Annotated in this window: 49 protein-coding genes and 1 riboswitch (1 of these 50 running past the window's edge); of the genes, 37 read left to right on the top strand and 12 right to left on the bottom strand. The window is 51.1% G+C overall.

The features are described from left to right. From J7E85_RS18940 to folE, 6 genes are all read left to right on the top strand, one after another. On the top strand, positions 1-803 hold the 3' portion of the coding sequence (locus J7E85_RS18940) for an efflux RND transporter periplasmic adaptor subunit (protein ID WP_215160410.1). 286 nt of this gene lie to the left of the window's left edge; 803 of the gene's 1,089 nt are visible here — the last part of the coding sequence; its start codon lies off the left edge, out of view; its stop codon occupies positions 801-803. Between the two features lie 445 nt (positions 804-1,248). Continuing rightward, on the top strand, positions 1,249-1,671 hold the full coding sequence (locus J7E85_RS18935; protein ID WP_076325907.1) for a GNAT family N-acetyltransferase: 423 nt from the start codon (positions 1,249-1,251) through the stop codon (positions 1,669-1,671). Between the two features lie 204 nt (positions 1,672-1,875). Further along, positions 1,876-2,478: a signal peptidase I gene (gene lepB / locus J7E85_RS18930; RefSeq protein ID WP_215160407.1), complete on the top strand. Its 603-nt coding sequence runs from the start codon at positions 1,876-1,878 to the stop codon at positions 2,476-2,478. Between the two features lie 45 nt (positions 2,479-2,523). Further along, complete coding sequence (queG, locus tag J7E85_RS18925) at positions 2,524-4,371, top strand: tRNA epoxyqueuosine(34) reductase QueG (protein ID WP_215160405.1); 1,848 nt, start codon at positions 2,524-2,526, stop codon at positions 4,369-4,371. Positions 4,372-4,507: 136 nt separating this feature from the next. Then, positions 4,508-4,744 (top strand): YneF family protein, encoded by a 237-nt coding sequence (locus tag J7E85_RS18920; protein WP_215160403.1) that lies wholly within the window; start codon positions 4,508-4,510, stop codon positions 4,742-4,744. A gap of 122 nt (positions 4,745-4,866) precedes the next feature. Continuing rightward, positions 4,867-5,460 carry a GTP cyclohydrolase I FolE gene (folE, locus tag J7E85_RS18915; protein WP_071220880.1) on the top strand — a complete coding sequence of 198 codons (594 nt, stop codon included), beginning with the start codon at positions 4,867-4,869 and terminating at the stop codon, positions 5,458-5,460. 110 nt (positions 5,461-5,570) lie between these two features. Here folE and J7E85_RS18910 read toward each other — a convergent pair whose 3' ends face one another. The 5 genes from J7E85_RS18910 to J7E85_RS18890 form a co-directional block, all read right to left on the bottom strand. After that, on the bottom strand, positions 5,571-5,843 hold the full coding sequence (locus tag J7E85_RS18910) for a hypothetical protein (RefSeq protein WP_076325903.1): 273 nt from the start codon (positions 5,841-5,843) through the stop codon (positions 5,571-5,573). A gap of 33 nt (positions 5,844-5,876) precedes the next feature. Continuing rightward, positions 5,877-7,151 (bottom strand): Tle-like phospholipase domain-containing protein, encoded by a 1,275-nt coding sequence (locus tag J7E85_RS18905; protein ID WP_215160401.1) that lies wholly within the window; start codon positions 7,149-7,151, stop codon positions 5,877-5,879. A gap of 72 nt (positions 7,152-7,223) precedes the next feature. Next, entirely contained in the window at positions 7,224-7,502 is a 279-nt protein-coding gene (locus J7E85_RS18900; RefSeq protein WP_215160398.1) for a hypothetical protein, read from the bottom strand. A 469-nt stretch (positions 7,503-7,971) separates the two neighbouring features. Further along, the gene (locus tag J7E85_RS18895; protein WP_215160396.1) at positions 7,972-9,147 is read right to left on the bottom strand and encodes a Fe-Mn family superoxide dismutase; all 1,176 of its coding nucleotides are present in this window, start codon (positions 9,145-9,147) and stop codon (positions 7,972-7,974) included. A gap of 135 nt (positions 9,148-9,282) precedes the next feature. After that, positions 9,283-10,275, bottom strand: a complete 993-nt coding sequence (locus J7E85_RS18890; protein WP_194540909.1) for an alpha/beta fold hydrolase — start codon at positions 10,273-10,275, stop codon at positions 9,283-9,285. Positions 10,276-10,496: 221 nt separating this feature from the next. Here J7E85_RS18890 and J7E85_RS18885 point away from each other — a divergent pair, with 221 nt between their 5' ends. Next, positions 10,497-11,237 carry an IclR family transcriptional regulator gene (locus J7E85_RS18885; protein ID WP_215160393.1) on the top strand — a complete coding sequence of 247 codons (741 nt, stop codon included), beginning with the start codon at positions 10,497-10,499 and terminating at the stop codon, positions 11,235-11,237. A 181-nt stretch (positions 11,238-11,418) separates the two neighbouring features. Here J7E85_RS18885 and J7E85_RS18880 read toward each other — a convergent pair whose 3' ends face one another. Together J7E85_RS18880 and acnA are read right to left on the bottom strand one after the other, a co-directional pair. Further along, complete coding sequence (locus J7E85_RS18880) at positions 11,419-11,574, bottom strand: hypothetical protein (RefSeq protein WP_215160390.1); 156 nt, start codon at positions 11,572-11,574, stop codon at positions 11,419-11,421. A gap of 182 nt (positions 11,575-11,756) precedes the next feature. Next, positions 11,757-14,474 (bottom strand): aconitate hydratase AcnA, encoded by a 2,718-nt coding sequence (gene acnA / locus J7E85_RS18875; protein WP_215160388.1) that lies wholly within the window; start codon positions 14,472-14,474, stop codon positions 11,757-11,759. 313 nt (positions 14,475-14,787) lie between these two features. Between acnA and J7E85_RS18870 the strand changes: the two genes are divergently transcribed. From J7E85_RS18870 to J7E85_RS18805, 14 genes are all read left to right on the top strand, one after another. Beyond that, entirely contained in the window at positions 14,788-15,810 is a 1,023-nt protein-coding gene (locus J7E85_RS18870; RefSeq protein WP_215160386.1) for an amidase domain-containing protein, read from the top strand. A gap of 45 nt (positions 15,811-15,855) precedes the next feature. Next, the gene (locus J7E85_RS18865) at positions 15,856-16,950 is read left to right on the top strand and encodes a D-alanine--D-alanine ligase (RefSeq protein WP_215160384.1); all 1,095 of its coding nucleotides are present in this window, start codon (positions 15,856-15,858) and stop codon (positions 16,948-16,950) included. Between the two features lie 98 nt (positions 16,951-17,048). Continuing rightward, entirely contained in the window at positions 17,049-17,366 is a 318-nt protein-coding gene (locus tag J7E85_RS18860) for a hypothetical protein (protein WP_215160382.1), read from the top strand. Then, positions 17,363-18,364 (top strand): UV DNA damage repair endonuclease UvsE, encoded by a 1,002-nt coding sequence (uvsE, locus tag J7E85_RS18855; RefSeq protein ID WP_215160380.1) that lies wholly within the window; start codon positions 17,363-17,365, stop codon positions 18,362-18,364. The genes J7E85_RS18860 and uvsE overlap by 4 nt, the downstream gene beginning before the upstream one ends. A gap of 264 nt (positions 18,365-18,628) precedes the next feature. Next, positions 18,629-19,492: an inositol monophosphatase family protein gene (locus J7E85_RS18850; protein WP_251035837.1), complete on the top strand. Its 864-nt coding sequence runs from the start codon at positions 18,629-18,631 to the stop codon at positions 19,490-19,492. A 63-nt stretch (positions 19,493-19,555) separates the two neighbouring features. Beyond that, positions 19,556-19,822 (top strand): hypothetical protein, encoded by a 267-nt coding sequence (locus J7E85_RS18845; RefSeq protein WP_215160376.1) that lies wholly within the window; start codon positions 19,556-19,558, stop codon positions 19,820-19,822. Between the two features lie 180 nt (positions 19,823-20,002). Then, on the top strand, positions 20,003-20,338 hold the full coding sequence (locus J7E85_RS18840; protein ID WP_215160374.1) for a hypothetical protein: 336 nt from the start codon (positions 20,003-20,005) through the stop codon (positions 20,336-20,338). A gap of 74 nt (positions 20,339-20,412) precedes the next feature. Continuing rightward, positions 20,413-21,675, top strand: coding sequence for an SGNH/GDSL hydrolase family protein (locus J7E85_RS18835; RefSeq protein WP_215160372.1), 1,263 nt, complete (start codon positions 20,413-20,415; stop codon positions 21,673-21,675). Between the two features lie 371 nt (positions 21,676-22,046). After that, positions 22,047-23,912, top strand: a complete 1,866-nt coding sequence (locus tag J7E85_RS18830; protein ID WP_215160371.1) for an SLC13 family permease — start codon at positions 22,047-22,049, stop codon at positions 23,910-23,912. Positions 23,913-24,217: 305 nt separating this feature from the next. Next, entirely contained in the window at positions 24,218-26,050 is a 1,833-nt protein-coding gene (locus J7E85_RS18825; RefSeq protein ID WP_215160516.1) for a cache domain-containing sensor histidine kinase, read from the top strand. Further along, positions 26,050-27,369 carry a response regulator transcription factor gene (locus J7E85_RS18820; protein WP_215160369.1) on the top strand — a complete coding sequence of 440 codons (1,320 nt, stop codon included), beginning with the start codon at positions 26,050-26,052 and terminating at the stop codon, positions 27,367-27,369. Before J7E85_RS18825 ends, J7E85_RS18820 begins: the two co-directional genes overlap by 1 nt. A gap of 96 nt (positions 27,370-27,465) precedes the next feature. After that, positions 27,466-28,401 (top strand): carbohydrate ABC transporter permease, encoded by a 936-nt coding sequence (locus J7E85_RS18815; protein ID WP_215160367.1) that lies wholly within the window; start codon positions 27,466-27,468, stop codon positions 28,399-28,401. Between the two features lies 1 nt (position 28,402). After that, a complete protein-coding gene (locus J7E85_RS18810) occupies positions 28,403-29,269 on the top strand; it encodes a carbohydrate ABC transporter permease (RefSeq protein ID WP_215160365.1) in 867 nt (288 codons plus the stop codon). Between the two features lie 135 nt (positions 29,270-29,404). After that, positions 29,405-30,853: an ABC transporter substrate-binding protein gene (locus tag J7E85_RS18805; protein WP_215160363.1), complete on the top strand. Its 1,449-nt coding sequence runs from the start codon at positions 29,405-29,407 to the stop codon at positions 30,851-30,853. Between the two features lie 293 nt (positions 30,854-31,146). Here J7E85_RS18805 and J7E85_RS18800 read toward each other — a convergent pair whose 3' ends face one another. From J7E85_RS18800 to J7E85_RS18780, 5 genes are all read right to left on the bottom strand, one after another. After that, on the bottom strand, positions 31,147-32,130 hold the full coding sequence (locus J7E85_RS18800) for a DUF4367 domain-containing protein (RefSeq protein WP_215160361.1): 984 nt from the start codon (positions 32,128-32,130) through the stop codon (positions 31,147-31,149). After that, the gene (locus tag J7E85_RS18795) at positions 32,081-32,680 is read right to left on the bottom strand and encodes an RNA polymerase sigma factor (RefSeq protein WP_215160359.1); all 600 of its coding nucleotides are present in this window, start codon (positions 32,678-32,680) and stop codon (positions 32,081-32,083) included. Before J7E85_RS18795 ends, J7E85_RS18800 begins: the two co-directional genes overlap by 50 nt. A 299-nt stretch (positions 32,681-32,979) precedes the next feature. Next, positions 32,980-33,852, bottom strand: a complete 873-nt coding sequence (locus tag J7E85_RS18790) for an aminoglycoside 6-adenylyltransferase (protein WP_215160357.1) — start codon at positions 33,850-33,852, stop codon at positions 32,980-32,982. 171 nt (positions 33,853-34,023) lie between these two features. Continuing rightward, positions 34,024-35,340, bottom strand: coding sequence for a glutamate-1-semialdehyde 2,1-aminomutase (locus J7E85_RS18785; RefSeq protein WP_215160355.1), 1,317 nt, complete (start codon positions 35,338-35,340; stop codon positions 34,024-34,026). Between the two features lie 81 nt (positions 35,341-35,421). Next, entirely contained in the window at positions 35,422-36,510 is a 1,089-nt protein-coding gene (locus tag J7E85_RS18780; protein ID WP_215160352.1) for an LCP family protein, read from the bottom strand. A gap of 130 nt (positions 36,511-36,640) precedes the next feature. Between J7E85_RS18780 and bcp the strand changes: the two genes are divergently transcribed. The 16 genes from bcp (at position 36,641) to J7E85_RS18700 (ending at position 57,251) form a co-directional block, all read left to right on the top strand. Then, a complete protein-coding gene (gene bcp, locus J7E85_RS18775) occupies positions 36,641-37,123 on the top strand; it encodes a thioredoxin-dependent thiol peroxidase (protein ID WP_215160350.1) in 483 nt (160 codons plus the stop codon). A 180-nt stretch (positions 37,124-37,303) separates the two neighbouring features. Beyond that, the gene (locus J7E85_RS18770) at positions 37,304-38,611 is read left to right on the top strand and encodes a polysaccharide deacetylase family protein (RefSeq protein WP_215160348.1); all 1,308 of its coding nucleotides are present in this window, start codon (positions 37,304-37,306) and stop codon (positions 38,609-38,611) included. A gap of 270 nt (positions 38,612-38,881) precedes the next feature. Then, positions 38,882-39,352, top strand: a complete 471-nt coding sequence (locus J7E85_RS18765) for a DUF1641 domain-containing protein (protein ID WP_076325876.1) — start codon at positions 38,882-38,884, stop codon at positions 39,350-39,352. A gap of 32 nt (positions 39,353-39,384) precedes the next feature. Then, the gene (locus tag J7E85_RS18760) at positions 39,385-40,560 is read left to right on the top strand and encodes an NAD(P)/FAD-dependent oxidoreductase (RefSeq protein ID WP_215160346.1); all 1,176 of its coding nucleotides are present in this window, start codon (positions 39,385-39,387) and stop codon (positions 40,558-40,560) included. Positions 40,561-40,881: 321 nt separating this feature from the next. Beyond that, positions 40,882-42,660, top strand: coding sequence for a histidine kinase (locus tag J7E85_RS18755; RefSeq protein ID WP_215160344.1), 1,779 nt, complete (start codon positions 40,882-40,884; stop codon positions 42,658-42,660). Continuing rightward, a complete protein-coding gene (locus J7E85_RS18750) occupies positions 42,635-44,188 on the top strand; it encodes a response regulator (RefSeq protein ID WP_215160342.1) in 1,554 nt (517 codons plus the stop codon). The genes J7E85_RS18755 and J7E85_RS18750 overlap by 26 nt, the downstream gene beginning before the upstream one ends. Positions 44,189-44,327: 139 nt before the next feature. Continuing rightward, on the top strand, positions 44,328-45,650 hold the full coding sequence (locus tag J7E85_RS18745) for an ABC transporter substrate-binding protein (protein ID WP_215160339.1): 1,323 nt from the start codon (positions 44,328-44,330) through the stop codon (positions 45,648-45,650). A gap of 30 nt (positions 45,651-45,680) precedes the next feature. Continuing rightward, positions 45,681-46,631: a carbohydrate ABC transporter permease gene (locus J7E85_RS18740; protein ID WP_215160337.1), complete on the top strand. Its 951-nt coding sequence runs from the start codon at positions 45,681-45,683 to the stop codon at positions 46,629-46,631. A 31-nt stretch (positions 46,632-46,662) separates the two neighbouring features. Next, positions 46,663-47,496 carry a carbohydrate ABC transporter permease gene (locus J7E85_RS18735; RefSeq protein WP_215160335.1) on the top strand — a complete coding sequence of 278 codons (834 nt, stop codon included), beginning with the start codon at positions 46,663-46,665 and terminating at the stop codon, positions 47,494-47,496. A 394-nt stretch (positions 47,497-47,890) separates the two neighbouring features. Then, complete coding sequence (locus J7E85_RS18730; RefSeq protein ID WP_215160515.1) at positions 47,891-48,898, top strand: AAA family ATPase; 1,008 nt, start codon at positions 47,891-47,893, stop codon at positions 48,896-48,898. After that, the gene (locus J7E85_RS18725; RefSeq protein ID WP_215160333.1) at positions 48,895-50,202 is read left to right on the top strand and encodes a DUF58 domain-containing protein; all 1,308 of its coding nucleotides are present in this window, start codon (positions 48,895-48,897) and stop codon (positions 50,200-50,202) included. The genes J7E85_RS18730 and J7E85_RS18725 overlap by 4 nt, the downstream gene beginning before the upstream one ends. After that, positions 50,174-52,498 carry a transglutaminase TgpA family protein gene (locus tag J7E85_RS18720; RefSeq protein WP_215160331.1) on the top strand — a complete coding sequence of 775 codons (2,325 nt, stop codon included), beginning with the start codon at positions 50,174-50,176 and terminating at the stop codon, positions 52,496-52,498. Before J7E85_RS18725 ends, J7E85_RS18720 begins: the two co-directional genes overlap by 29 nt. 78 nt (positions 52,499-52,576) lie before the next feature. After that, positions 52,577-54,115, top strand: coding sequence for a glutamine-hydrolyzing GMP synthase (guaA, locus tag J7E85_RS18715; protein WP_215160329.1), 1,539 nt, complete (start codon positions 52,577-52,579; stop codon positions 54,113-54,115). A gap of 236 nt (positions 54,116-54,351) precedes the next feature. Then, on the top strand, positions 54,352-55,290 hold the full coding sequence (locus tag J7E85_RS18710) for an NADP-dependent oxidoreductase (RefSeq protein WP_215160327.1): 939 nt from the start codon (positions 54,352-54,354) through the stop codon (positions 55,288-55,290). A 278-nt stretch (positions 55,291-55,568) separates the two neighbouring features. Continuing rightward, positions 55,569-55,667: riboswitch (purine riboswitch) on the top strand. Then, complete coding sequence (locus tag J7E85_RS18705; RefSeq protein WP_215160325.1) at positions 55,636-55,830, top strand: hypothetical protein; 195 nt, start codon at positions 55,636-55,638, stop codon at positions 55,828-55,830. It overlaps the preceding riboswitch by 32 nt. A 50-nt stretch (positions 55,831-55,880) precedes the next feature. Continuing rightward, positions 55,881-57,251, top strand: a complete 1,371-nt coding sequence (locus J7E85_RS18700; RefSeq protein ID WP_215160323.1) for an NCS2 family permease — start codon at positions 55,881-55,883, stop codon at positions 57,249-57,251. The last annotated feature ends 420 nt before the right edge of the window (positions 57,252-57,671 follow it).

Raw genomic sequence — 57,671 nt, 5'->3', positions numbered from 1 at the left:
AATTGGAGCAAACGGCCATTCGCCAGCAGCTTCAGCAGAAGGAAGCCGAGCTGCAGAAGCGGAAGCTGGAGAAGGAGCTGAAGGAGTTCACGTTAAATCAGGACCTCGATAGCGCCCCGGCCTTAGCAACGGAGGCCGAGCGCCTTAAAATGCTGGCAGACCAGGAAAATGCTCGGCTGAGCAGTCAGCTGGACGAGGTTACTAACGATATTGAACGCCAGACGCTGGCCGACTTGAATGACAGGCTGAAGAAAGCTACATATCTATCACCTGCAACAGGCCTGTTTCTGTTCGACCCGACGCAGCAGGTGCCGCAGTCGGTGACGGCGAACCAGTATATCGGCAAAATCGTCGATCTGGATTCCCTTCGCTTAGTGGCATTTGTCGGGGAAAACGATATATTTAGCATTAAGCCGGACATGGCGGTTGAGGTTAAGATGCCGTCCATCAAGGATCTCAAGCTGAAGGGAAAGGTGTTGGAAGTAGCTAAATTCGCCGAGACGACGGCCCAGGAGAAGCAAACTTCCCAGGCACCGCAGTTTAAGGTGATCATCTCGCTGCCGAAGGAAGAGCGTTTGATCGGCGGGCTGACGCTAAACGGAGACATTGTAACCAAACGGAAGGATAAGGCGGTTGTAGTTCCTAAACTTGCCGTTATGACGGACGGAGGCACCTCCTATGTCATGGTGGACAAGGGAGGCGGCCAGATTGAACGGCAGGATATCGAGACCGGCTTGCAGACGCTGGATAAAATCGAGGTGTTGTCAGGGCTGAAAGTGGGCGACACCGTCGTTCTCCAGTAAGTAAATATCATGATCAAATAACACAGCGTTCCTCAGAGGCACATAGCCGAGAGGACGCTGTTGTTTTTTACTACTTGTCTTTATCCTCGGTGGAACTGGAGAAGTTTGGTTATTTTATCGAAGTGTAAATCTCAAATAAGAAAGAAAAGTCCTGGAAATTAATGGACCTATTTTAACTGTGAGCTAATGGTTTAGCAGCAGGAAACAAACCTATCATTCAACAAAAATATGGAATATTATCCAGCCAAAATGATGAAAACGCTTCCTATAAAGCGCTTTCAGAAGAAAACTCGTGAATTTACGAGAAAGATGTGGTTTAATGGACAAGGAAAGAGGATTTTCGGGTTTTTTGTAGTAATATAAATGTCAGGTTTGCGTAAACGGAATACTAGATTTTTGTAAACCGGGTAAACCGCATCATGCTAACGAAAAGGGAGATTTTGAAATGCATGTTCGTTCCTTTCAGTTGAGTGACTGTAACCCCGTAACCGAGCTACTTCAGATTGCTTTATCGGAAGAATGCTACGAAAACACGATGGAGCCCTTCTCCAGGCAGCTTGCTTGGGATTCCGATCTTATTATGGTAGCTGAAGAAAACGGTGAAATCGTTGGTGCCTTAATCGGTACGATCGAACGCAATCATGGTTGTTATTACCGCATTGCCATTCATCCCGACTATCGTAGAAAAGGGATTGGCAAATCTTTGATTTCGGCAATGGAACAGCGTTTTCAATCACGGAAAGTCAGTCGGATTATGGTAGCCGGAGACGAGCACAACGCCGCAGCCATGCCATTTTATGAAGCCATGGGATACGGTGCCAGCCAAATCCTGCGGTCGTTCCAGAAGCTCAGTATCCTTGGTCAATAGTCGTAATGACAAAAGCGGTACATATGAGCGACGCAAACGGCGGCTTTAAGCTTCGACAGAGATAAGAAACGACATTTTTTCGATATGAAGCATATCTTTCAGCCGTTGCAAATGGGTGGGAGATATGCTTTTCTATTAATGTACCTTTTTTGAAGGTGCCGCCTTCGTTTTCCGGAGGTGAAATCGAAGTAAAGTAGGTGTAGCATGGGACAAGTGATTTCTCCGGATTCAACTGAGCATGGCGAGAACAACGAACCTCAGAATCAACCTGGCAAGAAGAACGGCTGGGCTGCCGAGCTTTGGGATTGGGTAAAGACGATTGCGATTGCATTTGTTATTATGGTGCTTCTAAATATGTTTGTGTTCAACCTGTCTATGGTTAAGGGTGAATCTATGCAGCCGACACTGGTAGCATCGGAGCGGCTATTTATTAATAAAGTGGTATATCGCTTTTCAGAACCGAGCCATGGCGATGTTATTGTACTTAAGGACCCGAGTGATGGCCCGGATAAGAAGGAGTTTCTGGTAAAACGTGTCGTGGGCGTACCTGGAGATACCATTGAGGTAAAGGACCAGAAGCTGTACGTAAACGGGGTTGCAAAGCAGGAAGGATATACCGATGTCCCGATCGAGGATCCTGGCTTTGAGCCTATAGTACTGGAAGAGGGCCGCTACTTCGTTATGGGAGATAACCGCCATCTTGGAAAGAGCAAGGACAGCCGCATGTTCGGCAGCGTGAAGGAAAGCGACATCGTAGGCAGAGCCGAATTTATTTTCTGGCCGTTGTCTGAGATCAAAAAGCTGTAACTGAAAAAAGACAGAACATCATCCCAGGAAAGGAGGCGCTGGAGAATGACCTACACACTCGGCTCGTACGCTCCTCCGCCTTCGGTATGGGAGGAGCTCAAGCAGGAGCTCAAGGCCGTTGCGCCGGAGCTCGGCATTGATGATATCGGCTTCGCTTCGGCGGAGCCGTTCCAATCCCTGAAGGGAATTTTGCAAAACCATCGGGATAAAGGGTATGAATCGGGCTTTGAGGAGTCGGATCTGGATAAGCGGGTTACTCCGGCCCTTCCCGGAACGGAGCCGATGTCCCTGATCGCCATCGCCATAACGTACCACTCCAAGATGGAGAACCCGCCCAAATCGGAGCCAGGTAAATACAGGGGGATTATGGCGCGGTCTGCTTGGGGAAGGGATTATCATCAGGTGCTCCGGGAGGCCATGAACCGTCTCGAGGAATACATTAAAGAACGCGTGCCGGATGCGAAGCTTGAAAGCATGGTGGACACCGGCGCGCTTGTCGACCGGGCGGTTTCACAGCGAGCCGGGATTGGCTTTAGCGCCAAGAACTGCTCCATCATCTCCCCGAAATTCGGTTCATGGATATTCCTTGGCGAAATGGTAACGAACATCCCGTTTCCTCCGGATACGCCGGTAACTGAGGATTGTGGGGAGTGCACCAAATGCATCGATGCTTGCCCAACCGGCGCCCTTGTCGGTCCAGGGCAGCTGAATGCCCAGCGCTGCGTTTCTTTTCTGACCCAGACCAAAGGGTTTCTGGACGAAGAGGCCATGCGCAAGATCGGCAACCGGCTGTATGGATGCGATACCTGTCAAATTGTTTGTCCGAAGAACCGGGGCAAGAGCTGGACTCATCAAGAGGACTTCAAGCCCGATCCTGAAAAAGCCAAGCCGCTGCTCCTGCCCATCCTGGATATGAGTAACCGGGAATTCAAGGAGGCATTCGGAGATACGTCGGCCGCATGGCGCGGCCGAAAGCCGATTCAGCGCAATGCTGTCATCGCGCTTGGCAACTTTAAAGATATTTCAGCCGTACCGAAGCTGAGCGAAGTACTGCTGAAAGACCCGCGCCCGGAGCTGCGGGGAACCGCTGCATGGGCTCTGGGCCGTATTGGAGGCGAAGAAGCGTTGAACAACTTAGAGAAAAGCATGAAATCAGAAGGGGATTCCCAAGTACGAGATATGCTGCAGCAAGCCTTGAATAAACTGAATGAACCGAGTGAGAAAGAAGCGTCTGACGGAGCTGCGGCTGCGGCTGTTGCTTCCTCCGCTAGAACTCCTGTTGCAGGTTCCTCTAATGGGGACAAGCCGGGACAGGAAAGTCCTGTTATTCAGGGAGTCGAGCCGATGGCCGTCCCTGAGGGAGGACCGGAAATGTTGTATTACGATGAACTTCAATCTCCGATTGGACCGCTGACGGTCTGCGCAACGGAGAAGGGATTATGTCTGATTGAATTTGGCAGCTTCTATGTGAAGGAAGCGGTCATCCAGCAGTGGTCACGGACCTGGGCCGGTAACGGCGGCTATCAGCGTGACGAGGCAAGATTAGCTCCTGCGATCACGCAGTTGAAGCAGTATTTTGCAGGGGAGCTGAAGGCGTTCGACGTACAGCTGGACATGCGTGGCACCTCATTCCAATTGCAGGTATGGGAAGCGCTGAAGTCCATTCCTTATGGAACGGTTTGTTCCTATAAGGATGTAGCCGAATCCATCGGGCGTCCAAAAGCGGTTCGTGCCGTGGGCGGGGCGAACAACAAGAACCCCGTTCCGATCATCGTGCCATGCCACCGGGTGGTAGGGGCCGATGGAGCCTTGATCGGCTATGCCGGCGGTCCGGAAATCAAGCGCACCTTGTTAACCATAGAAGGAGCCATGCCGGACCGGAAAGGGTCGTAGTTGACCAAGGCGTATCATCGGGCCTGTCTGCTGCCATGTATCTGTTATTTTCATTTGCTGTGACGAAAAGGACATGCTATGATAGGTTCGTGTATGCGCCATTAAATGGCAGATATTAGTAGAAGGTGGTCAAGTGATGGATATTGTCATTCCGATTATTACATTGATCGTGGGTCTGGTCGGCGGATTTTTCATCGGCGTATTCTATTTGCGCAAGCAATTGGAAAAGATGCAGAACGATCCGCAAATGCTGCAGAAGATGGCAAAACAAATGGGGTATAACATGAACGGCAAGCAGATGCAGCGTGCACAGCAAATGATGAAAAATCAGCCTGTGCCGGGTAAAGGGCAAGGCCGTAAACGCAAATCATAATGCAAGAAAGCCCACTCCCGTCTGAATAGATGACGGAGGGGCATTTCTATTTAAAAGGCCGCTAACAGCGGCTATAAGTTAACCGTTTGCTTTTTATATGGAACGAAAAAGGGGGATGTACTGTGGCGGGTGTAAAGGATTATGTAAACAATAAAGTCGGCGATAACCGAGAGCAGATCGAGTATCATGTAGAGCAAATATTGAAACTGATCGGTGAAGATCCCCAGCGTGAGGGACTCCTTGAGACACCGGCCCGTGTGACGCGGATGTATGAGGAGATCTTTGCGGGATACGAAGTGGATCCCAAGGATGTTCTCGGGGTTACCTTTGACGAGAATCATGAGGAATTGGTTATCGTAAAGGATATCGTATATTACAGCCAGTGCGAGCACCATATGGCGCCGTTCTTTGGTAAAGTCCATATCGGTTATGTCCCTAGCGGCAAAATCGCCGGCTTGAGCAAGCTGGCACGTCTGGTAGAGGCGGTTACCCGCCGTCTTCAGGTACAGGAACGTATCACCTCGCAAATCGCGGATATTATGGTGGAGGCGCTGCAGCCAAACGGCGTGATGGTCGTTGTGGAAGGCGAGCATCTGTGCATGTGCGCGCGCGGTGTGAAGAAGCCGGGCAGCAAGACGGTCACGTCAGCTGTACGCGGTACCTTCCAGAGTGATTCTGCACAGCGTTCGGAATTTCTGTCTTTGATTAAAGACTAACCATGATCCAGACGATCGAAAAAAGGCTTCGCCCACGGAGGCGAAGCCTTTTTTTGTGCTCAATAACAAAATGTGGGCTCATATGATAATCGATGTTGGGCAAGGGTGCCTCAAGAAGCGCCATCCACTTGTTTCATATATTGCACATACTGGATGAGTGCATGTTTTTGCTCCTCGATATCCCGGATGCGGCGGGACATCTCCATGAAGAACGTTTCAATCTGATCGCGCAGCACATTGGCGGATTGTCCCTTCCAATCCTGCAGACGGGCGTACATGACCCGTGCCTCCTGTTCGTCGGCCCGAATAGCTGCCAGCAGTCCTGACAGCTCGCGTTCGGCTTGAAGCAAATCATCAAGCTCCAGCAGAATCTCTCGACTCATCTCCATCCCTCCCGGTAGCTTTCGTATTGATGTTTATCCGCTGTTGTCTGTCCGTTCAAATAAATCCGCCTTGAATTTAATATATTGAACGATGTCGGTGGTATGCTGCAGATGCCATTGACTCATCGACATGATGGATGTATCCAGCTGCTGGACAATCGGCTGTAGACGCCTGCTGTGGCTGGAGAACATGTATTTGGAGAGGCGCCGCCGGATTCCCTGTATTTCGGCATCACTTTGATGGGCGTGTGCTCTCCATTTCTCGGCCACGCTTCGCAGCTCGGCAGGGGTCACCTGAATGGTTCCAGCTGAGCCTCCTGCGGAGCCGGCTATGGCTGCCAGCGAGCCCCCCAACCCTAAGCCCAGATTGCTCAGCGGCCCGCCAAGGCCAAACAAGAGATCGCTATGGGCAGGGATTCTGGGCGAATCAACGGCTTTGCCGGTAGCGCCGTCATACAGGGGATTAGAAATGTAGCCATTCTCGAATTGATAGCGGTCAAGCTGATGATAATTGGGGCCGCCCAGTGTATTATCAATTTTTTCTTTTATACTAAGCCCGTCATTGGCGTCTTTATAACTGGAGTCTATGTAATAGGTAGAACCAACGTGGCCATCGAAGCCGCCGAGCGCACCGCTGGCAATAATGTCGCCAGGATGGGCGAAATTAGTGATTTGAGAGTCGAATTCCCCGTTCTCTGCCTTTCTTCTAGCTTCAGGGGAGAGGCTTCCGATGACCGACGGAGCACTGAAGGTGACAGCCGACATGCCTGTATAGGTGGCAGCATATTGCGCATTGGCTCCCCCCAAGGAGTGACCCGTAAGGGTGAAATCAACGCCTTTGTATTTCTCCTTCATTTCCAGCGCATAATCCTCGGCTTGGTACAATTGGTTGGTTCCCCATATATCCGTTTTTTTATCGATCTTCCTCGATTGTTCACCGAACCAATCCGTGACATCGTTAATCCCCGTGACTTCTTTGACTTTGTCCACATGGTCCGCCCAAGGTGGCCGAAATTCCGGGATTTTTCTTTTGATCTCTTCAATGCCAATATCCGCATCAGCCAAATAATCGGGGAGAGCATGGGATAAGTCTTTGCCTGCCTCGGTGCCCCGGTATGCGATAACGGCCTGGTTCGTTTCCTTGTTGTAGAAAGTTACCGCATCAAAACCTGATATACTGTTGCTCTTATAGTCCTCAAGGACCTCCCATCCAGGCAAGTCCTCAACGGTATCTTCTTTTTTCAGATCGAGATAAGCCGCCTCTGACATCAATCGGTATGTCTCGTCATCCACTTGCGGTGAACTCAAATATACTCCCTCCTTAACATGACTCAGCAGGATCAGAACCTGTAGTTACAGCCAAATGGCAGCCACAACCCATCACTCGCCCTTAATCGCTTTTCTGAGCTCCGGGTTCATCACGAAGTTGGATGTCTCGCCTGTGTTGAAATCAACGGATATTTTAAAGGTTTGTTCAGGATGATCTACGACAAACCCTTCGAGGTTGACCTTGTCCGCTACGATCGAAGGCATCATCTCTTCTTTGGTAATCTCTACATCCAAGTCGTACTTCTCTTTAAAATGCTCAACGGCTGTGGTTTTAGCCTTCGTTATGACTTCGTCCGAGCTGTCGTCTGTAGTAGCTTGGTTATTGTTCACGGGCTGGCATCCTCCAACAATTAAAATGATAAGCACAAAAGCAATAATGAAAACACGTGATTTGAACCTACTGTTCACACTGACCCATCCCTTCAGTGGTGATGTTCTGCTCTTACAGGCAAACTGAATCTTGCAGTCTTAGCATGGATCGCATAAGATTCTCTTCCTTTTGCCTAGGCAATGTAGAAGCTGCATATCAAGCTCACTGTCATATCATAATCCAGCATATGGTAGCGTTCAACCGAATAAATAACCAGATATGTGGTAAAAAAGACCTAACAATAGGATCGGGTTATTCCTTAGCTTGAATAATCAAGTCCAATTCTGGACTCATGACCAAGTGCCCGGTTTCAAGAGTCACCCCCTTGAATAATGATAAGCCCTCCTTAAACTCCATAATGAAGTAAGGAGGGCTATAGACATCATACCCAATATTAACCAATGTGAAGCAGCCCGGCCAAGCTTTGAATTAAAAAGGCTTCCATTTCAGCTTGCTGGCATGCTTGAAGCGCTCCGCAACCTCCGGCCAGTAGACCACGTTCCACCAATCGTTGATGTAATCCTTGCGTTTATTTTGATGTTTAAGGTAGTAGGAATGCTCCCATACATCCAGAGCGAGGAGAGGGACGACATCCCACTGGGAGAGATTCTGATGTTTCTCGGCCTGCAAAATTTCAAGTCGATGGCTGCGCGGGCTCCAGACGAGGATTGCCCAGCCGCCGCCTTCCACTTTGTCTGCAGCCTCGCTAAAGTGCTTTTTAAAGCGATCGAAGCTTCCAAAATCCTTCTTGATCTGTTGGGCCAGCTCCCCGCCAGGCTCGCCACCGCCTCGTGGGTTCATAATGTTCCAGAAGATCGTGTGCAGATAGTGGCCGGCACCATGAAAAGCCAGCTCGCGCTCCCAATGCTTCACCAGCTCGAAATCGCCGCTTTTTCGGGCCTCCTCCAATTTCTTCTCCGCCTTGTTCAGACCATCGACATAGCTTTGGTGATGGATGTCGTGATGAATCCGCATGGTTTTCTCGTCAATATGAGGCTCCAGCGCATTATAAGCGTAAGGCAGTGGAGGAAGGCGGTGTCCGCCAATCGGTACGGCCTTGCCGCTGTCTCCCATACCTTGAATGGACAGTTCAGCCTCAGGGGGAGATGGGGGAGGGGAGGAGGCCTGGTGAAGCGTCATCGACTGCATCGGCATATCCACATCCATGAATCTTTCCAGCGCTCCGGCGGAGTTGAGCGTCTCCAGCGTGTTCATGAAGTATTCGGACTCCCGAATCACATGGTGCAGGACCGTGGCGGCGAGCGGAACTTTCTGAACAGCCTCACTATTCTCCTTTAATCCGTGGAGCTGGCGGATGAACTCTCTGGATTGCTCGCAGGAAGCGCGCAACAACTGCTCGACCTGGGCCAGCACTTGAGGCGAAGGAGGTGCGTCATAACGTAGAATGTGGCGCAGAAGTTCGTCTGCTGCTTTTTCCGTGTCAGCGAACACCACGGCCCATTGATCCAGCATCTTGACATAGACCGGCTCCAGATCCGGCACAATGGCTTTGATGAGCCCGGTATGCTTCCTTTCCTGATGCTTCCAATAACGAATCTCTTCGAGTAATCGTACCGGGAGCTTCGCTCCGTAAATAAATAACATGTCCGTTCCCTCCAGTATCAGGTTCACTAAACACACTATATTCAGTTAGCGGCCTGTATTATGAGGGGGAAATTAAAAATCCCCCGCTGCATCAAAGCGGCAGGGGGGGAGATGGATCGTATGATCAATAAAGCATCAGGATTCATCCGGAGTTTCGAGTTTTCCTAGAAAGGTGGATACTCTGCGCAGATATTCTTTAGGGTGCTCACGGAAGATAAGCTCATGATGCGCATCCTCTACAATCCAGGAATCCGAATCTGTATGGGTTTGATTGGAAGCAATCTTCTCGGCGATCGGGTAAGGTGCCTTATCGTCTTTCGTTCCGTGGATGAACAAGGTCGGGAACGGATAATCGTGCTTCTTCACTTCATTGTAAGGGATCTGATCCAGGCTTGTGCCGTTGAGCACAGGGAAGAGCAGCTCCAGAATCTCCAGGGACGGATGACGCGGGAGATTGATCTGGTTGTGAATATTGTGGTAAAGCGTGTCTGGCTCCAATAAAAAGGCGCTGTCCAGAATCATGGCATCCACATCCTTGGTCTCAAGCCCTGCCTGCAGCGCGGTACCCGCCCCCATGGAGAAGCCCCAGACGACAATTTGCTTCGCGCCGCGCTGCTTCACATGTTCAATGGCCCCGAGGAGCTGGCGCTTCTCCTCCTTGCCCCCGGTTGCCACTTCCTTGCTGGTCTGAGAGGCAAAGCCGTAGTCAAACATCAGCACATTAAAATTCATATTGTGCGCGTAATGGGCGATATCGTACATCGGTACCCAGGTTTCCTCCCGATTGGCGCCGTAACCATGGCTGAGCACGATGGTTTTGGAGGAGTTCTCGGCCGGGATATACCATCCATTTATATTTCGTTTGCCGTCAATGGAGTGGAACGTGATATTCTCGTAATTCATATCTTTAGCAAGCTTGGGATTGGAATAGAGCGGAGCAACCGTCGGATTCGACAAAACCCAAGCAATATAGGCATGAAGCGCAATAAAACAGAAAACAAGGAAAAAAACGACAGATAATAACAATGCTAATATAATATGCTTTAAACGAACCAAGCCCGTCGACAGCTCGGCCGGCGTGTCATTTAATTGGGAGAGTGGGGCATTACTACCAGTCGTTGTGCTCATAAGTGGCCCCTCCTTACCATATAGTCTGGATATGTTTCGTTAACATGAAAGAGTTGAAATTATAATAATCGTATGCCCGGATGCCTATAAAGTCAATGCAAATCCATAGATTGTAAGACAACTGTAAAGTCCCTGTCTCGATGGTTTACTTTTGAGAAGAATTCTCATATAATTCTTGTAACCAGGTTTCATACAATGAAACAGGAGAGGAGCTGGTCGGGATGGAAGATCGTAAATTAACGGTGCGTGCTGTAGAGCGGGCACTTGATATATTGATGTGTTTTACGAAAGAAAGTGAACTTGCCCTCACGGAGATTTCTTCCCTTATCGGATTACATAAAAGTACTGTACATCGGCTGCTAACAACGCTGGAAGACAAAGGATTCGTTGTGCGTAATAAAGAAACGGAGAAATATCGGCTCGGCTTGAAAATATGGGAGCTGTCTATGCATCTGTCCCAAAGCGACGACCCGGCGATTCGCCTTCTGCCCGCGATGGAAGCCTTGCGGGATCGGCTTGGGGAAACGGTGAGTTTGTATTTAAGAGACGGTTCGGATCGTCTTCGGATTCAAGCGGTTCAGAGCAACCAGGGCATTCGGCGGGTCGCCCAGGTCGGCGTACGACTGCCGTTGTCGGTTGGCGCCTCTAGCAAGGTTCTGGTGGCCTTTGCGCCACCGGCCGATCAGGAGGACCTGCTGAATGCGCCGGATTGGCCGGAGTCAGTTGATAGGATCGTTTATCGGCAGCAGCTGGCCGAAATACTGGAGAAGGGATACGCGATCAGTATCGAAGAGCGCGAGCCTGGGGCCGCTGCGGTATCCGTACCGATCTTTGACCGGAATGGTCAAGTGGCGGCAGCACTGTCGATGTCAGGGCCAGTCACCCGTCTGTCAGCGGAAACGCTCCGCGAACATGCGCCAATCCTGATGGAGGCGGCACGGGAAATGGGAATGATGATTTAATTCATTCTATTGCCGGAGTGCGGACAGCATCACTATAAGTTATTGAATGACCGGGAGGCTCCATGTGATACAGCCGCCCGGTTATTTTTAGAATCAAAAAGGACCGTTCCCTACAATCTTGGTGATTGGGGACACGGTCCTTTTGTTGTGACGGCTCAACTAGATAATAGGTAAGCGTCGCTTAGGTCAGCTTCATATTCTTTTCCTTCATTTTCTGATTGAGGATCTCTTGAAAGGTGAGGGGTTTATCTTTCGCTTCCTCTCTTTTGGGTGCAGCCACCGGCTGCGGCCGTTGGTATTGATGATGGAGCGATGTCATCGTATGTATTTTGATCATAGGTACCTTCCTCCTAGGTCTGGATTTCCGCGAATGTTTTTTACCCATTAACCTCCATGGCATCATTCGAAACGGAGTTTCCAATATTCAGGAAAAAAGTACCGGAAAATAACAAAATCCCCATCATCCATGCACGGATGATGGGGATTTTTTACTAAGGCCAAATCACCTATAAGAATGCCTTATTGGTTCGATGCGATCATTTGACGCAGTACCGTTTGGAGGATACCTCCATTATGGTAGTAATCCACGTCCACCATGCTGTCGAGACGGGCGATAGCTTGGAACTCGAATTGGGTTCCGTCTTCGCGCGTAGCGACAACCGTCAATTCCTGGCCTGGCTTCACGTCGTTGCTGAGGCCCAGGATATCGAATGTCTCGCGGCCGTTCAGACCAAGGCTTTTCCAGCCATGACCTTCCTGGAACTGGAGCGGAAGAACGCCCATGCCCACAAGGTTGGAGCGGTGAATACGCTCGAAGCTTTCAGCCAGTACAGCTTTGACACCGAGGAGATAGGTCCCTTTTGCCGCCCAGTCACGGGAGCTTCCTGTACCGTATTCTTTACCTGCGATAACGACGAGGTTCTGTCCGCCTGCTTGATAATTCATCGAAGCGTCATAGATGGACATCACTTCTTCCGTTGGCAGGTAAGTCGTTACGCCGCCTTCCGTACCTGGAGCTACCTGGTTACGGATCCGGATGTTAGCGAAGGTACCGCGCATCATGACTTCGTGGTTACCACGGCGGGAGCCGTAGGAGTTGAAGTCTTTGCGTTCAACGTTGCGGTCGCTCAGATATTTGCCGGCAGGGCTGTTGGTTGCAATGTTACCCGCTGGGGAGATATGGTCCGTTGTAACGGAATCGCCCAAGAGAGCAAGCACGCGCGCTTCTTTGATGTCCTGGATGTCGTTCAAGCCGTTGCCGAGGCTTTCGAAGAATGGCGGGTTCTGAATGTAAGTGGATTGATCGTCCCACTCGTACAGCTCGCCTTCAGGAACAGGAATCTTGTTCCAACGCTCATTGGCTGTGAACACATTCTGGTACTTCTCACGGAAAGCGTCAGGGCTAACGGCTTGACCGATCGCTTCGCGGATTTCCGCGCTCGTTGGCCAGATGTCTTTCAGATATACAGGCTCATTGTTCGGATCGTAGCCGATCGGCTCGTTCTGCAGGTCGATGTTCATTGTGCCTGCCAGGGCGTAAGCCACAACCAGCGGCGGCGAAGCCAGGTAGTTGGCTTTGACTTGAGCATGCACGCGGCCTTCGAAGTTACGGTTACCCGACAATACGGCGGCTACCGTCATGTCGTTGTCGGTAATCGCTTCGCTCACTTCATCCGGCAATGGACCGGAGTTACCGATACAAGTTGCGCAGCCATAGCCTGCAACATAGAAGCCAAGAGCTTCAAGGTAGTGCAAGAGACCGGACTTCTCGAGGTAGTCGGTTACGACAAGGGAACCTGGAGTCAAGCTGCTCTTCACATAGCCGGGCTTTGTCAGGCCGCGTTCAACGGCTTTTTTCGCCAGGAGACCTGCGCCGAGCATAACGCTTGGGTTTGACGTGTTCGTACAGCTGGTGATGGCTGCGATAACAACTGCACCCGTTCCCATTTCACTGGTAGAGCCGTCTTTATGATTGACTTTAACGGTTTCCGCGATTTTCTCATCGCTGAGGCCGTATCCGCCTTTGTCGATTGGCGTACGGATGATATCGTTAAAGTTTTGTTTCATGTTGGTCAGCTCGATACGGTCCTGCGGACGCTTTGGTCCAGCCAAGCTTGGTACAACCGAAGCGAGATCCAATTCGATTACATCGGAGAACTCAGGGTCCGGTGTATCTGCCGTACGGAACATGTTTTGCGCTTTATAGTAGCTCTCCACAAGCTCAACCTGCTCGTCGGTGCGGCCCGTATTGCGGAGATAAGCCAGGGTTTCACTATCAACCGGGAAGAAGCCGATGGTAGCGCCGTATTCTGGAGCCATGTTGGCTACCGTTGCACGGTCAGCCAGGCTGATGTTAGCAAGGCCCGGTCCGTAGAATTCTACGAATTTGCCTACAACGCCTTTCTTACGGAGAAGCTCGGTTACCGTGAGGGCAAGGTCGGTCGCTGTTGCGCCTTCCGCCAGACTGCCTGTCAGCTTGAAACCGATAACTTCAGGTGTTACAAAATACAGCGGTTGGCCGAGCATACCGGCTTCCGCCTCGATACCGCCGACGCCCCAGCCCACAACGCCAAGGCCGTTGATCATGGTTGTATGGGAGTCCGTACCTACGAGGGAGTCAGGGAAGACAAGCGTCTCACCGTCAACCGTCTTTGTAGCTGCTACGGAAGCAAGGTACTCCAGGTTAACCTGGTGAACGATACCCGTTCCCGGAGGAACTGCGCGGAAGTTGTTGAATGCCGTTTGAGCCCAGCGAAGGAAGCGGTAACGCTCTTCGTTACGCTCAAATTCAAGCTTCATATTCGTTTCAAGGGCTTGGTCAGTACCAAAAGCGTCAACCATGACGGAGTGGTCGATAACGAGGTCAACCGGAACGAGAGGGTTGATCTGTTTAGGGTCGCCGCCGGATTTCTTAACGGTGTCACGCATAGCTGCAAGGTCAACGACAACCGGAACGCCAGTGAAGTCCTGCAGCACGATACGGGCAGGAATGAACGGAATTTCCTTGTTGTTGTCGCGTCCTTCATTCCACTTGGACAAGAGTTTTACGTGATCCTCGGTAATTGCGCGTCCGTCGAACTGACGTACGGCAGCTTCCAGCAGTACCCGAATGGAGAAAGGAAGCTTGGATACATTGCCGTATCCTTGCTCTTCGAGCGCTTGCAGGCTGAAATAACGGTAACTTTTACCACCCACCTCGAGGTTACGGGAGATGGAGAATTGATCCTTTGCTGGCATTGATGAACCTCCTTAAGTCATTTCATAAATCGAATAAAAGTGTGAGTTAAATCCTCTGCGGTTTCACTAGGTGAAACCTAATTTCATAAATTAACTACTTTAAGTATACCGTTTTCAACTCGCTGCGTAAAGCACTTTTTATAGAAGAAAAGGATTTCAAAAAGGTGAAAACAAGCCCGTTTTTAACCCGGATGCAGCCGCTGTGAACCCGGTGTTTCTGTATTCTCTTGACCGAAGTTCATAGCCTGGAGATTTTCTTCATATAGTTGTGATAGGGAACAGCGTGAAAGGCAAGGTTAGAGGAGGAGAGTAGATGAACAGTCTGAAGCAAGCAGAGAAGCCTTGGAAGCAAGCTCTATATATTTACGTCAATCAATATAACCAAAATCGCGTGGACTATTCTTCAGGCCTGAAAGAGCAGATTGTAGCGGACCTGAATTTCCTGGTAGAGAGAGGAGAAAGGCAGTTTCGGCTGCAGACGTGGTATGCGCAGCGGGAGGCAACGCCGCTTAAGAGCGAGACTCGTGCCCGCCTCCTGCGCATCCTGAGGGAGACGGAGGATGATGTGGTCGCGGACGTGCGGCTTCACAGCGTATTTTATTATGAAAAAAGAGGGATGACGCACCGGGAAGATACGGTTTTTAGGGAGCGGCTGACGCTGATCCGGGACGGGGATGCCTGGTTGATCGTTGGCATTGAACGTCTGCAGGATGAACGCCACCCCCTGCAAAGAGCCGATGTTCCGGCAGCAGTCGCGGATGGGGCTGGAAGAGAGCCGTCCACTCCCTTTATGAACGGGCGCGTATACGCTGCCGGCAGCAGCCCGCGGTCCGGCCGTTACGAGCGCGAAGCCGCAGCTGCTTATGCCGATCATTGGTGGGATTCCGGGAATCCGGAGTTTGAGGAATTTGACGTGGATTGCACGAATTATATCTCCCAGTGCCTCTTTGCAGGCAAAGCCCCAATCCACTATACTGGTAAAAGAGAAACGGGATGGTGGTACAAGGGGTACGTAAACAAACGCGAATGGTGGAGCTACAGTTGGGCGGTATCGAACAGCTTTGCGCATTATTTGAACGCCAGTACCTCGGGGCTGCGGGCCGAGCGGGTGGAGCGTCCCGAACAGCTGATGCTGGGAGATGTCATCGTGTACGACTGGGACGGTGACGGTGCGTTTCAGCACAGCACTATCGTGACGGCGTTTGACGCAGGCGGCATGCCGCTGGTTAATGCACATACGGTGTCCAGCCGCCATCGCTATTGGGACTACCGGGATTCCTACGCTTGGAACGATAACACCGAATACCGGTTTTACCATATCCCCGATTATTTTTAAGATGACAGCATGTCATGCTGCAATACGGACAAGAGAGAGGTTAACATGGGACAGGATAAATTGACGGTTGGTTTAATATACGGGGGGAAATCCGGCGAGCACGAGGTGTCGCTATCCACGGCATTCGCGGTGATGAACGCTTTTGATTATGATAAATATGAGATTGTTCCGTTTTATATTTCCAAGCAGGGTACCTGGAGAATCGGCAGCAAGCTGTCGGCTCCTTTTGCCCAGTTGGAGGAATTGAAGCTGGCTGAAGGGGAAGGCACGCAAACAGCACTGAACGCCGTGTTCAGCAGATTGTATGGCCAAGAGACGCAGGCGGTGGATATTATGTTCCCGCTTCTTCACGGGACGTTTGGGGAGGACGGAACGATTCAGGGACTGTTCGAAATGGCGGATATTCCTTATGTGGGAACCGGTGTACTTGCGTCGGCTGCGGGGATGGATAAAGTCGTGATGAAGAAGCTCTTCGCCCAAGCGGGATTACCGCAATGCGAGTACTGTTATTTCACTCGTACCCAGTGGGAGCGGAGCCAGCATGAAGTGCTGAAGGATATCGAGGACAAACTCGGATTCCCGAGCTTCGTCAAGCCGGCTAACCTGGGCTCAAGCGTCGGGATATCCAAGGCTAAGAACCGGGAGCAGCTTAAGGCGGCGATTGAATCCGCGCTCCGGTTCGATGACAAGATTATCGTTGAAGAGTTCGTGGATGCGCGCGAAGTGGAGGTCAGCGTGCTTGGCAATGATGAGCCGATGGCATCCGTTCCGGGTGAAATTGTCTCTTCCAGTGAATACTACGACTATGCGGCCAAATATACGGATGGACAGTCACAGATGCAAATCCCGGCCGAGATCGAGCCGGATACGGCTGATCGTCTGCGCGACCTCGCCATTACCGCATTCAAAGCGATTGAAGGCGGCGGCATTACTCGGGCCGACTTCTTTGTCCGCCGTTCGGACGGCGCGATTCTGATCAATGAAGTGAACACGATGCCGGGCTTTACACCGTACAGCATGTACCCGCTTCTGTGGCGGGAAACGGGCATGTCCTACCGCGAGCTGCTTGACCGGATGATCGAGTTGGGTCTTGAGCGGTACAACCGCAAGCAATCCCTAATTTATGAGAACCAGGCGTAAGCCGTCACAATAGGATATGAAACACCAGGGGGAGTCCGCGCTATTCATTACGGCTCCCCTTGAGTCTAATATTTTGGGATGAAAGGAAGATACGTAATATGGGATTTCAAACCGAGTTCAATTCCGTTTGTAAGTTTAAGAGTGAGCAGGAGCTCTATGAGCTGCTGGAATATGGCCGCGGTAAAATGCTGAAGGATGGGCTTCGGGTATTTCCAACAGGACAGAAGGTCATTGCTTATACGCCGGATAATCAGGCGGTGGCAATCGTTCTGATCACCGCATGCGTATCGGAGATTAACTTCCAGGGCCGCGAGGTCACTTCGGTCGAGCTGCAACTGATCCGCAAATTGACCGAAGAGGAAGTACGCGTACAGACAGCCCTCGCTCACGAAATGTTCTTTGGAGATCATGCATGATTGTTCGTTTCGGTTATGTAGCCATGTCCACGGTTGTGCAGAATGCTTCTCCTTCCAAGACGATGACTATGAAAAGTTTTATGAAGCTGAATGACCGTGAGGCCGGCCTACACAAACTGGAGCGGATCGCGAATGAGAACCTACATAATACCCTTCGGCTTCTGAAGCATAATGCGGCTCACGATATCAAGGTGTACCGCTTCTCGTCCAAGCTGATTCCGCTGGCCACACATAATGACATGCGGGACTGGGATCCATTCCCGGCTTTGCGGGAAGGCTTTCAGGCCATTGGGGAATTCGTGAAAAAGCACGGGATGCGGGTGTCCTTTCATCCGGATCATTTCACGGTGCTAAGCACGCCGCGCCCCGAGGTGCTGGTCAATTCGGTTCGCGACTTGGAGTCGCACGTCCATATGCTGCAGGCGATGGACCTGCCTGCTTCCATGAAAAATAACATTCACATCGGCGGCGCTTATGGAGACAAGCCTTCGGCAGCGGCCCGATTCGTTGAGCATTTTCATGAGCTTGAAGCGCATATCAAGGAACGGCTGACCCTTGAAAATGACGATAAAACCTTTACTGCGCAGGAAACGCTGGCCGTATGTCGGCAAACGGGGCTGCCGATGGTGCTGGATATCCATCATCAGTGGGTCAATAATGATGGCGAGGCGCCTTGGGAACTGTGGCCGGATATTCTTCGCACCTGGGAGACGCCGCTAGCGCAGGCGGATTCGGACCGGGCGCACCCGCTGCCGCCCAAGATTCATGTATCGAGTCCCAAGAGCAAGGCCGATATCCGCAGTCATGCGGATGGGGTGGATGTCGTGCCATTGCTGGCGTTTTTACGGAATATTGCGGGGTATACGCCGAAGGTGGACGTCATGATTGAAGCGAAGATGAAGGATGGAGCCTTGTTTGATCTGATGAAGGATTTGGGAGATTATACGGCAGAGGGCGTAACCATTCTCGACGGTGCCTCCATCCAAGTGAACCCTTAACCCGACAAGATGAGCTTGTTAACACTTGCAAGTTGATGGATTTTGGGTTACGTTGGAAGTATCCAAACAGAGATTCCCCTTAACACATGACATCGGATAAAAAAGTTCGTTCTCGCCAAGCATTCAGGTGCACAGCATAGGACGGACTTTTATTGAAATAGGCGGAATTTTCGCGTGGCTGCCCTTTCGATTACAGCAATGACTGAATAGGATGTAGGGATTGTCAAAAATCACTAGATTGATATAGAAAGTAGAGTGAATGCTTTGAACGAGAATGAAAAGATTCCTTATGTTGTCAGCAGTAAGAGCTACACCGCCGTTGCGATTAATTGCGCCGCCAAAGCGGGAGAGTGGATTAAGAGCAAACTCGGTACTGTCAAGCAGTTGAGCACCAAGTCTTCGGCACAGGATATCGTAACCGAGGTGGACAAAGGCGCGGAGCAGATGATCCGCAAGCTGATCTTGACGCACTTTCCGGATCATGCGATTCTCGGAGAAGAAGGGGTTGCCCCGGGCACCGATGCCTATGTGAAGGCGCTCGAGGACGCCAAGGACGAAGAGTATCTCTGGATTATCGACCCTGTGGACGGAACGACGAACTATGTTCACGGATTTCCGTTTTACTCCGTGTCGATTGCACTGGCTCATCATGGTGAAGTCATTGTCGGCGTTATTTACGATCCTTCCCGGGACGAGTTGTTTGTTGCGGAAAAAGGAAAAGGAGCCTACGTTCACGGCAACCCTACCTATGTTTCCAAGGAGGATCAATTGTCGGACAGCTTGCTGGCCACGGGCTTCCCGCTGGACAGCACGGTCAACCTGCCGCTGAATATGGCTGAGCTGCAGGCGCTGTTGCCGATGGTTCGCAATGTAAGAGCCAGCGGCTCCGCTGCGCTTCATCTTGCTTATGTGGCTGCCGGCCGGCTCAGTGGATATTGGGAGCACGGCTTGAGCGCTTGGGATGTTGCCGCAGGCGCGCTATTGGTTCAGGAGTCCGGCGGTAAAGTAACCGATACGGAAGGAAAGCCATACGATCTGTCGGTGCGTCATTTGGCGGCAACCAACGGGCTGATTCATCAGCGTTTTCTGGATACACTAAAAGACGCGGGCGAGGCTTTGGTTCGCTAACGACCCGGGACAACAGAGGAATGCAGATCACTTACAACCGTTTGATAAAGGAGTGTGCTTACGATGAATGAGAAGTCGGATCAGGATTTGGAGCGCCAGCTCAGCGAGCTGTTAACGGATGGTGAGATGGAGAAGAAGGATCGGGAGAAGGAGGAGCGCAGGCTTCTCTCTCCGAAATACGAGATCCGGATTCAGACGCATCTCGATCCTATTGTGGAAGAGACGCAGAAATACCGCAGCATGGCGAAGGAAGTGGATGATCGCTATGATAAGTACATGGATAAGGCAGTTAAGAAGGATAAGCCTGAGGATCCAGGTGAAGAAGCTTGATAGCGCTTTAAGGGATGTTTATGAAACGAGAGCATCTTTATTTGTTAAAGGCCTGAACCAGGAATGGACAGCATAGAGCGAGCTGTCCATTTTTTTATGATCACTAGTCAAGGTAACACTTCTCAAGATGGCTCAAGTTGAAGTCAGGAGGTTTGACCTTGTCCATAGGGGGAGAGCGCGGTGCGAATTCGGCTTCAAATTTATCATGTTCTGGGAGGCGCATCAGGGGCAGCCTCCATGATGTTGTGGTGCATCCTAATCTTCTTCAACCCATATTCCGATGAGTTCAGCTGGAAGCCGGCCTTAACTACGTTCGTTATGCTGTTTCTTCCAGCCAGCTTGGCGATGCTCGGGGTTATTTATTCCTACCGCTTGCTGCTGTTGGTAGCCTTTGGATGGTCGATACTGCCAAGCCTGTATCTGGCAGCCACGCCTGGGATCTTTGCTTGGTTTGGAGCTACATCCCTCGGCTACCTATTCGCGTATCTTCTCATGAAACCCTATCGTCTTGGTTGATTCGGTACCATTCGCAGGTTGCCGGTGGTAAAATAAGGCTGTATCAAGATAATTGACGTTAAGGGAGTGAAGGCATGTTCAAACAATGGAAGAAGGGGCTGGCGGCAATAACCGGCACCTTGACGCTCGCGGTGGCACTGGTTGGACAGGGCGTTGCGCCGGCTTTTGCCGATGAGGTTACAGCCAAGGATACATACCGTATTGTAGCGTTGGGGGACTCGCTGACCGTTGGGTATGAGCCGGGAATGGATCTGAACAGCAAACCTTACGGTTTTGTTGACCGGTTGTATGAGCAGGGTTTGTTCCACGGCCGGACCGAGGTAACGAATCTGGGGATCGGCGGCCTGAAAACCGATGGGCTGAACCATTACGTCAAGGCCGTCTTGGATGAACGCGCGATTACGGCAGAGGAGCTGCAGCCAGGGCTCAGCGGCATTGATCCGCGCACCAAGCAGATGGGCGCTGACGCAGCGAAAGCCAAGCCGATCATCGCCAATGCGGATCTGATTACCATTACCATCGGCGGCAATGACATGATGAGTCTAGTCAGTACCGTGGAAACATTAAGCGACGAACAGCTGAAAGCAAAGATGCAGGAACTGTTCAAGACCTATACGGATAATGTCTCATCCGTCATTACCAACTTGCATGCCATCAATCCTGATGCCTCTATCGTGGTGGCGGATCAATACAATCCGGTGCCCAAAGTCGCTGACGAGGTCGCATACGCCAAATTGCTTGCAGCATCTGGAGAGTTCACGAAGCTGGTGGAAGGCGTAGCTGACAGTTTTGCAACTCAGGGCGTAAACATCAAGGTAGCCCATGTTGCGAAGAAATTCGTGGGCTCCGAGCTGACGATGACCCATATCCTGAAAGACGATATTCATCCGAACCAATATGGATACGAGACCATGGCCGGCGTGTTAGCAGAGACGATCTGGGGCAGCTACAAGGATGCCGCTGTTCAGGAACAGGGGCAGCCGATGCGCATCATCGTGAAGGGGCAGGAGCTGAACACGCCATATAAGCCGATCCTTCGCGATAACCTGAATTACGTCGCGATACAGGATATCGTAAATGCAGTGGGAGCGACGACCACATGGGAAAATAAAACGTCCAGTGCAACGATTACGTTCGGAAATCAGACGGTGGTGGTGAAGATCGGTGCCAAAACCGTTCAAGTTAACGGAACGGCGGTACCGATCGATACGCCGGCTTTCCTGCAAAAGGTTGGGAAAGAAGATAAAACTTACGTTCCGCTCGCGGTGATTGCATCCGGTCTTGGTTTTGATGTTCAATACAGCACCAAATTGCGTACCGCATTCATTAATTTGTAATCCCATAAGCAAGCTGCATCGGCTGGAAGGAGTCGATGCAGCTTTTTTTGTTGTAATTACCGATTGTGGTGATGGCCAATGAGAGAAACCGGTTCATCTCCCCCGTTTGTTGACGGCGCGGCAGAGTACATGCTTGGGATATAGGTTAGAGATGTGCTTGACAGCTTGTGTGATGTTTCTAACATGAGTAACTCCGGGCAGGTGGTACAATACGACATCATTTCCCTTCGTGAATGATTTGCATCAGATCAGAAGTTGAACCTAATTCCTGACATGATGGAAGGTGGAGAAGCATAAAAGCGGCAGGGAAAGAGTTGTTGAATGTCGAATCTTGGAAGAAACATAGGTATGCATTATAGGGGGAACAAGGAATGAATGGACCGATGATCGTTACGTTGTCTGTCTTGGCCGTGGCATCCGCATTGTTCATGTCGGGAAAAGTGCGGTCGGATTTGGTCGCGATCGGCGTGTTGATGGTACTTATGTTAACGGACATTTTAAGTCCGGCCGAAGCCCTTTCGGGCTTTTCCAATTCGGTTGTCATTATGATGATCGGTTTGTTTGTTGTGGGCGGCGGAATTTTTCAGACCGGATTAGCCAAGATGGCCAGCGGTAAGCTGCTGAAGCTTGGCGGCGGAAGCGAGACCCGGCTCTTGATTATGATCATGTTGGTGACGTCGCTCATTGGCGGATTCGTCAGCAATACCGGCACGGTAGCGGTGATGCTGCCCATCGTTGTCAGTCTGGCGTTCAGCGCCGAGATTAATCCGGGGCGGCTGCTGATGCCCCTTGCTTTTGCGAGCAGCCTGGGCGGCATGCTCACGTTAATCGGTACGCCGCCGAATCTCGTAATTCAGGAGACACTGATCAACGCAGGATACGAACGGCTGTCGTTCTTTGCTTTTTTGCCGATCGGACTGGTGTGTTTGGCAACGGGGATCATCGCGATACTGTTTCTTCGCCGTTTTCTTCCCAGCAATGAAGAAGGGGGAGCTGGTAAACAGGGCGGGCGCTCGCTTCGAGAACTGGCCAAACAGTATCGGCTGACCCAGAACCTGTATCGCATTCAGGTTGGAGCCGATTCCTCCATTCGATCCAAGACATTGCGAGAGCTGGACATTCCGGCGAAGTTCGAAGTGAACGTCATTGAAATCCGCCGTAAAATGTCGGCCAAGAATCAATTCTTCAAGACGATCAACCAGGAGATCGCAGGTCCTGAGACTGTGATTGAGGAAGACGATATTCTGTATGTAAACGGCCCGTTCGAGCGGGCCGCGGAGTTTGCGGAGACGTATGGGCTTGTCATGCTGGACCAGCGTGCACCCGAGAATCGGAAACGTGCCCAAGAGTCGCAATACGCCACGAGTGACGTCGGCATTGCCGAGGTGATGCTGACTCCGTCTTCGCGCCTGATTGGCCGTCTCGTTAAACATTCGGGCTTCCGTGAGAAGTATCGGGTGAACATTTTGGGCATCCAGCGAAAAGAACAGTATCTTCTGCACCATCTGAAAGAAGAGAAAATGCGCTTTGGCGATGCCCTGCTCGTTCAGGGCACTTGGAAGGATATAGCCCTCCTGGCTGCCGAGCAAACGGATGTCGTGGTGGTAGGGCAGCCCGTGGAGGAGTCGCGCAAATTGACGATGGACCACAAAGCGCCGATTGCGGCCGGGATCATGCTCTTGATGGTGATCCTGCTGGTGACCGAATGGATTCCGGCGGTCGCCTCCGTGATGGTTGCTGCGGTATTGATGGTTGTGTTTGGATGCGTGCGTAACATGGAGGAGGCCTATAAGACGGTCAACTGGGAGAGCATTGTGCTCATTGGCGGCATGATTCCGATGTCCATTGCCATCGAGAAAACGGGAGCCGCCACGCTGATCTCGGATATGCTGGTCCATTCATTGGGCAGCTATGGCCCGCTTGCCCTGCTGGCAGGGGTGTACTTCACGACCTCGCTGTTGACAATGTTCATCAGCAATACGGCTTGCGCCGTATTATTCGCGCCGATTGCCCTATCGGCTGCGATCCAGATGGGAGCCAGTCCGTATCCGTTTCTGTTCGCCGTCTCCATTGGAGCAAGCATGTGCTTTGCATCACCGTTCTCTACGCCGCCGAATGCACTCGTCATGTCCGCAGGCCGTTATAAATTCAGCCACTATGTGAAGGTCGGATTGCCGCTTCAACTGGTAATCGGCATGGTCATGATGGCGGTGCTGCCGCTGTTCTTCCCGTTCTAATGGGGATCTGCATATTAAACACCCCTATGTTGGCCCGGTAGGATCCAACATAGGGGTGTTATTCAATTTGGCGGTATGGCATATTGGAGCGGACTTGTTTGATCGGGCACTTATTTGCTCTAGATCAGCCTGTTAACACTTGGTACGCCTACGGCAGTAAGCAGGAAATCGTCTGTCCCGAGGCTAATAGTTGAACTTGTGACTTCCTGCCTCATCGTAAAAATACGCATCATTTCCGTAGAAATGACTACGCTGGTGCTGCTGGATTGTTGCTATGCTTGAGAAAGCCGGAGGTGCAAGGACCGATGAAGAACCGCTTCAAAAATCCGCTGGGCCGCATGAACATCAAACAGCAGATGATTCTGCTGTTTCTGGTGCTGGTCATCCCGTTGTTTGCGCTAAATGCCTACGGGAATTCCATGGCCGGTCAAATCCTGAAGCGTCATGTGACTAATGCTTATATCGAACTGAACAAGCAGAACTTCAAGCTGATTAACCGTGATATTGAAACCGTTAACAAAGTGACCTCCACGGTCATCCAAAACTCGCAGATCCAGCAGTTGGATCCCTTTGCCGAGGGCACCGTTCTTGCGCGCGTCAAAAACTACGAGCGGCTGGAAAAGATGCTGTTGTCCTTCTCCCAAGAGACGGATGAACGCGAACCGGTCTATTACTCGCTCTATGTGTATGACCCGGACAACAGCTACTTCTTTGCTCCCTATTACCCTGACCGCAGAAAAGCGGGGGTGTATTTTTTCTCCGACGAGAAGGAGAAGCCGGCATGGTTCGATGAGGCCGTGGCGATGAAAGGGAACGGATATCTCAAGCGGATAGCGAATCTGTCCCCGCCAGTACAAGGGCGGCAGGATCAAGAGACCTTAAGCTATGTGAGGGCCGTTAACAATATTTATAGGGGAGGGACCATCGGCGTTCTGGTGGTCACGAATTTGGACGCGCGGATCGGCGAGTCGTTATCGACGGTTTCGATACCGGATGGGGAGTTGTATTTTACGGATTGGAACGATAATATTCTGACCTCGTCGGTACAGGACATGGCGGGCAAGCTGGAATTGCCGCCCGAAGCGGATCCGGGCCATTCCACGATCGGCGTCATGGACGTGATCACGTCTGATTTTATCTATGTCATCGATTATAACTACGTGCTCCAGCAAAAGCTCGTCTACAAGGTGCCTGTCAAAACGCTGCTCGCCCAGCAAAGCGAAATGAAGCGCGTCATTCAGGTCATCTCCATCGCTTACTTTGCCGTGGGCCTCATTATCGTTTTTTACTTCTGGCAGTCACTGATGACCCCGCTCCAAAAGCTGGCGCACTTCGTGAGAAGGTACGAACCGGGGAACGTCGTGCCGGAAACCCCCTATCGGCGCAGAAAAGATGAAGTCAGTGTCCTCATCTCCACGATTTATGACATGGCCCGCCGATTGAATGATCTGATCCACTACAAATACCGTATGGATCTGAAGCAGAAGGAAGCGCAGCTGCAGCTGCTTTATCAGCAGATAAACCCCCATTTGCTGTACAACACCTTGGAAAGCATTTATTGGAAGAGCACGATGGAAGGCAATACCGAGTCCGCGGAGATGATCAAGGATTTGTCCAAATTAATGAAGATCAGTCTCAGCAGGGGACGGGATCTGATCACGCTTGGGGAAGAGCTTGAGCATGCGGGGGCTTATATCAATCTCCAGCTGAACCGTTACGACTATCAGTTTACCGTCCGCTGGGAAGTTCCCGAGTCCTTGCTGGTGAACCATGTTCCGAAGATTACGCTGCAGCCACTGCTGGAGAACGCGATTATTCATGGCATTAAAAATATGGGCGAGGACGGAATCATCCGGATTGCAGGCCATCTGGAGGATAAATGCTATCGGATCGTCATCGAAGATAACGGCTTCCGTCCCGTAAACTACGAGTCTATTCATAGACTGCTCCATAATGAAGTTCAGGATCCTTCATTGGGCTACGGCATTCGCAATATCCAGGAGCGGATCCGGCTGCATTTTGGAAACTGCTATGGGCTGGAATATGAACCAAGAGAAGAAGGGGGAACCCGTGTGACGATTACGATTCCCCGAACAGAAGTTGCAACCATTACCACAACCGGACAGGAGGTCTCCTGATGTATAACATTTTGGTGGTAGATGACGAACCTTTGATCTGCAAGGGCTTAGCCGGGCTGTTAACGTCCTCGGGCCTCGCCATCGATGGGATTACCACGGCTTACAGCGGGCAGGAAGCGCTGGATTACATACGGATGGGGGATATTGATCTGCTGGTCACCGATATCCAGATGGGCGAGATGAACGGCATCGAGCTGATGCAGCAGGCGAAGATTGTGAAGCCGTGGGTTCAGACAATCATTATTTCAGCCCATGAAACATTTCAATATGCGCAGCGGGCGCTCCAGCTTGGAGCCAAGGATTATTTGATCAAACCACTGAACAGTGAGCAATTTCTGGATTCGGTCCGCAGTGTGCTGCTCAAGATGGACCGACCGGCGCCACAGGTGGAGTCGTTTCTCATGGCCGATAACGAGCATTTTCGGATGGAGGAGCCTCCGTCCGAACGAATAGAGCGGCTGAACCAACGGCTCTCCACAGAGCCGGATCAGCCGGGACTAGCCGGTCCTGACGAATCGGAACTGGGCTTGATCGGTCCTTATTTTGCGGTCATCAAGATGAAGCTGGGCCTAACGGAAGACAGCAGCGCTTCTTTTTCCAGGCAAGATATAAGCCTGATTCAATATGCCGCGCTGAATATCGCCAAGGAGCTGCTGGAGCAGGAGCCGCACACCTTCGTGTTCTATTCGCCGGAGCGGGACATCAACATCATCCTCCAATGGAGCGAGCAGGAGATGGAGGAGAATGCGAGCAGCAAGATCCACCATCTGGAGATGATTGGCCGGAGCCTGCACCACCATGTGGAGTTGTACCTGAAACGTAGCTGTACCGTGGGGATCAGTCAAATACTGAGAGGGCCTGAATTTTTGAGTGTGCTCAGCCGTCAGGCGGACAAAGCGATGCTGTGGAGCGAGCAGCTGCATGATTTCCACGTGTTTTATTACGGGGATTTCAATTGGCACAACTATGCCCAGGAGACGTCGCAAGAGATGCTCTCAAGCCAGAGCAACCGGATCGTCGAGAATACGAGGCAGTATATCGAGGAGCATTATCGCCAGAAGGGATTGACGATTCACGAGGTAGCCAAGAACAATCACGTGAGTCCGAACTATTTGAGTTATCTGTTCAAAAAATATACCGGCAGCAGCCTGTGGGAGTATGTCGTGAAGCTGCGGATGGAGGAGAGCAGGTCTCTGATCCTGAGCACGGATCTCCGCCGTTACGAAATCGCCGAGCGAGTCGGCTATGAATCCCCGGAGCATTTCAGCAAAATCTTCAAAAAATATTACGGTGTCAGCCCAAGCGAGCTAAAGAAGTAAGAACGGTTATACTTCACATAGTTTTAGACATGTTGTAAGACCCCCTTCCTTTTTACAATTAAAGCTGGACATTTAATAAAGGAATGAGGGAGTCAGATGGAAGAAACGGCAATGCCGCAAGGCCAGGCTCGGATAGAGCCCGGTCATCGCACCCGACAGGAGCACAAGCGCAAGCCGCTATGGAAGAAGTACATATGGGGATATATGTTCCTCGTTCCGGCGATTGCGATCTTTATCGTCTTTTTGTGGGTGCCAATCTTTAAAGGGATTTTTTACAGCTTTTTTCATATCGATTTCGTAAAAGGAAACACTTTCGTCGGGTTCGATAATTATGCCAAGGTGCTAAGCAATCCCGACCTGCTGCTTTCCGTTCGAAATACTTTATATTTCATGCTGTTAACGCTGGTAATCGGCTTCTGGGTGCCCATCGCGGCCTCCATTGCCATCTCGGAGCTGAAGCTGTTCCAGGGCTTCGCCCGGATTGCAGCATATCTCCCGTTTGTCGTACCCGGCGTCGTGCTCTACGGCATGTGGAGGTGGATGTATGATCCGGTAGGTCCGATCAACGCCCTGTCCGGCTTCTTCGGGGCAGAACCGGTATCGTTTATATCGGATAGCCGGTTCTCCATGGTGTCGCTTGTCGTTATGGAGACTTGGCAGCAATTCGGCTCTGCGATGCTGATCTATCTGGCCGGCGTGCTCAGCATACCGAAGGATTGGTATGAAGCCGCCGAAATCGACGGTGCGGGCGTATGGGCCCGGATTAAATACATTACGCTCCCCTCGATGCGCAATTTGATTATGCTCATGCTGATTCTGCAGCTGATCGGCACTTCGCAGGCGTATCAGTCGCAGCTTGCGATGCTGGATGGCGGACCGAACAAGGCCACGCTCACCTATGCGCTTCTAACCGTAAAATACGCCTTTAACCAGCTGGATTACGGGGCAGGAACCGCCATGGGCATTTTGATGTTTCTGGTGCTGAGTTTGCTGGGCATCCTGCAATTCAAGATGAACAGGGAGGAGTACTAGGATGAAAGAGAGAGGCATACTGTCCGCATCGGATTTGAGAAAACCGTGGAACAAGGCGGTATACGGGTTTATGGTGCTGTGCATCGCGGTGATGGTCTTTACGATGCTGTATCCGATCGGCATGACGATGTTTAACGGGCTCAAGAGCAATCAGGAGATCAACACGTTTCCGCCACGCTTTTTCCCGTCGGAATGGCACTGGGATAACTTCCCGAAGGGGTGGGAATACATCGATCTGCCGATGTTTCTGAAGAATACGCTGCTTATTTTTGGCGGCAATCTGCTAGTGACGATTCTGGTACTGGGCCTCGCGGCATTCAGCATATCCCGGATCCGAGTTCCCTATCACCGGGCCATCTATTTCTTCATTCTCATGACCTTGTTTATTCCGGCGTCGAGTTACATGATTCCGAACTTCGTCAATTTGAAGGAGCTTGGGCTGCTGAATTCCTATTGGGCCTTCTGGCTGCCGGCCGGAGCGAATGCTTACTTCTTCCTGCTGATCAAAAACTTCTTCGATGGCATTCATCCGGAGATCTTCGAGGCAGCGCGCATCGACGGCGCTTCGGAGTTGAGCAGCTTCCTGCGGATTGCCATTCCGCTGTCCGTTCCGATCTTCGCAACGCTGGCGATCTTTATCTTCTCCACGGCATGGAATGACTGGTTCTGGCCGTCGCTTGTTATGCAGACGCAGGACAAGTACACGCTGGCTACGGCCATTTACAAGTATGTCATAAACGCAAGGAGCCTGGACAGCAGCATAAAATTCTCGATTCTCTTCATGGTCATGGTGCCGCCGATCTTCGTATTTCTGGTGTTCCAGAAATTCATTATGCGCAGTGTCAGTCTCTCGGCCGTTAAAGGGTAGGGCAGCGTGTACACCACACCATCGTAGCCCTGCACATGATCGTCATATGAATGCACATCGTCCTTTTCAGGTTTCAATTTTATGATGGAGATAGAAACGGACATTATCATTTCAATAAGGAAAAGGGGAGTATCCATGCGCAAGTTCTCAGCACTACTGATCTGCCTTATGCTGTTCAGCTCCTTGCTCGCAGCATGCGGCGGCGGCAAAGCAGCACCGGAGGTCGGCAATAAAGACGGAGGGACCGCCAATTCGGGCGGAACGACTACAACGCAGACAGAGGAACCGAAAGAGGATATCGCGGATCAAAAGATAACGATTAAGATCCACTATCCGTTGCCGGATGACACGACGCTGCGTCAGCAGGAGGATGATAAAATCGCCCGTTTCCAGGCGAAATATCCGAACGTGACCATCGTGAAGGACGACTGGCAGTACAGCGTCAACGAAATTGGGGTCAAGATGGCTTCGAACGAAGCACCGACGTTTTATAACACTTGGGCTACGGAAGCACAGCTGCTCGTGGAGCGGGGCTGGGTGGCCGACATTACGGAGTTCTGGAACGACTGGGAGTACAAGGATGACATGAATCCCGTGCTGCAGGATCAATTCATCGTGGACGGCAAGGTGTACGGCGTTACACAGAACGGTTATATCACGTCAACGATCGTGAACAAGAAGCTGCTGGACGCGAAGGGCGTGCCCGTCCCGCCGATGGATTGGACATGGGACGACATGTACAACACGGCTAAAGGCGCTGCGGACCCGAAGGCTGGTATATCCGGAATCGCGCCGATGGGCAAGGGTAATGAAGCGGGCTGGAACTGGACCAACTTCCTGTTCGAAGCCGGCGGGGATATCGAAGTGAACGAGGACGGCAAAGTGAAGGCGGTGTTTAACTCGGAAGCCGGCGTGAAGGCGCTGGACTTCTACAAGAAGCTGAGATGGGAAGCGAATGCTATTCCGCAGGATTGGGCACTCGGTTGGGGCGATGCCGTCAGCTCGTTCCAGCAGGGACGTACGGCAATGGTTATTGCTGGCGCATTTGACGTGATCCAGCCGGCATTGAACGAGGGAGGCATGAAGCCTGAGGATGTGCTTGCGTATCCGATGCCTGCGATGGAGAAAGGCGGAGCGCATCACGGCATTTTGGGTGGAAATTATTTGGTCATCAACCCGAATGCCACGAAGGAAGAGCAGGAAATGGCATTCCGTTACATCACGTTTGATTATTTTACGGATGATGCGCTGAAATCGGTGGAAGATACGATTAATGCCCGCAAAGCCGAAGGTAAATACTTTGTACCGACGCCGCTTGAATATTTCAGCGATGATTCCGAGTATGCCGCGAAGGTGAAGGCCATCTACGATAAGTACGACAATGTCTACAAATATGATCCGCAGCTCTTCAGCCTGTTGGAAGGCAAACCGGAAGCGCAATTCGGAACGCAGGATTATTATGCGGCGATGTCCAATGTCGTGCAAGAATCGTTCTCGAAGGAAGGCACGGATTCCAAGAAACAGCTGGACGAAACAGCCAAGTTGGTTCAGGAAAATTTCTTCGATAAGATCGTGCAGAAGTAAGGGGGCGGCTGTCCCGGATGGGATTGGGGAGAACTCAGCAGCACAAAAAAGAGAGACGCCGAAAACAGCGTCTCTCTTTGCTTTTTCATATCCTTGGCAATAGTTGCTAAAGCCGGGCGAGAGGTCAGCCCTTCTCAAGCACGGCCGCCTGATTCGTGTCCGGATCCCGAGACCGCCACAGGCGACTTTTTTTGTATTATTTATCTTTTTTACAGCGTTCCTACGAGAAAAGAGCCATATTGGTATAATGATTGGCTAATATGATGTCCTTAAGCCAAGTAACATAACGCTGCTTATTTGGAATCCGCCTTCGGAATGATCGTCTTTGCGATGCGGATCAGCTCTTCGGCAGCGATGTCAACCTTGGTAGAGTTGAGCGAAAGCATGTAGTGATGTCCGGTGGTTGGTTCTTCATAGACCCAGTCCAGCTGCGCCGAGCTTCCGCCGTTCCACGTTTTTTGCAGCACGTCCTGCCCGTTGATCTCGATTTTCCGGCTGGTCATGCCCATGCTCTCGTCCCAATAGGAGGTCACGCTTCCGTGGTCCTCGTTATTCAGAATGGTAAGGGAGACTTTCTTGTTGCCGCTGGTATAATATACCGTCGAAAGCCAGAAATTATCGGTGAACTTCACTGGCATCAGGGCGTAGTCCTTCCCGGAGGTTTTGGCTTTCTCAAGCAGCTTTTTGGCGATGTCGGCTTTTTCCTGCTCGGTCAGCGGGTTCACGTTAGTCTCGCGCTCCATGTGCACGCTGGCGTTTTTGAACGTATACGTGCCTGAACCGGAGAGCTCCTTGGCCAGCGGCAAACCGGGCACGTTCACCATGCTTTGCAGCTTGACGAAATCCTTGACGGAGTGCGGATTGGATTTGATATCAATGACGTGGTTCGGATTATTCGGCACAATGTAGATGATGGCGGCTTCGCCGGGCTTGATGTCGTTCACCCAGACTTCGTTCATCATATGAATGCGTTTCTTTTCATCCTCCGTATAGCTGCTGTACTTGGAATGAGGGGCTTCGGTGCTCGATTTCTCCTCATAGAGAACTTCTCCCTTGCTGTTGGTTAAGGAATGGTACTGTACCGCGGCAAATCCGGTCGACGCGGTAAGCAGCATGCCGGCCATCAAGAGAATGCTTACTTTGTATTTCACGAAAAATCGCTCCTTTTTAAGTTGTTTTTCCCGAATTTGGTTCATGATGCGTTCCTGAAGGACCGTCCCGAGCGGCTCAACCCTTTGAAAGAGTGGTTTCAGGTCCTGGTCGTTGTCCATGCTCATTCGTTTCTTCCCCCTCGGCCATGGCATAATGTTTGCGGAACTTGGCTGCGGCCCGCTGAAATTTTTTCCTAAGATAGGTCGTGTTTTGTTGCAAAATAAGGCTGATCTCGTGATAGCTCTTGTCCTCGACGCAGCGCAGGATGAGCAGGCTCCGTTCCTCGGCGGTCAGCCTGGCCAGCGCCCGGAGCACGGACGGATTGTAGTATTTGTGCTCGATGACCTGATCGACATGCCTGTTATCCTGATCCTTCTGATACAGAAAGGGGAGGTATCGGGATAGCTTTCGCTTGCGGAGGTAGTCGATGCACTGGTTGGAGGCGATGCGGTACAGCCAGGCTTCGAAGGGCTTGTCCGGTTCGAATTTAGATAGATTGCGATAAGCTTTCAAAAAAGCTTCCTGGGTGCAATCTTCGGCTTCGGCATAGTCGCCAAGCATGTGATAGCAATAGTTGAAGATGGCTTTGTGGCAACGGTTCATGATCAGCTCATATTTGTCGATCTCTCCCCTCAAAACATCAGCAACGATCTGATGGAATGCTGGTTCCTCCAAGTGGTTTCACCCCTTTACAATCTGTATTACGTTTGGACACAGCACAAATGTGACAACCGGATTGAATAGTTTGCAGGAGAGAGCATTCGGCAAAATCGGGTTGGAGTAAGGGAGCCGCTGCCCCGGACGGGATTGGAGAGAATTCTGTATCACAAAAATAGAGACGCCGGAGCGGCGTCTCTATTTGCTGATTCATTTCCTTAGCAATCGGGACTTGATTTGGACCTGTGGTCAATCCTCTTCGAGCACGGCTACCTGATTCGATATTTGGAATCAAGGAACCGAAGCTTCCCGCAATCTTAATAGATCGCCTTCGCATCCGCCGGCAGCTGCCGGACATGCTGCAGAAAGGAGGTTACGCGGTGGTCCTGCCCCATATCGTACTCAAAGCCCAGCTGTTCAGCGACATCCAGCGCGGTTCTGCGGAACAGCGCTCCCATCGTAAACAGCGCCTTCCACACCTCTTCGTAGGTTCCGCGAGGGTAGGTGGACATCAGCTCGTTCCAGCTGTCCGCAGACAGGTAGTTTTTCAAGTACTTGCCGTTCTTGCCCACGCTGAGCGAGAAGTCGGTCTGGGTACCCACCTGCCACTCCAACATTTTCATCAGCATCGGCCGCATGATGTTGTGGAGGTGGTCTTGGGCATACAGTATTTCTTCCCGCCACAAGCCTTTGGCTACATACGTGGATACCCACCAGAACTCGTTGCAGCAATCCTCGAAGAAGGCTGCGGACGGACGCTGTACCCAGAAATCCTCGTCGGACGGAGTAGGAATCCGGGGGAAGGCCTGATCTTTATCCATTAAGATTTGGATCAGTTTGTCTTCCTTGCAGTATTTCTCCTTCTCCTCAATGGGAATCAGGGTCATGTCAATCCGGTTGCCGTCGGTAAATAACATCAGGTACGAGAACCAGCCTCCAAGATCCGGGGGAAATAAGGCCATGTCTTCCGGCGTCTGCAGAATCAACCGTTCCCCGAAAACGTCAATCCAGTTCGGATCCTGAATAAAGCTGTCCATGTCCGTTACGTGAAAGCTGATATCGTAATCCTGAAAAATATCCTTAGGCACATTGGGATTCGTTCGGGAGCCCTCCAGGGTCACCGCCCGAACCCGTTCGTCGCGGGCTGCATAGCCCAATACCAAATCCATCATTTCTTGTTCGCTTCTCATGTTATCCAGCCTCCGAATTCATATTTAGATGACTCATGTTTCGAATCGGACAGGTCAGGAGGTCCACGAATCCGGACCGTAGAAGCCTGGCATGGATATGGAGCATGTTATAACTTGTTCAAGCGCTTTTTCATGAGGAAGTCTCCTTTTCCGATGTTGAATGTATTTAAATTAATTCTTCATGGCCTTAAATGATTCCTCCGCAGCCTCAAGCGTAGCCTCGATGTCAGCATCCGTATGGGCGGTGGTCATGAACCAGGCCTCGTATTTGGAAGGAGCCAAGTTCACGCCGCGGTCCAGCATATGGCGGAAGAATGCAGCGAAGGCTTCACCGTCGGTGTCCTGCGCTTCGTCATAGTTCGTGACCGGATGATCGCAGAAATGAGTGGAGAAGGAGCCGCGGATGCGGTTGATTGTGAGCGGAATGCCGTGGCGGTCGGCGGATGCCTGCAAACCTTCCGTCAGCTTGATGGTCAAGCGCTCCATTTCTTCATATACGCCTTCGCCTTGCAGAACCTCCAAGCAAGCGATTCCGGCTGCGATGGAGGCGGGATTACCCGCCATAGTTCCGGCCTGATAAGCAGGGCCGAGCGGTGCGACCTGTTCCATCACGTGTTTACGGCCGCCATAGGCGCCGATTGGCAGGCCGCCGCCGATGATTTTGCCAAGAGCCGTAAGATCCGGCTGAATCGCCTCGTGATTGGCCAGACCCGCATAGGTTTGGGTAGATCCGTAGTGGAAGCGGAAAGCGCTGATAACTTCGTCATAGATGACTAGCGAGCCGTTGTCGTGCGTCATCTGACATAGGCCTTCGAGGAAACCCGGCTTCGGCATCACCATCCCAAAGTTGCCGACGATCGGCTCCACCATAACGGCAGCCACATCATCGCCCCATGTGTCGAGGGCAGCGCGCAGGCCTTCCAGATCGTTGAACGGAACGGTAATGACTTCCGTCGCAATGCTGGCCGGGATCCCGGCGCTGTCCGGAATGCCGAGCGTGGAAGGGCCGGAGCCTGCTGCCACGAGGACAAGATCGGAATGGCCGTGGTAGCAGCCTGCGAACTTGATGATTTTGTTGCGCTTGGTGTAGGCGCGGGCAACCCGGATCGTCGTCATGACTGCCTCGGTGCCGGAATTGACGAAACGCACCTTATCCATGGACGGAATGGCGGCCTTCAGCATTTTGGCTAAGGTGATCTCAAGCTCCGTCGGCGTCCCGTAAAGGGTGCCGTTTTGAGCTGCTGCTGTGATTGCAGCCGTAATATGCGGATGGGCATGTCCGGTTATGATCGGTCCATAAGCCGCTAAGTAATCGATATAACGGTTGCCGTCCTCGTCCCAGAAGTGGGCTCCGCTTGCGCGTTTCATAAAGACGGGGGCACCACCGCCTACGGCTTTAAAGGAACGGGAGGGGCTGTTTACGCCGCCTACGATATGCTGAAGCGCTTCTTGATACAGAGTTTCGGAACGGTTTCTTGATGTTGACATGATAGTAAAACTTCCTTTCTTCATGAAGCAGGACAGGAAGCTAAAATGACGTAGCGTCCTGTCCTGCTTGCTGTAAGTGTATTAGTTACGATCCGTTGTTGCAGATGGGGCAGTGAAGCTTTCGGAATTACCATTCTCAGAATCGTTGTTCTCAGAACCACGGGTCTCAGAATTGTTGTCCGTTCCTTCGCTGCCTTGGGTTTCAGGGTCAGGCGTTGGCGGATTTAATATGTCCTGGATATACTGTTTCAGCGTATCCGGATTGCCTACCGTTAGAACGGCAGCACCGCCGATATGTTCTTCCTTCAGGAGTTTCATCGGAGGAACCTGTTCGCTGCCACTCATTTTACTCTTATAGGCAACGTTCGCAAGCTTCCACATATCCTCGACATCGAGATTGGTATCAATATATGGGCTGACAGACTTCAGAATGTCCGGAAGCTTCATGATGGACGTGGTGGTCTGCATTTTCTTGGCTACGGCCTTCAAAAGCTCGCGCTGCCGCTCGGTGCGGGTAAAGTCGCCCATCGCATCATAGCGGAACCGGACATATTGCAGCGCCGTGTTGCCATCCAGATGCTGCATGCCTTGCTTCAATTCAATGTCGTATTCGTTTTTGTCTGCTTTACTGGAATAATTCATGTCCTTCTCAACATAGAAATCAACCCCGCCGACGGAATCAACCAGCTTCATGAAACCCTGGAAATCCGTATAGACGTAGTATTGAACCGGAATGCCCAGCAGATCGCCTACAGCCTTCATGGCCGTATTCGGGCCGTGCGTGATGGCCGTATTGATTCGGTTTCGGTCATATCCGGGTATTTCTACGTAAGTATCGCGCAAAATAGAGAATAAGTGCATTTTTTTCTTCACCGGATCAATCGAGGCAACAAGCATACTGTCGGAACGAGGAATTTCGCCTTCCTCAAAACCGCGTGCATCAACGCCCATCAGCAGAATGTTAACCGTCTCGGTTCCTTCCCACTCGGGTGGCGCAGGAACCTTGGCATCTACCTTTTCAATTTCGCGAAAAGGGGAGGAATCACCTGATTTCTGAAGACTTTGCAAGCCGTCGTAGAACGACGCCGCATAATAAATGCCGTAACCAATAATAGCGGCGAGGATGAGGCTGACACTCCATATCATCGTCTTCTTTGTTTTTTTGGTCATTGTGTTCTTCCTTTCGGATTACGCTGATGAATAAAATTCGATAGAACATTTGAACATTCGACATTCATTCTATTATAATTTTTTTCGAAAAGACAATCAATTTTCGGGACTAAAGTCCGTATAGTAGGAGTTGAGCCTTATCGTAGATCAAACGCAGTTGACAGTCGGAAGCCAGGTGCCGGATTTTTCACTTCCGGCTTCGAACGGGGAGAAGGTAGCATTAAGCGATTTTCGCGGACGTAAAGTCGTGCTGTTCTTCTATCCGAAAAATATGACCCCAACCTGTACCGAGGAGGCTTGCAGCTTCCGGGACAACTATGGTGCGTTGGTGCAAGCTGGCGCAGTGGTGATCGGGATTAGCCCGGATTCACTGAAATCCCATGCCAAATTCATTGATAAGCATAGCCTTCCCTATTTGCTCATTTCTGATGAAGAGCACAAGGTAAGCGAAATGTTTGGTGTATGGCAGATGAAGAAGATGTTCGGCCGCGAGTATATGGGTATTGTACGCTCTACCTTCTTGATTGATGAGCAGGGGAAGCTTGCAGGCGAGTGGCGGAAAGTAAAAGTGAAAGGTCATGTCGAAGCGGTTCTCACAGCCGTGCTGTCATAGCTATATGAAGAACGGTCCCTCAGCATGCCTGGACAGGCATGATAAGGGACCTTTTTTTAATAAATAAGACCAGAGGAATAATGAATTCAGTTTACTCAAATTCTAGTCTTTTTTTGAAACACCCTCCATATAATCTATCAGGAAGCCGAACTCATAGAAACGATGGAGGTAGAGTTGATAATGAAAAATATGGTGCGGGTAACATCAATTGCGGTATTTTTCGGCGTATTGGCAGTGCTCATCATGATCGGTATGGGGCTTGAGGTCCAGCAGCCGACTGACATATATATGGAACAGGCTCCGCTGGCAGCAGTGCCAATGACAGTAACTGGGCAAGATATACAGGTGAAGCCGGAAGAGGCAAGCAAGCCTATCGTCACGACTGCATACAAGAATACATCGGCCGTGAACGCCGCACCTGTTCAATATAAGAAACAAAGTGACAAAACGGTATACCTGACATTTGATGACGGCCCATCGGATTTGACGCTTGATGTGCTGAATATTTTGAAGCGAGAAGGAATTAAAGGCACGTTTTTTGTACTGGGTAAGGAAGCGGAGACCCGTCCCGAGATTATTAACCGCATCTATGAGGAAGGCCATGTGATCGGGAATCATACATATGATCATCGTTATGACAAGCTCTACGGGCATTTTCAGGATTTCTGGGGACAGATTAAGAAAACGGAGGAAATCATTCGTTTAATTACGGGGGAACGACCGCAACTGGTCAGAGCTCCCGGGGGAACGGCCGGCCATTTTGACGAAGCCTATTTTCAATTCATGAAGCAGGGGGGCTATCATGTATTCGATTGGAACGTCGACAGCGGCGACTCCAGGTATCGAGACGTCCCGGTTAAAGACATCGTAAAAGGGGCAACCACGAAAGTGAACGGCAATGAGGCAATTGTGCTTCTTCATGACGGTAGAGGGCATACCGAAAGCGTAAAGGCTCTGCCGGACATCATTTCTTATTATAAAAAGCAAGGCTATGCTTTTGATGTACTATCTCCGGAAATCCAGCCCGTTCAATTTCGTGCCCAGCAGAGTGCACGTAAGGTTTCACAGCCTTCAAAGCAATGGATTGAGGAGCATGTCGCAGCCAACGCCGCGCTATTTGAGACTGGGCGAACGCTGGCCGTGGAATTCGGAGGAATGGAGACTGCGTTCGCGGCAGGGGAATACAAAATGGTGGACGGTCGGTTGATGGTACCGTTGCGCGCCCTGGTGGAGCGGCTCGGCGGAAGCGTGTCCTGGAAGTCTCACAACAAGACCGTGCAGGTGACGCTGGCAGGGAATCGCTGGGAAGCAGACCCGGTGGGCGGCTTGCTATTCCCCATGCAAACAGGGGGCAAACCGGTGTCTTCGGATGTTCATTTAATCGGCGGTACCGCTTGGATTCCGCTTCGGGAAGCGCTTGACTTTTCCGGCCGCCCTGTTACAAGAGTGACATATGAAGAAAGCGAATATCGCGTTCTAACTTTGTAGTCGAAAATTGCATTTTATGTTTGTAATTATGCTTCACAAGTTATAGACTAGTACTTAGAGATATTTATCACAATCCCTAAGATTGTTTCAGAATAAAGGAGGGGGAAGCTTTCCCCTGCTTTATTTTTGGCGATAGTGAGTCACCCATAAGTTCGCACTTTTGTAAGTGATGCATAATAGATACCGGTTATCCCAAAATTAAAGCTAACCGGTTCGATCGTCGCCAAGTCCATCTTGGGAATTCACTTAAAGAAAAGGAGGCAATTCTTTATGACAGAAACATCTTCTCCACAGCCGTCCGAAACTCCGGAAAATGTTGTAGGAAACCAAGAAGCTGCGGCGTCCAGCCGTCCTGATGTGCTGCTCGAACAACTGCTCAAGCCCGAGGTTCAGGAATCCCTCACAACTCTCGTGGACAATCTTCCAAAACTTGCAGAAATGCTGACCGTCATGACTAAAGCTTATGACTTCGGTAAATCCGTAGCTACGGATCCCGTGCTTGCGGAAGACACTATGGCTTCCCTTAGCGGATTCGCGAAGCCGGTCACGACAGCAGCGAAAAGCGTTGCATCTGCAGCTATCGAAGCCGGAGACCGTGTACACGCTCAAGGCGACCAAGCTCAGATCGGCGTATTTGGTCTGATGAAAATGCTGAAAGATCCTCAGGTTCAAAAGGGTCTTCGCTATGCTCAGGCTTTTTTGGACGTTCTTAACGAGCGCGACCAACAAAACAAGCGTTAATCCATAAATCATACGAAGAACGGAGGATGGTCATGTCTAAACATATTTTAATTTTGGGCGGAGGCTATGGCGGCTTGCTTAGTGCGCTTTCTGCACGCGAGCATTTTGGTGCTGGTGCACAAATCACGCTGATCAACCGTTTCCCAACCCATCAGATCATTACGGAATTGCACCGTCTGGCAGCAGGCAACATCGCAGAGAAAGCAGTAGCTTTGCCGCTCGATAAGCTTCTGCGCGGCGCGAATGTTGACCTGCGCATCGGCAACGTTAAGGAAATCAAGCCGGATGAGCGTTCGGTTTCCCTTGATGACGGCGGAAGCTTCACATATGATGCCCTGGTTATCGCACTGGGCAGCGAAACGGCCTTCTTCGGCATTCCGGGATTGCAAGAGAACAGCTTCATCCTGAAGTCCGTGAACGATGCTAACCGTCTGCGTGCTCATGTGGAGTCCCGCATTGCGGAATATAGCAAAACGAAAAACAAAGCGGACGCTACCATCGTTGTTGGCGGCGGCGGCTTGACAGGCGTTGAGCTTGTTGGTGAATATGCCGATATGAAAAGCGAGCTGGCTCGCAAATACGGCATCGATCCACAAGAAATCACACTTTATTGTGTTGAAGCAGCTCCTTCCATTCTGCCGGGCTTCCCTGCAGAACTGGTTGACCGCGCAACAACAAGCCTGCAAAAACGCGGCGTGAACTTCCTGACCGGATTGCCGATTACCAAAATGGATGGCACAACCGTTGAACTGAAAGATGGCAGCACGATCGAAACCAGCACATTGATATGGACTGGCGGCGTACAAGGCAACTCCGTTGTGGCTAACTGCGGCATCGAAGTCAACCGCGGACGTGCGGTTGTTAACGAATTCCTGCAATCCGCATCCCACCCTGACGTATACGTAGCTGGTGACAGCGCGGTTGTTATGGGACCGGAAGGTCGTCCGTACCCGCCAACAGCACAGCTGGCATGGCAAATGGGCGAGCTGATCGGCTACAACATCTTCGCTCAATTGAATGGCGGCGTACCTGCTTCGTTCACACCGGTATTCTCCGGTACGCTCGGCAGCTTGGGACGTAAAGATGCCATCGGTACCATTGGTGCTAACAAGACCCAATTGAAGGGTCTGCCTGCAACCTTGATGAAAGAAGCAAGTAACATGCGTTACCTGTCCCACATCAACGGTTTGTTTACACTGGCTTACTAAGCCTAGAAGTCGGCATTATATTCACATACAAAGAGATGGACCCTGAGTTTTCGGGTCCATCTTTTTTTTATTTCGCAGCCCAAACATAAGCAGATGGACTTAGGGACATCGACATGAAAACATAATACGATGGTTACACCCGGGAGCGAGGAATACCAAGGGATTTCACACGCGTGCTCCAGAGCGGGATGTTAGAGAAGGAGGTAAGGGAGAGACTGAAAGGTGAAAGTCCAATAGGAAGAAGAAAGAAGGTCAAACAGTTATGTAAGCGCTATCGTAAAAGGTTCGAAGTTTTCATTTTAAGAAACGGAGGGAGCATGTATGCGGGGATATCATCGTCTTCATTCCATTGTCATTCAACTGTTTTTGTTTTTTTTCATCGGCACCACACTTCCGGTTCTTATTATGGGGTTCCTGTCGTATAACAAATCGGCCTCGATCGTGGAGGAACAGGTTAGTAAAGTGGCTTCCCTCACCATCACCCAAGTCAGTGACAAGCTGAATATGTTCTTCAAGAAACTGGATGACTCCTCGATGATGGTGCTGAACAGCAAGGTGGTTCACGGCATTCTGGAGGATCAGGATATCAGTAAGTATGACCTGACGCTGAAGGTGAAGGAGGGGAAGGACCTGTTGACCTCCATCATGATTAACTCGCCGGAGATATTGGACGTGTACGTGTTTGACGTGCAGCGGAACAATTCGGTCCTGAGCGCCGATTCCTTGATGTCCATCCCGGACCAGTGGGATTCTCCTTGGTATCGAGCGATACTGGAGGCTAACGGGCAGGCGGTATGGTTCGGCTTGTCGGATACCTCCTACCTGAAACAAACGGGAATGGGGTTTCCTGTCTTCGGACTAGGCCGGGCAATCCGAAGCTGGGATACGGGGGAGATTGTCGGGGTGATGTTTATCGAGATTATGGGGGATGTCCTGATTGATGAATTAAACCATGTCCAGTTCGGGGACACGGGGTATATGTACGTGGCCAATGACGAGAATCGCTACTTCTATCATCCGGATCCTTCGATGTACGGGAGGCAGTCTTCGATTAAACTGCCCTCGAGTTTAACGGAATATAACCTGAATAACAAAAAAACACTGATGATCCCAGCGCGTTTGAACAATGGTTGGCATGTGGTCGGCATGGTGCCGCTGAAGGAGTTGACGGCCGATTCGGCGAGCATCCGGAGTTTCACCGTCTGGATTGTATTCGGATCGATCCTGGCGGCGATCGGCATCGGTTATTTCATGACGCGGAGGATAGGCAAACCGCTCGTTCATTTAAGCCGCTTGATGCGCAGAAGCGAAGCAGGGGATTTATCGGTCCGCAGCAAGAATGTAGGTCCCAGTGAGATCGGCCAGCTGGGCAGAAGCTTCAACAAAATGATAGAGCAGATCGATCTCCTGATCCGGCGGATCGCAGCGGAGGAGTCCGAGAAAAAAAAGGCGGAAATCCGCGCGCTCCGGTATCAGATCAATCCCCATTTTCTTTACAATACGCTGAATTCGATTCGCTGGATGGCCAAGCTTAACCGGACGAATGACGTTGACCGATCGGTCACGGCCCTTGTTCATCTGCTGGAGGGGAGCCTGGAGCGCAACGGTGTGTTTATAAGGCTTGGAGATGAATTGGAGCTGCTTCGGAAATATATGATCATTCAGAATTATCGCTACGACCATCAAATTGAGCTGAGGATTGACTGCCCTGAGGAAATAGAGGACCTCTATGTTCCCCGGATGCTGCTGCAGCCGATTGTGGAGAATGCGATCTTTCACGGGATCGCCCCGCTTGATGAAGCTGGCACGATTACGATTCGGATAACATCTCACCAACAGGATGTCATAGTTCGGATCGAGGATAATGGAATCGGCATCAAGCCCGAACGAATAGCGGGACTGCTGTCGTATGAGCAGGATCACTCTAAGCACGGCATGACCCACATCGGGCTGCGTCATGTTCACCAAACGGTCCAGTTATATTACGGCAGTCGCTACGGGGTATGGGTGGAAAGCCCGGAAGGCGGAGGAACGCGGGTCACGATAACATTTGCGAGGCAAAGGGGTGACGATTATGTACAGAGTTCTGCTCGTGGATGACGAAGCGATCGCACGTACAGGACTGCGGTCGACCTTCGATTGGGAGAAATATGGTTACCGGCTTGTGGGCGAGGCCTCCAATGGACAACGGGCCATGAAATGGATTATGAACGGGGATCTGGACATTCTGATCACGGATATCGCGATGCCGGTCATGGATGGTTTGGAGCTGACCCGCCGTACAAGGGAGCTTTGTCCTTGGGTGAAGGTGCTGCTGCTTAGCTGTCATAGCGATTTCGAATTCGTCCGTGAAGGCATAAGGCTTGGCGCTTCAGATTATATTCTCAAGCCGACGCTGGATGCGGACTCTTTGGGTACCGTGCTTGATCACATGCGTTCGAAGCTGGAAGAGGAGAAGCAGATGCAGCGGATTCTGACCGAGCATGAGCAGCAGCAGCGTCTGAATCAGAAGAAGGCCGCGGAAAAAGTCCTCTTTCAGGCGCTGTCCGGTGAGCCCGGTGCGCTCGCAAAGCTGGAAGCATGGAACCATAACGGTCCTTATCTGCTGGCCATGCTCCAGCTTAATTCTGATCCAGGGGCTGTCGCGGCCGGGGTTCAGCCCAAGGATTGGCATGACGAGATCGAGCGATTAATGGGACAGTTATATGACCAGGTGCCGGAGGCGCTGGCAGCTCGGCTGGAGACGGATCGGATCGCTGTCTACGTGCCCCTACGGCATGCAGGAAGGCTGCCAGTTTCAGAGCACGAAGCGGCCATCCGTCTGCCGATCCGGTGCGCGATGGGGCTCAGCAGGAGATATAACGGCATGGATAAGCTGCAAGAAGCGTTTCGAGAAGCTAGCGAGAGCCTGGAAGGCCTCTTCTTTCATAAAGATCAACAGATTCTTCGGGCAGAGGAGCTCGACCTGACCGAGGCCGATTCGGCTCAGGAGAGGCCGGCCGCCGAGCTGCATGCCCTAAGAGCCGCGCTGACCGTCGGGAACATGGACATCAGCGAAGAGCGTTTGCAGTCCATTATGCTGCGCTGGCAGCCCGGCAGGATGAAGAAACGGGCGGTCCTCAGGGAAGCAGAGGAGCTTCTGAGCTTGCTCGCTATGTTTCATCTTCCCGGCTGCCCACCGTTTCCGCAGATCGGGGAAGTGGGCAAGCTTCGCTCGGTGGAGGAAGTAAAAGAACTGGTGCTCCAAGGCTTCCATACTTTGCGGGAGGAGGCTATGCGTCTCCCCGTACCGGAATCCACGCTGCATGAGCGAATCGTCCTGCAGGCCGTTCAATATATTAACGCCCGCTTTGCTGAGCCGATTTCTCTGCAGGAGGTGGCTGACGAAGTGGCCGTCAGCCGCAACTATTTTAGTGAATTGTTTAAGCGCGTCACGGGACACAACTTCATCGATTATGTGATTGATCTGCGGTTGAAACGGGCCAAGGAGCTGCTCTCCACGACATCGCTACGAGTGTATGAAGTGGCGGACCGCTCCGGATTTAATGACGTGAAATACTTCAGCAAGCTGTTCAAGAAGATGGTAGGCATGACACCTGCGGAGTACCAGGGACAGCATCGAAGATAAGGGGAATTTCATAATCGGAAAAGAATCCACTTTTTCGGAACATTATCAGTTTAAAAGCTTTTTGCCAAAATTTTATAATTAAAGCGTTTACAAGAGGCTGTGCCAGCGAGTCAAATCTGGTTTGAATGGAGGAAATGAAATGACAAGGAAACAGGTGAGAGGGTCATTGCTTGTAATCATTCTTCTACTATCATCCGTACTTCAAGCGTGTGGAGGAGGCGGAACTACGGAAGGCGGAGATTCCGTAAGTGGAGAGAAAGTCAAGATCAAATGGGCGAGCTGGGGGAACCCCGGCGAGCTTAGCCGCTATCAGGAGCTGACCAAGGATTTTAACAAGAAACATCCGGACATTGAGGCCGAATTCATCCCGATTCCAGGGGAGTATGACCAGAAAATATTAACCCAGTTAACGGGCGGAACCGCGCCGGATATTTTCTATGCCGGCGACGGCCTGATCGTGAAATTGATCGAGAATCAGAGCATTGAGAATTTAACGCCTTACATGGATGCGCCGGAGAGCTTGATTAAGAAGGAGGACTACTTCGAGGGCTTGTGGGGAGCGGCCGTGCGGGATGGGCAGACCTACGGCGTAACGGTGGATTGCAATCCGATGGTGCTCTGGTACAACAAGAAGGTGCTGAAGGAAGCGGGAATCAACGAGATGCCGGCGGATCTGCAGGCGAACGGACAGTGGACCTGGGACAAATTCAAGGAAATGTCGGACAAGATCCGGGACAGCAAAAAGTACGGTTACGTGTTGGATAACTCCTGGAACAGCTACCACAGCTGGGTTACCTCGAACGGCGGCCAGGTGTATGACGATGAGGGGAACTTCGTAGCGGCCTCGGACCCGAAGGCGATGGAGGCGTTCCAGTTTCTGTACGACAACGTAAAGTCCAAAAATATTACGTTCTCCGGGACTCTTCCCAAAGGGCAGGGCGGAGATGCCATGTTTATGTCCAACCAGGTCGGATTTGTTGCTGCGGGGCGGTGGTATTTGCCGCTGTTCAAGAAGAATCAAGGGCTTGAGTATGACGTGGTCACGTGGCCTACCAATACCGGCAACAAAATCGAGCCGGCCGGTATCCCGACCGCATTCCTGGTCATGAACAAGGCAGCGAAGAATAAGGAAGCAGCCTATACCTTTTTCTCCGAGTATGTGAACAAAGAGGGCCAACGCTATCGCCTGCAGGGCGGCGGCAATGCCGTCCCGTCGGTACAGGGCACGGATGATGTGGTGCTGGAAGGGAATCTGCCGGAGCATGCCCAGTTTTTCCTGGATGCGCGTGAGATCGGATATTCTCTGACCCCGTCCGAGGCGGGCATCCCAGGGCTTAGCCAGGACATTACCTCCAAATTCGAGGCGTTGTGGCTGAAGGACCAGGATCTTGAAAGCTCGATGAAGGATATTCAGGATATGGCCAACAAGAAAATTCAGGATTACAAGAGCGGTAAGAACTGATCACGCTCTGGGGAGGAACGGTGAGATGAAATGAAAACGCAGCCTGCGGGAAGCTCCGGCGCCGCTCCTTCTCCGGAGCGGTTTCCGGAGAGGAGAACGACCTTAAAGAGCAAGACGTCCGATGGTTTATGGGGCTACTTTTTTATCTTTCCCCAAATGATCGGCTTGATCGCTTTTTCATTGATCCCGCTCATCTCGGCTTTTGTCATCAGCATGATGAACTGGGACGGCATGGGAGCCAAGAAGTTTATCGGTCTCCAAAATTTCGTGTCCCAGCTTCAGGATGAGGAGTTCCACATTGCACTGGTGAACACGGTGTATTACACGATTCTTTCGGTACCGACAGGCATCGTTCTGGCCATGCTGGTGGCGGTAGGCTTAAACCGGGTTCGCGGGAAGATTCTGTACCGGCTGATCTACTTCATGCCGAACATTACGATGTCCGTTGCCGTCGCCGTCGTGTTTATGTGGCTGTTCAACGCCGACTTTGGCCTTATTAACATGTACTTGCAGCAGTGGTTCGGGATAACGGGCCCCTCCTGGCTGACGGATTCCAGGTACGTGATGCCTTCGATTGCCCTGCTGAGCGTCTGGATGGGGCTGGGAGGCAATATGGTGCTGTTCCTTGCTGGGCTTCAGGGCATATCGAGAAGTTATTACGAGGCGGCCGAGATTGACGGTGCCGGCAAATGGCAGCAACTGATCCATATTACGATTCCGCTGCTGTCCCCGACGACCTTTTTCGTAACGATCATGTCCATTATCGGTTCCTTCCAGGTGTTTGACCAGTCGTTTGTCATGACTTCCGGCGGACCGGCGAAGGCCAGCTATACGCTTGTCTATCACATCTATGAGACGGCCTTTGCGGACTTCACCTTTGGCAAGAGCACGGCGTCGGCGGTCATCCTGTTCGTGATGATCCTGTCGCTCACCTTGTTCCAGATGAGGATGTCCAAGCGGTGGGTGCATTACGAAGACTGACGGTCGAACCTTTAGGAAGGAGGGAAAATGAATGATATATCGGGGATTGAGGATGTCCACCGTAGTGCTGCATATCGTGCTGATCATAGGCGCGTGTATGATGGCCTTGCCGTTTGTCTGGATGGTGCTCAGCTCGCTCAAGGATTTGTCGCAAGTATTCGTCGTGCCGCCCAAATGGATTCCGGACCCGTTCATCTGGTCCAATTACAAGGATTCGCTGACGGCGCTGCCGTTCGGGCGCGCGTATTTTAACAGCTTCTACATCAATATGATCGTTGTGGTTTCACAGCTGATTACCTGTTCCATGGCGGCCTATGCGTTTGCCAAAATCACGTTCCCGTTCCGGGAGCCGCTGTTCATTCTGTTTCTAGCTACCATGATGGTGCCGGGACAAGTGACCATCATTCCGCTCTATCTGATCATGAAAAATATCGGATGGCTGGATACACATCTGGCGATTATCGTCCCTTCGGCACTTCTCAACGCCTTCGGGGTGTTTCTGCTCCGGCAATTCTTCAGAGGCATTCCGAAGGAAATGGAGGAGGCGGCCATCGTGGACGGCGCGAACCGCTGGACGATATACACCCGGATTATGCTGCCTTTAATCAAACCGGCTTTATCGGCACTCGGGATTTTTACCTTCCTCGGGATGTGGAACAACTTCTTTAACCCGCTGATTTTTCTCAGCAGCACGGATAAGTTTACCGTGCCGATGATGCTGAATTTGTACCGGGGCATGTATTCAACGGATTGGACGCTCATGATGGCCGGGGCATCGATTGCGTTGATCCCGGTCCTCATCGTGTATATCATCGGCCAGAAATATATTATTGAAGGCGTTACTTTATCCGGGATTAAGGGCTAGGTGAGCTTAATCAGCCCGTAAGCGGGGTTCCTTGAATGAGGAACCCGCTTACGGGTTATTTGTGTTCTGCAGACAGGGGTCACTGGATTATCCTTAACCTAGTTTGGAATTGGAATGATTAAGGCTGTGAATCGTTCATACGATGATCGAACGTGAACGATGAAAGACAACATGTAAGCAGAATGAATAGGAGGCCAGCCGTGTGCAACGGGCTGGCCTTTTTCGTGTAGATGCCGATCAGGCCAGGCGGACCTTAGCTATAAATCATGAAGGAAAGGCCAATCCTTTTCTAGCAAATGACGTCTATCTTCTTGCTTTCTTGGAAAACCTATTCATAGATTCAAGATTCCAAGTTACCGCTATCTAATAATCTATGAATATAGGTTGGGGGTTGATGTTCTTGTTTAGTTCATCCGTTCATGCTGAAGAAGCAAATCATCCGGAGTGGGCACCTGAGCTTCTGGGGAGGGTTACCAAACGGATCGGCAGTGTCATTGTAGGACATGAAGAACAAATCTCATTAACGATGATTGCCTTGCTGGCCGGAGGACACGTGCTGCTGGAGGATGTGCCGGGAGTCGGGAAGACCCTGCTGGTGAAGTCGGTGGCTGCGTTAATCGGCTGTGATTTCAGCCGCATTCAGTTTACGTATGATCTGATGCCAGGGGATATTACAGGGGCGTCGGTCTATTATCCGCACACGGGAGAATTCGTATTTAGACCAGGACCCGTGATGTCCAATATTGTGCTGGCCGATGAAATTAACCGGGCGTCGCCACGGGCACAATCCGCGCTGCTGGAGGCGATGGAAGAGGGACGCGTAACCGTGGACGGCCATACGTATCCGCTGCCTGCCCCCTTTTTCCTGCTGGCAACGCAAAATCCTTATGAATATGAAGGGACAAGCCGCCTGCCGGAGGCGCAGCTGGATCGCTTTTTGATGAGATTATCGCTGGGCTATCCCAATATAGAAGGTGAATTGGAGCTGCTGGAGCGGGGGATGGGCAGTTCCAGACTGGACGATCTGAAGCCCCTTATGATGGGATCTGAGCTCATCCGGATGCAGCAGATGGTTTCCCGTGTATTTGTGGATGACACGATAAAACGTTACATGGTCAGTGTGGCCGATGCTTCCCGAAAACAGCAGGGCGTGACCCTGGGGATTAGTCCGAGAGGGACATTGGCGTGGCTTCGCGCTTCACAGGCGGCTGCGTTTCTGACAGGACGAATGTATGTCATCCCGGATGACTGTCTGCGCGTTGCCGTACCGGTGCTGACCCACCGGATTCATCTGTCTCATGAGGCACGCGCTGCCGGTGTAACTCCTTATGAAATGGTGGAGTCCATCATTACGAGGTTTGATCTGCCGCGCCAGCGAAGCCGGAAGGGAAATCCGTCATGAGACGCCGTCTGCTGGAATGGTCGAGAGGAGTGGCCATCTGGTCCGTTTCGTTGGGCCTTTATGTTTGGTTAGGCGGGGAATCGCTGCGGCTTGTATGGTGGGCATCCACGATTCTATTGCTTGGCGGGGCTTTGACGAGCTTGCTGGGCCCAACCCGAATCACCATTTCGCATACAAGCTCCCCTTCATGCATACAGGCGGGAGATTCTGCTCAGATAACGGTTCAAGTGTCCTATCGTTCCCTTCTGCCCGTGCCATGGCTTATCATAACCGACCGGATCGGCAGCAGGGAGCATCGCAAGCTGCTATTCCCTGGTATGAAGCGAAGGCTCGAGTATACCTACAGACTGAACCAGGTTCCCCGCGGAGTCTGGTCTTCGATCTATAGCGAGGTGGAATGGGGCGATATGTTCGGCTGGTTCAGGACAAGCCGGAGTGTCCAAAGCGATACGGGTGGCATGATCGTGCTGCCAAGGCCTACCGCGTGGCCGGAGGCCCAGGTGCCCATGCATGGAAGCGACTTGGACATGGAAGATGAACGGGTACGCTTCAAGGTTTGGAATGAAATGAGAGGCTCGGGCGTGCGCGACTATGTTCCCGGTGATCCTATGAACCGGATTCATTGGAAGAATTCCGCGAAGCTCGGACGCCTGCAATCCTTCATGCCGCATGAGGGCTATGGATCAAGGCAGGGGGTTGTGCTGGATACATCGCTCCAAGGGTATGCAGGTCTTGGCGCCTTGAAACCGGAGGATGCATTTGAAGACGCGGTATCTGCGGCAGCAGGATTTGTATCCCGGCTCATCCGCTATAAAGTTCCCTATCAACTATGTATGGATGGGGATGGGATGGAGGATCGGCGGATCGAATATAAGGGTGTGTTCAAGGCGCAGCAGGATACGTTAGTACCGTTTGCCTCCGTTCAGCTAACCGGGAAGGATCCTGTACGGAACCGAAGTTTCGAGAAGTCTCTTTCTTCCCCACAAAAGAATACAGATTGGGCGATTATCACAGGCGTTTTTCATCAGGGAGCGGCTGTTGCAGCGATCAACCTGCTGAATGCAGGAAGCAGAAAGGTTACCATTTTCTGTACGCAAAGTGTAAAGCGCTTGAAACCGGCTGGAAATTCAAGCTCATGGATTAGTCCAAATAGTCCATTGGAGAATCAGGCGCAGCCGGAGTGGGCACGGGAGTTTTTCAGCAAAGGCGGGAGACTGGTTTATTTACATGAACAGCCGACAGATGGGAAGCCAATGCAGATAGGAGGTGCCGGCCATGATCGAACCAGGAAGCTCGCCCGTTAGGGATGGAGACCATCGGAAGACCAGTATATACGGAGCCCTTAGTGTACCCCATATTTTCGTCTCCCGATTGTCGCACGGAACGCTTCTTCATCGCATATTGATTACTCTGCCGGTTATGGGACTGCTGTCAGAGTGGCTCTTGCCGCTTCGGGATGCAGGGGATATGGACGGACATCTTATGCTGCAAACCTTATTCATCTGGGCTTTATTCTTGCTGCTCCAAGGATTGTTTACATTTCGGAGTTGGGTGTGGCTACCGCTGAACGCTGTTCTGGTGGTCTGGCTGTGTGCCCGATTGTTTGAATATAGCGATCCGCTGGCATGGTTATCCGATTATGCTTCGGCTATACTTCCGGGTGACGTTTCGATATTCGGAAATGCGTGGGAGTTTACTGCCTTAAGCCAGGAGACGAGAACGATCATCCTGCTTATCGGCTGGGCTATCATGGTGTCCGCGGTCCATATGCTGGCTTTGTACCGCCGAACCGTGTGGTTGTTTGGCGGTTCGACGCTGGTTTATTTGGCGGTGCTCGAGTCCGCCATGGAGGAGAGCGTATACCGTGATATGCTGCGAGCTGTATTGTATATTTTGCTGGCCCAGGGCATGATGCTGATTCTTAAGCTGAAGCAGGAAACCGTTGAGGAGACCCATAGGGGAGCGGACATCCCTGAGCCTGTTCGATCCGGCCGCTTGTCTGGGCTGCCTGTGCTTCGCTGGAGTCTGGTGGTGGTGCTTGCTTCCTGTCTGATCGCCGGAATGACCCGAGTGGGAGGCGTTTTTAGCGAGCCTTCGACGGGTGTGGGATTAACGGTATCCGAAATGGCGGAACGTCTGACGGGATGGGGGGATCGGCTCTGGAGAAACGCGGAACCGTCGATTCCTGCCTCCCAGGTTGCCGGATATGCTTCCCAGGGAAAAGATTTGGGAGGTCCGCTAACGCTGAGCGATGCGTTGTATTTTACCGCGCAATCGCCCGAACCGACTTATTGGCGGGGGGACACGTATAACCGGTATGATGGACGGAAGTGGGATGCAGATCCTTCGATCCGCAAGCCCGTCAAGCTATCCGAAGACCTGGGCGACATCCTGCCCTATTGGGAGCGTCCTTCTGGAGACAGGCTCGTCCAGACACTGGCTTTTGAACAAGATACCCCCATTCAGACCGTGCTGTCCGGAGGCATTATTACCCGCGTGAAGGAGATGCATTTCTCCAAAGAGAGAGGTACACCGAGGCTTGCCGTTGACAGGCTGTCCGAAACGGTGTCCCTGCAAGGCGATAGGGCGGTATCCGGTTATACCATAGAAACTCTATATAGTCAGCCTGAGGAGCAAGAGCTCCGCAGTGCAACTAACAATGATCCCGAATATATGAAGGAGATGTACCTGCAGCTTCCTGAGGAGCTGCCCCTCAGGGTGAGGGAGTTAGCGCAGAAGATCACATTGGACGCTGTGAACAGGTATGAAAAGGCGAAAGCTATCGAATCCTATTTGGAGCAGAACTATACGTATACACTGCAAACATTCGTGCCACCGGAGGGCCGGGATTTTACGGATCATTTTTTGTTTGATACGAAGGAAGGGTACTGCGTTCATTTTGCTACGACTATGACCGTACTCCTTCGATCCGAAGGCATACCCGCACGCTACGTGACTGGATTTGCACCAGGTGAGCGGGTAGCAGGAACGGTTGACCGTTATGAGGTGGCGCAAAAAAATGCGCATGCATGGGTTGAGGTTTTTTTCCCGGGAGAAGGCTGGGTGATGTTCGATCCGACCCCAGGCTTTGGCATCGAGCAGATGTCCACACCTCCGATTGCCGGTAATTCCGGTTCTGCCGGGCTTAAGTACTGGAACAGCATGTGGAATTCCATGATTTATGGTGTCGTTAAATTACTCTTTTTGATAGCCGCCATCGGTCCTGCGATGTTTGGGGGCATTCTACTATTGATTCTTCCCATCCTTGTGGCAGTTGTTTGTCAAATGCCGACCGTGCGCCAAAGTTTGGCCTTCATGAGGATGGCCAGAACGATAGCGATAAGCAGGCGGGAGGGGCTCGTATCGGCCTCGGTGTGGGTTTGGGACAAGCTCCAGCGAAGGTTTGGAGATGTGGAAAGAGGGCAGACCATGCGTCAATACGTCAATGCTTTGTCGATTGCAGATGCCGAATTCAGGGCGGAGCTGGAGCAGTTTGCGCAGCGCTGGGAGCGGGCGGCATACCATGATAAACCGTGGTCCCGTACCGAAAAAGTGCTCTTTTTACGCCAATGTATTCGAATTGTCAAAAAACTGGCATGAAAACAAAGGGCCCTCTTTCTTGACGGTATGAATTCGGGTTGCGTATAATTAATTTCATTAATCAAGGGAGGCCCGGTAATGAATAAGCCTAATGAAATCATCGTCGTTTTGGACTTCGGTGGACAGTACAACCAACTTATAGCACGACGCATTCGCGATCTTGGCGTTTATAGTGAGCTTCTGCCATACAACACGCCCGCTGAGAAAATCAAAGAACTTTCCCCGCGCGGCATTGTGTTCTCAGGAGGTCCTTCCAGCGTGTATTCCGAGAATGCACCGCATGTGGACCCAGCCATTTATGATCTGGGACTGCCGATCTTCGGCATTTGCTACGGCATGCAGCTGATGGCTCAACAGCTGGACGGAAAAGTAGAACGTGCTTCGAAACGTGAATACGGTAAAGCCGAATTGGAATTTGCTCCGAACTCGATGCTTGTCAAAGGGATTGAGCAAAAACAAACCGTATGGATGAGTCATGGTGATCACGTGGTATCGCTGCCTTCCGGCTTTAAGCTGGATGCAGGAACGGAATCCGCACCGATCGCAGCGATGAGTAACGAGGATAAGAAGCTGTACGCCGTGCAGTTCCATCCGGAAGTTCGTCACTCCGTCCATGGTAACGAAATGATCAAGAATTTCTTGTACGAAGTGTGCGGCTGCGAAGGCAACTGGAGCATGGAGACTTTTATTGATGACCAGATTCGCGAAATCCGTGAAGTTGTCGGCAAGCAAAAAGTGCTGTGCGCGCTGAGTGGCGGCGTTGATTCCTCCGTTGTGGCCATGCTGATTCACAAGGCAATCGGCGATCAGCTGACATGCATGTTCATCGATCATGGACTGTTGCGCAAAGGCGAGGCTGAGAGCGTTATGGAAACCTTCGTAGGCAAGTTTGATATGAAGGTCGTTAAGATTGACGCTCAGGAACGTTTCATGTCCAAGCTGAAAGGCGTAGACGATCCGGAGAAAAAACGGAAAATCATCGGCAACGAGTTCATCTACGTATTCGATGAGGAGTCCAGCAAGTTTGATGATTTTGCATTCCTGGCTCAAGGCACACTGTATACCGATATCGTGGAGAGCGGTACGGACACGGCGCATACAATCAAATCCCACCACAATGTCGGCGGGCTGCCTGAAGACATGAAATTCACGCTGATCGAGCCGTTGAAAGCTCTCTTTAAGGATGAGGTTCGTAAAGTCGGCGAGGAGCTTGGTTTGCCGGATGAGATCGTTCACCGTCAACCTTTCCCTGGCCCGGGTCTTGCGATTCGCGTACTGGGTGAAGTAACGGAGGACAAGCTGCAAATCGTTCGTGATTCCGACTACATCCTGCGCGAAGAGATCGCGAAAGCGGGACTGGATCGCGAGATCTGGCAGTATTTCACGGCGCTTCCGAACATGAAGAGCGTTGGCGTAATGGGTGATGCACGTACGTATTCCTACACCGTAGGCATCCGTGCCGTAACCTCCATTGACGGCATGACAGCGGACTGGGCGCGTATCCCATGGGATGTGCTTGAGAAGATTTCCGTCCGTATCGTGAACGAAGTCGAGAACGTCAACCGTATCGTGTATGACGTGACCTCCAAACCGCCAGCAACGATCGAGTGGGAGTAGTTTTTCTACTGCTGTACTAAAACAAAAGCCTTCAATCCACAACTGTGGGATTGAAGGCTTTTTTATGTGTGGTTGTACCACACGAACTTTTTCCTGCAATCAATGGACGGATAGATGCTCATGGTTTTATTGTATGCATCTTTTGTGTAATAAGATAAATAATACGTAAGGGTGCAAAATTAAGAGCGAGCTTTAAGGGGTTGAACCAAGATCTGAACCTGTGAGGAGGAAAAAGAATGAAAGCTATCGTCATTGATCGTTATGGGGGCAAGGAAGAACTACAGGAAAGAGAAGTCCCTATCCCTACACCACAAACGCATCAGGTCTTAGTTAAGGTGGCCGCCACCTCGATAAATCCAATTGACTGGAAGCTCCGTGAAGGCTATTTAAAACAAATGATGGATTGGGAGTTTCCGATTATTTTAGGTTGGGATGTTGCTGGGACAATTTCAGGAATTGGGTACGAGGTAACGGATTGGAAAGTGGGAGACGAAGTGTTTGCCCGTCCGGAAACGACACGTTTTGGCACTTATGCCGAATATACTTTGGTGGATGATCATCTGCTGGCGCGTAAGCCTGCTGCTATTTCATGGGAGGAAGCCGCATCCATTCCGCTCGCAGGGCTGACTGCGTGGCAGGCGCTTTTTACACATGGTGAACTGACCAAAGGAGAGAAGGTATTGATTCACGCAGGCGCAGGCGGTGTTGGGATGTTCGCTATCCAGTTTGCCAAACAAGCGGGAGCCTACGTTATTACGACCGCCAGTGAGCGTAATCATGAACTGTTGGCTTCACTCGGAGCTGATCAGATAATTGATTATCGCACGACCCCGTTTCAAGATGTATTATCCGATGTGGATGTTGTGTTCGATACGATGGGCGGTGACGTTCAGAAGAACAGCTTTAAAGTGTTGAAAAAACATACCGGGCGAATCATATCGATTGTCAGCGATTTTGATGAGGAGCTGGTAAGAGAATACGACGTGACCGCCAAAAATATATGGCTGGATCCCAATGGTCAGCAGCTTCAGGAAATAGCAGATCTGTTGGAGCAAAAAAAAGTAAGATCAGTAGTGGGAGCTACATTTCCTTTTTCGCAAAAAGGGCTCTACGATGCCCACGCATTAAGTGAGACCCACCATGCCGTCGGTAAAATAGCAATAAGTTTCTCCTAAGGAGCACACGATCCCGATTTCTCCCTGCGTGGGAAACAATCCGGTTTCGACCGCGTCTGCTACCATCGAGTGAAACACCTCCTGAACGGATTTCAGTGATCATGTGCGCAATATTCCATGGTGTATTTTGTCGTATGTAGTTCACTTGTCCTAGAATCAATAGGTGGCGGAGCACCAATTTCCGAACATTTCTTTAAATTGACAAGCGAAATATTCGCTTTTGTTATTGACAAGGTTGGGCTTCTCGTCCTAGAATATGTGTAGAAACTGACATGACAACTACAAATAACGAGCTTTTTCGTATAATCCTGGGAATGGGCCCGGGAGTCTCTACAGGTCACCGTAATGATCTCGCTACGAAAAGAAGAGCGGCAATATAATGATGCGGACTCGTCCAGCATTCGAGTATATCGGCCTGTTTATGGAGCGCCGCTCCATAAAGCAGCAGTCGGTTATTCGATAAGGATGCTGCCCGGCAGCATGCGAATGATTGTTTTGCGGCTCTTTTTTCAAGCGAAGGCCCTGGGGATTTATCCTTAGGGTCTTTTTGTATGTTGTCGGTCATTAATTTTAAGGGGGATATCTCTACAATGGAGCGTTTCTTTAAACTAAAGGAACACGGAACAAATGTAAGAACCGAGATTATCGCAGGCTTGACGACATTTATGACCATGGCTTATATCCTGCTGGTCAACAATCTGTTCCTGGGTCCTGATGGCGCAGGTATTCCGCAGGAAGGCGTATTTTTCGCTACTGCAGTAGGTGCTGGCCTTGTGACGATGGCGATGGGTTTCTTCGTTAACATTCCGGTTGCGTTGGCACCAGGTATGGGTTTGAACGCATATTTCATGACAGTTGTATTAAGCTCGAACGGAGCGATTACTTGGCAGGCCGCACTCGGTGCAGTATTCATCTCCGGTATTGTCTTCATTATTCTTACGGTTACCAAAGTCCGCCAAATGCTGCTGACTGCGGTCCCGAACAATTTAAAGATTGCCATTACGGTCGGTATCGGTTTGTTCATTACCATCGTTGGTCTTAAGCTGGGCAACATCGTGACGGCTTCCATTAACCCGGGAACGGATATTACACATCCGGTACCAGGCGGTGCCTTCAATCTTGGTCTTGGGAATTTCATTCAGAACAAAGATACGCTGCTTGCAATAATCGGGCTGTTCCTGATCGCAGTCCTGATGGTTCTCAAATTGAAGGGCGCTTTGCTTATCGGTATCGTGCTGACGACGCTGATTGGTATTCCAATGGGAGTAACCGATCTGTCAGGTCTGAGCACTGCAAGCTGGATTCCTTCATTTGATAATCTGGCTGTCGGTCAGATGGATTTGAAGGGTGCTCTTGGCATGGGTCTTCTAGAAGTTATTTTCATCTTTACATTCGTTGAACTGTTCGATACGTTCGGCACATTGGTTGGTACCGCAGGCCGTGCCGGACTCCTGAAGAATAAAGAGGAAGGCGAGAAGAAGCTTGGCAAAGCGATGCTCGTGGATGCCGGCGGCGTAAGCGCGGGCGCATTCCTTGGAACAAGTACAATCACAGCTTTCGTAGAAAGTACCTCCGGTGTTGCAGAGGGTGGACGTACAGGTTTGACTGCGGTCACTACAGGTGTACTCTTTATTCTGGCATTGTTCTTGGCTCCAATTGCTCTGGTTGTTCCTTCGGCTGCCACAGCTCCAGCGCTTGTCATTGTCGGTGTACTGATGATGAGTCAGGTACGCGATATCGAGTGGGATGACTTCATGCAGGCGTTCCCGGCATTCTTGACCATCATCCTGATGCCTTTCACTGGCGGTATCGCAAACGGTATCTCTGCCGGTATCATTGCTTATGTGATTCTTGCAGTATTCGGCAAGCTGACTGGACGTACAGACACCAAGGTGCACTGGCTAATGTGGATCCTGTTTGTGATCATCTTGATCCGGTACGCTTTCCTCGGTGCCGAATAGTTTCGGAATTCTATTCTAATGAACAATTAAAGCGAAGGCTTCGGGTATCTATCCGGAGCTTTCGCTTTTTTACAACTGCAAGTGCAGGTATGGATGTTTACTAAGATAACAGAACGTGGGGAATCGAGGTTAAAGTGGTTGTATCATTATAGAAATATTAGTCACCAAGTGGACATGTCATCAGGTGCTGGGGAGAAAAACTTCGGGTACACTTCTTTCTATAATATTATGGAACTGTAATTGACATCTGCTCATTACGAACACATGTGTATATCCGATAAGAATGTGGCCCTTATTGTAGGAGTGTCACAGCCTATACTATATTCAACGGTCTTTATATTAGATAGAGAGCAATTCTATGAAAAAAACTTTTAAAAAAGACTTGTATTCTAGTTCTGCCCATGGTATATTATATTTCCG

Origin of the sequence: Paenibacillus sp. ISL-20 (assembly GCF_018613005.1) — a bacterium.
Lineage (GTDB): Bacteria > Bacillota > Bacilli > Paenibacillales > Paenibacillaceae > Paenibacillus_AQ.
This window is presented reverse-complemented; position numbering and strand designations above follow the sequence as displayed.

Coding starts and splice junctions, on each gene's coding strand:
- J7E85_RS18935 (WP_076325907.1), top strand. CDS start 1,249: ATGCATGTTCGTTCCTTTCAGTTGAGTGACTGTAACCCCGTAACCGAG.
- lepB (WP_215160407.1), top strand. CDS start 1,876: ATGGGACAAGTGATTTCTCCGGATTCAACTGAGCATGGCGAGAACAAC.
- queG (WP_215160405.1), top strand. CDS start 2,524: ATGACCTACACACTCGGCTCGTACGCTCCTCCGCCTTCGGTATGGGAG.
- J7E85_RS18920 (WP_215160403.1), top strand. CDS start 4,508: ATGGATATTGTCATTCCGATTATTACATTGATCGTGGGTCTGGTCGGC.
- J7E85_RS18910 (WP_076325903.1), bottom strand. CDS start 5,843: ATGAGTCGAGAGATTCTGCTGGAGCTTGATGATTTGCTTCAAGCCGAA.
- J7E85_RS18895 (WP_215160396.1), bottom strand. CDS start 9,147: ATGTTATTTATTTACGGAGCGAAGCTCCCGGTACGATTACTCGAAGAG.
- J7E85_RS18890 (WP_194540909.1), bottom strand. CDS start 10,275: ATGAGCACAACGACTGGTAGTAATGCCCCACTCTCCCAATTAAATGAC.
- J7E85_RS18885 (WP_215160393.1), top strand. CDS start 10,497: ATGGAAGATCGTAAATTAACGGTGCGTGCTGTAGAGCGGGCACTTGAT.
- J7E85_RS18880 (WP_215160390.1), bottom strand. CDS start 11,574: ATGATCAAAATACATACGATGACATCGCTCCATCATCAATACCAACGG.
- acnA (WP_215160388.1), bottom strand. CDS start 14,474: ATGCCAGCAAAGGATCAATTCTCCATCTCCCGTAACCTCGAGGTGGGT.
- J7E85_RS18870 (WP_215160386.1), top strand. CDS start 14,788: ATGAACAGTCTGAAGCAAGCAGAGAAGCCTTGGAAGCAAGCTCTATAT.
- J7E85_RS18865 (WP_215160384.1), top strand. CDS start 15,856: ATGGGACAGGATAAATTGACGGTTGGTTTAATATACGGGGGGAAATCC.
- J7E85_RS18860 (WP_215160382.1), top strand. CDS start 17,049: ATGGGATTTCAAACCGAGTTCAATTCCGTTTGTAAGTTTAAGAGTGAG.
- uvsE (WP_215160380.1), top strand. CDS start 17,363: ATGATTGTTCGTTTCGGTTATGTAGCCATGTCCACGGTTGTGCAGAAT.
- J7E85_RS18845 (WP_215160376.1), top strand. CDS start 19,556: ATGAATGAGAAGTCGGATCAGGATTTGGAGCGCCAGCTCAGCGAGCTG.
- J7E85_RS18835 (WP_215160372.1), top strand. CDS start 20,413: ATGTTCAAACAATGGAAGAAGGGGCTGGCGGCAATAACCGGCACCTTG.
- J7E85_RS18830 (WP_215160371.1), top strand. CDS start 22,047: ATGAATGGACCGATGATCGTTACGTTGTCTGTCTTGGCCGTGGCATCC.
- J7E85_RS18825 (WP_215160516.1), top strand. CDS start 24,218: ATGAAGAACCGCTTCAAAAATCCGCTGGGCCGCATGAACATCAAACAG.
- J7E85_RS18820 (WP_215160369.1), top strand. CDS start 26,050: ATGTATAACATTTTGGTGGTAGATGACGAACCTTTGATCTGCAAGGGC.
- J7E85_RS18815 (WP_215160367.1), top strand. CDS start 27,466: ATGGAAGAAACGGCAATGCCGCAAGGCCAGGCTCGGATAGAGCCCGGT.
- J7E85_RS18810 (WP_215160365.1), top strand. CDS start 28,403: ATGAAAGAGAGAGGCATACTGTCCGCATCGGATTTGAGAAAACCGTGG.
- J7E85_RS18805 (WP_215160363.1), top strand. CDS start 29,405: ATGCGCAAGTTCTCAGCACTACTGATCTGCCTTATGCTGTTCAGCTCC.
- J7E85_RS18800 (WP_215160361.1), bottom strand. CDS start 32,130: ATGAGCATGGACAACGACCAGGACCTGAAACCACTCTTTCAAAGGGTT.
- J7E85_RS18790 (WP_215160357.1), bottom strand. CDS start 33,852: ATGAGAAGCGAACAAGAAATGATGGATTTGGTATTGGGCTATGCAGCC.
- J7E85_RS18785 (WP_215160355.1), bottom strand. CDS start 35,340: ATGTCAACATCAAGAAACCGTTCCGAAACTCTGTATCAAGAAGCGCTT.
- J7E85_RS18780 (WP_215160352.1), bottom strand. CDS start 36,510: ATGACCAAAAAAACAAAGAAGACGATGATATGGAGTGTCAGCCTCATC.
- J7E85_RS18770 (WP_215160348.1), top strand. CDS start 37,304: ATGAAAAATATGGTGCGGGTAACATCAATTGCGGTATTTTTCGGCGTA.
- J7E85_RS18765 (WP_076325876.1), top strand. CDS start 38,882: ATGACAGAAACATCTTCTCCACAGCCGTCCGAAACTCCGGAAAATGTT.
- J7E85_RS18760 (WP_215160346.1), top strand. CDS start 39,385: ATGTCTAAACATATTTTAATTTTGGGCGGAGGCTATGGCGGCTTGCTT.
- J7E85_RS18755 (WP_215160344.1), top strand. CDS start 40,882: ATGCGGGGATATCATCGTCTTCATTCCATTGTCATTCAACTGTTTTTG.
- J7E85_RS18750 (WP_215160342.1), top strand. CDS start 42,635: ATGTACAGAGTTCTGCTCGTGGATGACGAAGCGATCGCACGTACAGGA.
- J7E85_RS18745 (WP_215160339.1), top strand. CDS start 44,328: ATGACAAGGAAACAGGTGAGAGGGTCATTGCTTGTAATCATTCTTCTA.
- J7E85_RS18740 (WP_215160337.1), top strand. CDS start 45,681: ATGAAAACGCAGCCTGCGGGAAGCTCCGGCGCCGCTCCTTCTCCGGAG.
- J7E85_RS18735 (WP_215160335.1), top strand. CDS start 46,663: ATGATATATCGGGGATTGAGGATGTCCACCGTAGTGCTGCATATCGTG.
- J7E85_RS18730 (WP_215160515.1), top strand. CDS start 47,891: ATGTTCTTGTTTAGTTCATCCGTTCATGCTGAAGAAGCAAATCATCCG.
- J7E85_RS18725 (WP_215160333.1), top strand. CDS start 48,895: ATGAGACGCCGTCTGCTGGAATGGTCGAGAGGAGTGGCCATCTGGTCC.
- J7E85_RS18720 (WP_215160331.1), top strand. CDS start 50,174: ATGATCGAACCAGGAAGCTCGCCCGTTAGGGATGGAGACCATCGGAAG.
- guaA (WP_215160329.1), top strand. CDS start 52,577: ATGAATAAGCCTAATGAAATCATCGTCGTTTTGGACTTCGGTGGACAG.
- J7E85_RS18710 (WP_215160327.1), top strand. CDS start 54,352: ATGAAAGCTATCGTCATTGATCGTTATGGGGGCAAGGAAGAACTACAG.
- J7E85_RS18705 (WP_215160325.1), top strand. CDS start 55,636: ATGATCTCGCTACGAAAAGAAGAGCGGCAATATAATGATGCGGACTCG.
- J7E85_RS18700 (WP_215160323.1), top strand. CDS start 55,881: ATGGAGCGTTTCTTTAAACTAAAGGAACACGGAACAAATGTAAGAACC.